The sequence below is a fragment of the Acidimicrobiales bacterium genome (assembly GCA_041394245.1).
Lineage (GTDB): Bacteria > Actinomycetota > Acidimicrobiia > Acidimicrobiales > Aldehydirespiratoraceae > JAJRXC01.
In genome coordinates, this window is the sequence record JAWKIR010000002.1 from 1,201,053 (window position 1) to 1,258,723 (window position 57,671).

Sequence of the window (57,671 nt, forward strand, 5' to 3'; positions counted from 1 at the left end):
CGCCGAAGTAGACGAGGTGCTCGTCGGGCAACAGGTCGATCACCGCCCGTGCCACGGTGAGCCCACCGAATCCCGAATCGAACATCGCCACGGGGCGATCAGGGGAGACCATCCCGTCAGGCTAGAAGCCCCCGACGCCGTAGTCGGGGAGCCACGAGCCTTCTAGCGCTCTTCCTTGAAGATCACGTGCTGACGGATCTTGGGATCGTACTTCTTGATCTCGATGCGCTCGCGAGTGTTGGCCTTGTTCTTCGTGGTCACGTAGGTGTAGCCCGTGCCCGCGGTCGAACGCAGCTTGATGATGGGTCGCTTGTCGCTTCCAGCCATGATTTCCTCAGACTCTCCGGCTCAAACCCGTTGTCCGTTGCGGCGCATCTCGGCAACGACGGACTCGATCCCGCGCTTGTCGATGGTCTTGATGCCCTTGGTGGACACGTTGAGCTTGATCCAGCGACGCTCACTCGGCAGATAGAAGCGCTTCACCTGCACGTTGGGATCCCAGCGACGGCTGGAACGACGGTGCGAGTGAGAAAGCTGCTTGCCAAAGTGGGGCTTCTTGCCCGTGACCTGGCAGATCTTCGACATCGGGGTTACTCCTGGGCGAACTTGAACGACAAATGTTACCGGTGTCCCCTCAGGACTCCACCCTTCCGATGACCTCGTCGAGACGCTCGCTCACCCACGTGTCCATCGTCTCGTTCGCCCGTCGGGCGAGCTCGGCCGGAAAGGCGGTGAAGCCGTGCGGACAGGCCGGATACACGGCGACCCGGGCGGGCGAGCCGGCGGCGTGCCATCGCGCTGCCATGAACAGCGAATCGTCGAAGAGGTAGTCGGCGGTACCGACCGTGAACAACGCCGGTGGCATGCCGCCCAGATCGCCGTAGATGGGCGAGATGTCGGGGTCGTCGCGATCACGGCGCTCGATCGTCGGCAGGTAGAGGTCCCGAAACGTCGGGATGCCGAGGCGATGCTGGCTGGGCGTTCCGGTGAGGTCGTAGACCCCGAACACGAGATTCGCCGCGACGATCTCACCCAGGGCATCGTGGCGATCCCGCAGGCGCTGCAACGTGATGGCGGCGATGTTCGCCCCTGCGGAGGAACCCATCACGACGACGAGCGGAACGTCCCACTCCGCGACGGCGTGCTCCAGCAGCCACAGCGCCGTCGCTTCGGCATCGTCGGGGCCCGCGGGATACGGCGCCTCGGGTCCCAACCGATAGGTCGCGGCGACGGTCACACAGCCGGTCGCCGCGGCGTGGCGAAGGTTGGCGACGTCGTCCATCTCCGGGCTGCCGAGGTAGAACCCGCCACCGTGCCAGTCGAGCACGACACCGCGTCGCGGGCCGTCGGGCACATGGACCCGGAGCCGGATCGGCCCGTGGGGACCGTCGATCACCCGCTCGGAGAACCGGTCGGTCACCTCCGCAGGCTGGCGTACGTACGCGTCGAAGTTGCGGCGGGCCGCCGCGACGACGTCGGCGGTCCACTCGCTCGGCGATGCGCCCTGCAAACCCGCAACGAGTTCGGCGATCCGGTTCATCTCGTCGACGTGGGCGTCGAGTGCGGGGTCGTAGAGCGGGTCTGGGATCGGTCCGGGCATGGCACCGACCGTAGACAGTCGATCAACGGGCCGCCACGCCACAGCCGCGCCGAGTCAGTAGCCTCCGCCGGGTGACGGTTGATCAGGTTCTGCTCGCCTCGCCCCGGGGTTTCTGCGCCGGTGTCGAGATGGCGATCAAGGCGCTCGCCTGGATGGTGCGAGCGTTCGAGCCGCCTGTCTACTGCTACCACGAGATCGTCCACAACCAGCTCGTGGTCCGACGCTTCGAGGAGTCTGGGGTCGTCTTCGTCGACGACATCGCCGAGGTGCCCCCGGGCCGCCCGATCATGCTCTCCGCCCACGGCTCGGCTCCCGAGGTCGTCGCCGCGGCCCGTGCCCGAGGCGGCTATGTGGTCGACGCCGTGTGTCCCCTGGTCACCAAGGTCCACCACGAGGTGAAGACCCGGGCCGGCAAGGGGTACCAGATCGTCTACGTGGGCCACGAGGGCCACGAGGAGGCGATCGGGACCATGGCCGTGGCGCCCGAGGCCATCCACCGCGTCGAGACCCCCGAGGAGGTCGCCGCGCTCCCCGAGTTCGAGACCCCCGTCGCGGTGCTCGCCCAGACCACCCTGTCGCATCGGGAATGGGCGGGCGTGCTCGAGGCGACCCGCGAGAAGTTCCCGCTGCTGTGGCAGCCGGAGCGCTCCGACCTGTGCTTCGCCACCACCAATCGACAATCGGCGCTGATGGAGATCGCGCCCCGATGCGACGCGATGGTCGTGATCGGTTCGGCCAACTCGTCCAACACCAACGCCCTCGCCGCGCTGGCCGAGGAGGCCGGGTGCCCGCGGGTGTTCCGGGTCAATGGCCCCGACGAACTGCCCGACGACATCTCGGGCGTCGTCGGTGTGACCGCGGGAGCCTCGGCTCCTGAAGATCTCGTCCGCTCGGTGATCGACCGCCTCTCCCCGGTCAACGGCGTGGAGGAGATACGGGTGACCGACGAAGACGAATACTTCCCGCCGCCGCGCAACCTCCGCGAGCTCCTCGGCGCCGTCGATGCCGTCGCCGGGGTGACCATGCCGACCGCGGTACCGGGTCTCCCCCTCGACGACCGCAACATCGATGCCAGCGACGTGCTCGAGTCGCTCCACATCCGGGGATGACCGTCCGACCGACCGCCATCGCGGTTCCCCTCGCGTTCGGGGCCGCCACCGCCCTGCTCCTCGGCGTCTACGCGTCCGCCCACGAGCCGACCGGGCGCGACTTCGTGATCGAAGGGTTCACGACGGCGAGTGCGTGGAAGAGCGCGTTCGCGTCGGTCGCCATGTTCCTCTTCGTCATGCAGGTCAGCCTCGGCCTGCGTATCACCGGACGGATCGGGCCGCGCCATGCCCCGCCGGCGTGGACCAGCGATCTCCACCGACTCCTCGGCACCCTTGCGTTCGGCATCACGCTCCCCGTCGTGTTCCACTGCGTCTGGACGGTCGGCTACCAGTCGAGCGACAGCCGACTCGTCGTCCACTCGATCGTCGGCTGCATCGCCTACGGCTTCTATGTCGCGAAGATCCTCGCCGTGCGCCGCGACGACCTGGCGCCGTGGGCAGTACCGCTGACCGGCTCTCTCCTCGGCGTCGCGATGCTCGTCGCGTGGTGGACCAGCGCACTCGTGCACTACGCCGGGGGCAGCTCGTGAGTGCGCTACGCAAGGCCACCTCCGTCGTCCAGTGGATCGTCGGGGTCGGCGCGGCCACGGCCGTCGTGTTGCTGTTCAGTCTCCGGGGCGCCCCCGACGACACACCGACGGCGTCGACGGCGGCCGGACCGGACACAGGCCAGGTCCTCGCCGGCGGCGCCGAGATCTACGAGCAGCGCTGCGCGAGTTGCCACGGCAACGAGGGTCAGGGCGGCCAGGGCCCTCGCCTCGCCGGAACCGTGGTCCTCAACTATCCCGACGTGACCGAACAGATCGACCTCGTGACCGACGGGCGCAACGGGATGCCCCCGTTCGCGATGACGCTCACCGACGACGAGATCGCCGCCGTCGTGAGCTTCACCCGCTTCGGGCTGTCGTGACGGCCGCCGGTCGCCGTCAGCTCGGGGCCGGCTCGTCGCCGGCCAGGACCCGCGCCTCGATGTAGAGATCGCCGAGCTCGGCGAACAGCGTGTCGGTGAGGTCCTTCACCGCCCGGCGCGGGACCTTGCCGTTGACCCGCTCGGGCGGCATGATCGGCTCGCCGATCACCGCGACGATCTTGCGAGGCCGGGGGATCTTCGCGCCGAGCGGCAACGCCTTCGCGCTGCCGCCGATGCCGACCGGCACGATGGGGACACCGGCACGGGACGCGACGAATGCGGGCCCGTCGTGCAGCAGCGCTCGGTCGAGGCGAGGTCCTTCCTGACGGGTTCCCTCCGGGAACATCACCAGGGGTTCGCCGAGGGCCAACACGTCCTGTGCGGCGCGAAGGGCGGTGCGGTCGGCGACGCCTCTCTCGACCGGGAACCCGCCGAAGAACGTGAGGAACGCGCCCAACGGCTTCGAGTCCCAGAGGCTCTCCTTGCCCATGAACCGCAGCCGCTTGCCGGTGATCACCCCGACGATCGGCGTGTCGACGAACGAGCGATGCACGGCGGAGAGGATGAACGGCCCTTCGGGAAGCCGTTCCCGGCCCTCGACCTGCAGGCGGAACAGCAGCTTGCACAGCGTGTAGACGAACAGCCAGAACGGGCGATACATGATGCGCCCGAGAAGCCCGTGGCGGCTGCGCTCGGGAGTGTCGATCTCCTGGGATCCGTAGACATTCGCCCTGGTCACGACGCGTTCTTCTCCTCCAGGAGACGGGTGATCTCGGCAACGACCTCGTCGATGCTGAGCCCGGTAGTGTCGACCAGTACCGCGTCGGCCGCCTCCGACAGCGGATCGGCGTCGCGGGTACTGTCGAGGGTGTCGCGGCGGGCGAGGTCGGCGGCGACGGTCTCGTAGTCGAGATCGGTGACCTCCTTGGCCCGTCGACGCGCTCGCTCCTCCGCGTTGGCGGTGAGATACACCTTCAGCTCGGCGTCGGGGAAGACCACCGTTCCGATGTCGCGGCCCTCGAGGACACCCCCACCCCGGCGAGCCGTCCACTCCCGCTGGCGCGACACGAGTTCGACCCGCACCTCGGGGTTGGCGGCGACGAGGCTCACCGAGCGGGTGACCTCCGGCCCGCGGATCTCGACGGTCGCATCGGTGCCGTTGACGAGCACGCGGTCGGGTCCGACATCGAGCTCCATCGATCGCGCGGTGTTGGCCGCGAACTCGCCGTCGGCGGGATCACCCCCGGCGCACAGCACGGCGAAGGCCACCGCCCGATACATCGCCCCGGTGTCGAGGTACGCCAGACCGAGGCGCTCGGCGACGGCTCTCGCCACAGTGGACTTGCCGGACCCTGCCGGTCCGTCGATCGCGATCACACGCATGAGGGCCAATCTTGCCGCGTCACCGCAGCTGATCCAATGCGGCGAAGAAGCCCGGGAACGTCTTCGCGACACAGCCCGGGTCCCGCACTGCGATGCCGGGCACGACGAGCCCGATCAGGGAGAACGCCATGGCCATCCGATGATCGTCGTAGGTGTCGAAGATCGCCGCCGTCGGCCGCCCGTCGGGGCGGATCACCAGGCCGCCGTCGATCTCCTCGGCGTCGACCCCGCAGCGTTGCAATTCGCGGACCGGCGCCGCGATGCGATCGCTCTCCTTGCCCTTCACGAACCCGATGTCGGTGATGGCCGTCGGGCCCTCGGCGAAGGCAGCGACCACCGCGAGGGTCGGTGCCGTGTCGGAGATGTGGCGGAGGTCGACCTCGACACCACGCAGCGGCGCGCCGCGGACCTCGATGTGGGACGGACCGATGTCGACCGCCGCACCCATCTCGGCGAGCACCGACGCGAACCCGACGTCGCCCTGGAGCGAACCTGATCCGAGTCCTTCCAACCGCACCCTGCCGCCGGTGATCGCCGCGGCAGCCAGGAAGTACGACGCCGCCGACGCATCGGGTTCGATCACGTAGGTCCCGGGCGAGGTGTAGCCGCCGCCCACCGCCCAGGCCGTGCCGTCGTCGTCGCTGACGTCGGCGCCGAACGAGCGCATGACCGCCGTCGTCATGTCGAGATACGGGCGACTGACGGCCGCCGTGGTCAGTCGGGCGTCGAGGCCGCGGACCGCTCCGGCGAGCAGCAGACCCGACAGGAACTGACTCGAGACATCAGCGGCGAGGGCGATGCTCGCGGCGCGGAGCGGGCCCGTCAGGCGGAGCGGGAGTCGCCCGGGATTGCCCAACTCCTCGACGGTGACCCCCATCTCCCGCAACGCGGCGATCTGGTCGGCCATCGGCCGGTCGCGGAGCTGCTGGTCGCCATCGATCACCACCGGCGCGGCACCGAGCGCGGCGATCGGGGTGAGGAACCGGCCTGTGGTGCCCGACTGACGGGCGTCGACGGTCGCGTCGAGGCCGGGCAACTCTCCCCCACAACCCTCGACGCGGGCGACGGCCGACGCGACGTCGGTCTCGATCGCGATGCCGAGCGCGCGCAGACCCTCGATCATCGCCTCGGTGTCGTCGGCGTAGAGCACGCCCTCGAGCGTGGTGTCGCCCTCGGCCATCGCCGCCGCGACCAGCGCCCGGTTGGTGATGCTCTTCGAGCCCGGGAGCACCACCGTCGCATCGGGCGGGCGGATCAATGGCTCGATGGGATACGGGTCGGGAAGGCGGCGGGGATCGTCGACGGACATCGGTCAGTCGAGCGTTCGGATCGACGGGCGGTACCCCTGCACCATCAGGCCGCCGCGGAACCGCTCGGCCATCGCCGATTCGACCAGGACGACCACGACACCGCGTGGCCCTTCGGCCGAGTGGGCGATCTCGAGGTCGTAGATGTTGACGTCGAGATCGGCGGCCAGGGTCGCGATCGCGGCGATCTCCCCCTGCCGGTCGAGCACCGGAATCCGCATCTCCGCCATCTGCTCGGCCACCGGTGCTGTCGTCGGCAGGTTGAGCCGGGCCGACCGCGCCGACTCGAGATGATCGAGGAGGGCGTCGGTCGCGCCCTCGGCCACGATGTCGCGCAGGCTCCCGAGCTCCCTGATGAGCTCGTCGAGCACATCGGTGATCGCAGCCTGGTTCTGCGCACAGATGTCGGGCCAGATCGCCGGATGGCCGGCCGCGATCCGAGTCATGTCTCGGAAGCCGCCCGCCGCCAACCGCAGGAGGGAGCGGTGCTCCTCGGCCCGGCCGTTGGCGAGGCGCATCAGCGTGGCCGCGGTCAGGTGGGGCACGTGCGAAACGACGGCGACGAGCGTGTCGTGGCGATCGGGCGGCATCACGATCACCTGGGCGCCGAACGACGACACGACCTCTCTGACCTCGGCAAATGCCGCATCATCGGTCGAGTCGGTCGGGCACAGGACCCACATTGCGCCACTGAACATGTCGGCGAAGGCGCCGTCGAGACCGTCCTGCTCGCTCCCGGCCATCGGGTGCCCGGGAACGAACCGGGGGTCGTCGATGCGGGCGGCGATCGGGCCCTTGACGCTGCCCACATCGGTGACGACCGCCGCGCCCGCGTCGAGCGCGGCGCGGGCGAGCGCACCGACGGAACTGACCGGGGTGGCGATGACCGCGAGGTCGCATTCGCCGAGCCCGCCGGCGACGTCGATCGCGCCGGCCTCGATCGCGGCGGCCAGATGCTCGTCATCGTGGTCGACGCCGATGACGTGCCACCCGGCATGGCGCAGGGCCATGCCCACGGACCCGCCGATCAGGCCGACACCGACGACCATCGCGGTCCGCGTTTCAGTCACGGGTGGCGATGTTAGCGCTCGTCGGTTTGGCCGCCGACGGCGATTTCGAGGGTGCGGACCTCTTCACGGCTCAGCTCCCGCCACTCCCCCGGCTTCAACCGATGATCGACGATCGGTCCGATCCGGGTGCGCACGAGCCGGATGACGGGATGGCCGACGGCCTCGCACATGCGCCGGACCTGGCGGTTGCGTCCCTCGTGGATCGTGATGCGCAACAGCGAGTCGTCGACCGCAGTGACCCTGGCGGGTGCAGTCGGCCCGTCGTCGAGCTCGATTCCCTCGCGCAACTGCCGAATCGCGCCGCGACTCGGCGTGCCCGTCACGCTCGCGAGGTACTCCTTCTCGACGCCGAACGACGGATGGGTCAACCGGTGGGTGATCTCGCCGTCGTTGGTGAGCAGCAGGAGCCCCTCGGAATCGGCGTCGAGGCGACCAACGGAGAACACCCGCGGTTCGCTCGGCACCATCTGCACCACGGTCGGACGGCCCTGCGGGTCGTCGGCCGTCGTGATCACGCCGGTCGGCTTGTTGAGCAGGTAGTAGACGAGGCCGGGCCGGATGCCCACCACGGCGCCATCGACGGCGACCTCGTCGGCGTCGACATCGACGCGTCGCCCCAGCTCAGCGATGTCGCCGTTGACCGTGACCCGACCGTCGGCGATCAGATCCTCACACACCCGTCGGCTCCCGAACCCGAGGCGAGCGAGGACCTTCTGGAGCCGCTCGCCGTCGGTGTTCACGACTGGTCCGGCTCGTCGCCCGCCCCGTCGTCGGGCTCCTCATCCGGCTCGGACACGGTCTCGTCGTCGGACGTGTCGCTCGCCGCGTCGGAGCCCGCCTCGGCGATGACCTGCTCGTCGGGCACGACGCGCAGACCCCGTTCGAGCGCCTCGACGATGTCGGTGGTCGGGAAGAACTCGCCCAGCGGCGGGAGGTCGTTGACGGAATCGAGGCCCAGGCGCTCGAGGAAGGTCGGGGTCGTCCCGTAGAGGACCGCCTGGCCGGGGCCCGGGTCGCGGGCGACCTCGTCGACATAGCCACGCTGCTGCAACGTCCGCATCACCCCGTCGACGTTGACCCCGCGTATCGAGGCGATCTGGTTGCGCGACACCGGCTGCTTGTAGGCGACGACGGCGAGGGTCTCGAGGGCGGCGGCCGAGAGCCGCGACGACTGCCCGTCGAGCACGAAGCGCTCGACATAGGGCGCCTGCTCCGTGGCCGTCTGATAGCGGTAGCCACCGGCGACTCGGGCGAGGACGAACCCCCGCCCCTCGACCTCGTACCCGTGGGCGAGCGCCTCACAGGTCTCGTCGACCTCCGCGACCGACGCGCCGACGAGTTGGGCGAGGAGTTCGGGCGGGAGCGGCTCTTCGGCCACGAGGAGGATGGCCTCGAGCGCCGGCGGGATGTGTTCGGCAACCATTGCTAGCCCTCGTAGGTGTCGATCGAGATGGCGTCGGCCGAGACGGTGTCGTCACCGATCCAGACCACGGTGATGTCGCCGAAATTGCCCGGCTGGTCGAGTTCGACCACCCCTTGCTTGAACAACTCGAGCACGGCCAGGAAGCGCACCACGACCTCGATGCGGTCGACCAGTTCGGCCGTGAGCTCGCGAAAGGTGAGGCGCCCGGCCCGGGGCAACTCGTCGAGAAGCTCCTCGACGGCCTCGGCCACCGTGACCTTGATCGGCGTGACATGGGACAGGTCGACGCGCACCACCGGCTTGGGTGCCGTCGCCTTGAGGTAGGCGGCCCGCAGGTCCTCCGGCGTGGTGTTGTCGAGGAGATCAGGAGCGAGACCGATGAACCGCTCCTCGACCGGACCGACGCGGCGGGCGTAGGAGCGCGCCGCGTGGGCCGACAGCTTCCGCAGCACCAGAGCGGCGTCCTTGAACGTCTTGCACTCGACCAACCGGGCGAGCAGGAGATCTCGCTCTTCCCAGAGGCCGAGCTCGTCGTCGAGATCGATGTCGTGATCGTCGGGCAGGAGTCGACGGGCCTTCAGCTCGACGAGCGTCGCGGCGATCAGCAGGAACTCGGTGGCGACCTCGAGATCCAGCCGATCCATCTTGTCGAGCTCTACGAGATAGGCGTCGACGATCTCCGACAGGTTGATCTCGTAGAGATCGACCTGTTCACGCAGGATCAGATGCAGCAGCAGATCGAACGGCCCGTCGAAGACCGATGTATGCACCTCATACGACATTCCGGTGACCCTAGACGGCAAAGACCCGAGTGCGATGGTCCTGCCGCGGCCTTCTAGGTTGAGGGCGTGACCTCCACTTCGATCGCCTGGTTCCGGCGCGATCTTCGCCTCCGCGACAACCCGGCGTGGGCCGCCGCCTGCGGCGCCGACGAGACCGTCGCCCTGGTGGTGATCGAGCCGACGCTGCTCGATCGGGCCGGGCCGTTCCGGCGAAACGCCTACCTGGGCGGGCTCCACGCGCTCGATCGGGAGCTCGCGGCACTGGGGGGCCGACTCCGCGTCGAGATCGGGCGCCCCCAGGAGGTCGTGCCCCGCGTCGGTGCCGAGTGCGACGCCGACGAGATCCACGTCAACGCCGACGTCACCCGGTGGTCCCAGCGGCGCGACGATGCCGTTGACCAGGCGGTTTCGTGTCCGTTGCGTCGACATTGGGGGACCCTGGTGCAGCCGCCGGGGTCGGTGCTGACCAAGGCCGGCACGCTCTCGCGTGTCTTCACCCCGTTCTACAACGCGTGGTCGCAGGTGCCGGTGGCGCCCGAGGCCGTCGCCCCGCCATCGAGGGTCGCGTCCGCCACTTCCGCGGGCCTTCCCGTCGTCGGCGACGGGGCCGCACCGGTCGATGTCGCGACCCTGCTCGCCCGCGCCGCCGATCGCAGCGCCGACTACCCGACGGTTCGCGACCTCCCGGGTGTCGAGGGCACCACCGAACTGTCGATCGCCCTCCGGTTCGGGTGGGTGTCGGCCCGCGAGGTGGCTCGGACGCTGTCCGACGCCGGGCCGGGAGCCGATGCCGTGGTGCGGCAGCTGGCCTGGCGCGACTGGTACGCCCACATCACCCTCGCCCGCCCCGACATCGACCGCCTCGCGCTCCGCCCCGAGTACGACGCGATCCGTTGGGAGACGGGCGCGGATGCCGACCGGGCGTTCGCCGCGTGGACCGCAGGCCGCACCGGCTACCCGATCGTCGACGCCGGCATGCGCCAGCTCGCCGAGACCGGCTGGATGCACAATCGCGTGCGGATGATCACCGCGTCGTTCCTCGTCAAGGACCTGTTGATCGACTGGCGTCGGGGCGAGCGCTGGTTCCGCCATCTCCTGGCCGACGGCGACATCCCTCAGAACGCCGGCAACTGGCAGTGGGTTGCCGGCACCGGCCCCGACGCCGCCCCCTACTTCCGGATCTTCAATCCCACGGCCCAGAGCCGCCGCTTCGATCCCGAGGGCGACTACATCCGCCGGTGGGTGCCGGAGCTCGCCGGTCTGAGTGACCGTGCCATCCACGAGCCGGCCGGAGTCGCTCCGCTCGATCTCGCCGCGGCAGGCATCACCCTCGGCGACGACTACCCGTTCCCGATCGTGGACCATCCGGCGGCGCGAGAGGAGACCCTCCGCGTCTACAAACAGGCCCTCGAATCGGCCCGCGACGAATAATGCCCGGCACCACGGCGCCGCGGCCGTACCATTCGACCCCATGACTCGCGTCTTCTCCGGCATCCAGCCCACGGGCGAACTCCATCTCGGCAACTATCTGGGCGCGATCCGCAACTGGACGCGCCTGCAACACGAGACCGATGCGATCTTCTGCGTCGTCGATCTCCACGCGATCACGGTCCCCAAAACCCCTGGTCAGGTGGGTCATGACTCCCTCCGCCTGGCCCAGCTGCTGATCGCCGCCGGCCTCGACCCCGAGGTCTGCACCCTGTTCGTGCAGAGCCATGTGCGAGAGCACACCGAGGGCGGCTGGTTGATGCAGTGCAGTGTGTCGTTCGGCGAGCTCAGCCGCATGACCCAGTTCAAGGACAAGTCCGACCAGCACGACTTCATCTCGGCCGGCCTGTTCACCTATCCGGCGCTCCAGGCCGCCGACATCCTGCTCTACGACACCGACGAGGTGCCTGTGGGCGAGGACCAGCGTCAGCACATCGAGATCACGCGCGACATCGCCGAGCGGTTCAACTCCCGCTACGGCGACACCTTCGTGCTTCCGAAGGCCGTCGTCCCGAAGGCCGGCGCACGGGTGATGGACCTCCAGCGACCCGACGCCAAGATGTCGAAGTCGCACGACTCGCCGAAGGGCACGGTCGGGCTCCTCGACGACCCGAAGCAGATCGCCAAGAAGATCAAGAGCGCAGTGACCGACAACGACGGCGAGGTCCGCTTCGACATGGGCGAGAAGCCCGGCGTGTCGAACCTCCTGTCGATCCTCGGCGCGGCAACCGATCGCGATCCGGAGGCCTTGGCCGGAACCTACGAGCAGTACGGCCAGCTGAAGGTCGACACCGCCGACGCCGTCGTCGCCCTGCTCGAACCGGTCCAGGCCCGCTTCCGGGAGCTCGAGGGCGATCCGGCCGAGACCGCCCGGCTGTTGAAGGTCGGTGCCGACAAGGCCCGCACCATCGCCGCGCCCGTCCTCGCTCGGGCCAAGGGCAACATCGGCCTCCTCGCCGACTGACCCCAGCGCCCCCCAAATTAAGGTGAGTTCTCCCGCTCAGAGCGGGTCGACCCGCCTTCAGAACGTCGGGGTGGACGGGTGTCAGTCGTCGTCGACGTCGTGGAGCACCTGGGCGAGATGGGCGTCGATCGTCCACTCGTCGGCCGGCAGGTGGTGCTCGGCAGCCCATGCAACGGTCAACGGGTGGCTGCCGGCCATCTCGAGCATGTCGGCGCCGATCGCCGGGTGCTGGAGGTAGAGACCGACCCGGCGGGTGAATCCCGAGCTCTTGGACCACAGCATGGCAGTGTCGCGACCAGCGACCTTGGCCGACAACGTGGCGACCACCCGGCCCCACGTGCCGAGGTCGGCATCGATCTTTCCGATGTCGTGCAGAAGGGCGGCGGCGATCACGGCCGGGGTGGCCTCGTGGCCCAGTCGCCGCTCGACCTCACGGGCCACCGACGCGGTGTGGCGACGATCCGGCCCGTACTGGCGCCGCCAGAGGGCGTATTCGGCCTCGGACAGCACTGATTCGACCCAGGCGCGGTCGACCTCGGGAGGCCCTCCCGGGCGCAGTGCGCCGAAGAACCGCCTGGTCAGGTGCACTACACCGCCCATCACGAGCCTCGCTCGGAAGCCAGTGCGCGGGGGTGGGCGGCTCTATAGACCGACAGCAGGCGCTCGGTCGACACCTTGGTGTAGATCTGCGTGGTCGAGATCGACGCGTGGCCGAGAAGTTCCTGCACGGTACGAATGTCGGCGCCGTGATCGAGCATGTGAGTGGCGCACGAGTGGCGCAGCACATGGGGTGTCAGCTCTGCGCCCAAGCCCACCGACAGGCCGTGCTTGCGGACCACCCCCCACGCCCCCTGACGACTGAGCCGACCGCCCCGCTGGTTGAGGAAGACGGCTTCGGCGTCCTCGCGGCGAGCCCAGCGGTCGGGTTCCATCGCGCCCCGCCCCGCGCTCGCCGTCCACTCCGTCAGGGCGACGGCCGCATGGCGCCCGATCGGGACGATGCGTTCCTTGCTCCCCTTGCCGAGCACGCGCACCAGGCCGTCGTGGAGGTCGACATCGCCGAGCGACAGGCCGACGAGCTCGGAGATCCGCACGCCCGTGCCGTAGAGGGTCTCGAGAATGGCCCGGTCGCGGCGGGCCACCGGATCGTCGCCGGTGACGACCTCGATGAGCGCAGTGACCTGCTCGAGGGTCAGCGCCTTCGGGAGCCCACGGGGCACGCGGGGCATCTCGACCTCGGCGGACGGGTCGTCGGGCCGCACGTCCTCGGCGACGAGGAAGCGGTGCATCCCCCGCACCGCGACCAGGGTGCGGGTGACCGACGCGGGGGCCAGGCCCTCCCCCACCAGCACGTGGACGAACGCGATCACGTCGTCCTCGGTGGCGGTGGTCACCGACTGCTGTCGACGACGAAGATGGTCGCGATAGCGCAGCAGATCGCGCCGGTACGCCGACAACGTGTTGGTCGAGCGCCCCTTCTCGACCGCGAGCCAGACGAGGAAGTCCTCGGCGTCGGGATCGAGGCGACTCTTCGCGTCGACCACGGACCCGGTCATCAGCGACCAAGGTGGCGGAGGGCGGCCAGCAGGCCGATGACGGTCTTGCCGTCGGTGATGTCGCCGTCGGCGATCGCGGCGGCGATCGAGTCGACCGGCCATCGCTCGATGGTCATGTGCTGTTCCTCCGGTCCCTGGCGGTCGAGCGGCACCGGCTCCAGATCGGTGGCGAGATACACGTAGGAATACTCATCGGAGAAGCCGACCGAGTTGTAGAACTCGACGAGCGGCACGAGCGGTGTCGACGTGGTGAAGCCGACCTCCTCGGCGAGCTCGCGCAACGCGCCCGTCTCGGGCGGTTCGTCGGCCACATCGCGCTTTCCCGCGGGGATCTCGAGCAGGTCCTGCTCGATCGCGGCCCGGTATTGACGCACGAGCACGATGTCGTCGCCGTCGAGCGGCACGACCGCGACAGCGCCGGGATGGCGGACGACGTCGCGGCTGACGATCTCGCCATCGGGCGTCTCGAAGTCGGCCACGACGACGTCGATCGACCAACCCTGATGGATCCGACGTTCGGTGATGCGGCGGAACCCCGAAGCCGAGCGGGGCCCCGGTTCGGTCACGAGTCGGCGGCGGCCGACTCCGCCGCCGCCGAGACCTCGGCGTCGGGGTCGATGAGCTGAGGGTTCCGACCGGCGGCGCGCTCCATCGCCGCCTTGACGAACTCGCGGAAGAGCGGCGACGGGCGATCAGGGCGGCTCTTGAACTCGGGATGGGCCTGTGTGGCGATCCAGAACGGATGGTTCTTCAGCTCGATGAACTCGACGAGCCGACCGTCGGGTGACTCGCCGGAGAGCACCAGATCGCTGTCTTCGAAGCGGCTGCGGTACTTCGGGTTGAACTCGTAGCGATGGCGATGACGCTCCGAGACCGTCTCCTTGCCGTAGGCCAGCGCGACACGGGACCCGGGCAGGAGCTGGGCAACATAGGCACCGAGACGCATGGTGCCACCCATGTCGGTCACATCGCGTTGGCTCTCCATGAGATCGATCACCGGATGCGGCGTGCGGCTGTCGAACTCGGTCGAGTTGGCACCGGCCAGGTTGAGCGCATTGCGGGCGTATTCGATCGTCATCACCTGCATACCCAGGCACAGCCCCAGGCACGGGATGTCGAACTCGCGGGCGTAGGCCGCCGCCGCGATCTTGCCCTCGACACCACGTTCGCCGAAGCCGCCGGGGATGACGATGCCGTCGAGATCCTTGAGACGACCCGCCGCGAGCAGACCCTCGACCTCTTCGGCCTGGATCCATTCGATCTGGACATCGCCGCCGTGGTGGAGCCCGCCGTGGTTGAGCGACTCGACCACCGAGAGATAGGCATCCGGCAGACTGACGTATTTGCCGATCAGGCCGACGCGCACCGGCGTGGTCGCCGCTTCGACCTTCGCCACGATCTGCTTCCACGGCTCGAGATCGATCTCGTGGTCGTCGAGCCCGAGCATCCGGCACACATAGTCGTCGAGCCCTTCGTCGTGCAGCACGAGGGGGATGTCGTAGAGGCTCGACGCATCGGCCGCGTTGACCACCCCTTCCATCGGGACGTCGCAGAGGTTGGAGATCTTGCGGCGCAGGTCGGCACTGATCGGATCATCGGAGCGACACACGATCGCGTCGGGCTGGATGCCGCGGCTGCGCAGCTCGGTGACCGAGTGCTGAGTCGGCTTGGTCTTCTGTTCCGACGACGGGCCGATGTAGGGCACCAACGTCACGTGGATGTAGAAGACGTTCTCACGGCCGACATCGAGCCGGAACTGACGGATCGCCTCGAGGAACGGAAGGATCTCGATGTCGCCCACCGTGCCGCCGACCTCGGTGATGATGACGTCGACGTCGTCGGAGACGAGTCGATTGATCCGGCGCTTGATCTCATCGGTGATGTGCGGGATGACCTGCACGGTCTTGCCCAGGTAGTCGCCGCGCCGCTCGGCTGCGATCACCGCGGAGTAGATCGAGCCGGTGGTCGCGTTGGAGTCCTGGGTGAGGTTCTCGTCGACGAACCGCTCGTAGTGACCGAGGTCGAGGTCGGTCTCACCGCCATCGTCGGTGACGAACACCTCGCCATGCTCGAAGGGGTTCATCGTCCCCGGATCGACATTGAGATACGGATCGAGCTTCTGCATGGAAACCCGCAGACCCCGAGCCTTGAGCAGTCGACCGAGCGAGGAGCCACTGAGCCCCTTGCCGAGCCCGCTCACCACACCACCGGTCACAAAGATGTGCTTCGTCATCGGGATCTCAACATAACCCTTCGAACGGGTGGTGGCGCGCACGGCGCGGCACCAATCTCATGATCGACCCGACCCGAGCAGTTCGATCGCGTGCTCGCGTGCGGCTTCGGAGTCGGGCGACCCCGACAGCATCCGGCTGATCTCGGTGATCCTCGACTCGCGATCGAGCAGGCCGGCGGCACTCACCGTCGCGCCCTCGACGGAATGCTTCGAGATCGCGACGTGATGATCGGCCACCGCCGCGACCTGGGCGAGATGCGTGACCACGAGCACTTGGTGGGTGTCGGCCAACGCGGCCAACGAGCTGCCGACCATGTTGGCCGCCGCGCCGCCGATGCCTGCGTCGACCTCGTCGAACACGAGCGTGGGCGGTCCGGCGCTCAGCACCAGACGCAGCGCCAGCATCGTGCGGGCGAGCTCGCCGCCGGAGGCGACCTTCGCGAGGGGCTGGGGATCGTGGCCGGCGTTTGCGGCCAGGAGGAACGTGACCTCGTCGCCCGCCGGGCCCTCGACCGCCACGGTGAGGCGGGCACCGGCCATGGCCAGGCCGGCGAGGTGGCCCTCGACCGCGGCAGCGAGCCGCGGCGCGGCCGCGACCCGTGCGGCCCGAACCCTCGCCTGCTCCTTGGTCAGCTGCACCAGCAGCTCCCCGCGACGGGTGTCGAGTGCGGCAGCACGCTGGTCGTGGCTGCGCAGCTCGGCGAGACGCTCGGCCGACTCCCTCGCGAACGATTCGACCTCGGCGAGATCGTCGCCGTACTTGCGGCGCAACTCTCGCAACATGGCGCGCCGCTCACGCAATGCCGCCAGGCGTTCGGGGTCGTCGTCGATCCCCTCGGCCCGGTCCCGCACCTCGGCCGCCAGATCGGACAGCTCAGCCATCACGGAGCGCAGCCGGACCTCGACATCGGCGAACGGGGCCCGCCCCTCGACCGCGGCGAGCGCCTCGGCCACCGCGCCGGCCGCCGCGCCATCGGCGTCGAGGAGGCTGCGCGCCGCCGCAGCGGCCTCCCGATGGGCTGTGGCGTCAGCCAGCAGGTCTTCCTCCTGGTCGAGCCGCTGGTCCTCGTCGGGGCCGGTGATGCCGGCCGCCTCGATCTCGTCGAGCTGGTGTTGCAACAGGTCGATCTCGCGGGCTCGCGCCCGCTCGTCACCGCCGAGCTCGGCCAGCGCGGCATCGACTGCCCGCAGATCGTCGATCAGGACGGCGAGCCCCGACGTGTCGATCACGCCGAAACGATCGAGCGCGGCCCGCTGGACCGGACCCTTCAACAACGACTGATGGGCGTGCTGCCCGTGGAGGTCGACCAGATCGGCGCCGTGCTCGCTCAGCGCGGCGACCGTGGCCAGCCGCCCGTTGAGATAGACCCGCGAACGGCCGTCGCGGGGAATCACCCGCCGTACGATCACTTCCTCGTCGTCGTGCACGAACCGGCCCTCGATCTCGGCCTCGTCGGCTCCGGGCCGCACCAGCGACGCATCCGCTCGCCCACCGGTCAGCAGGTCGATCGCCCCCACGATGAGCGTCTTGCCGGCACCCGTCTCACCGGTGACCGCGGTCATTCCCGGCCCGAGCACGAGCGAGAGCTCGTTGATCACGCCGAGGTCGCGCACGACCAGCTCGATCAGCACGGCCGGTTCCCGACGGACAGGAGGTGGTGGTTATCGATCATTCAGCCCGAACTTCGCTTTCAGCACTCGATGGAAACGACGTGGCCCGAGCGACACCAACCGGGCCGTGTGGGCGGCGGCGGTGCACTCGATCGTGTCGCCGTCTCCCACGATCGCCACCCTACGACCGTCCACTGACACTGCTGCCGGCCGATGCCCGTCGACCGTGAGCGTGCAGCGGGTCGTCGGGGCGAGAACCAGTGACCGATCGAACAGCATGTGGGGCGAAACCGGCGTGAGCAGCAGCGCCGAATGGCTCGGGTCGACGATCGGGCCGCGGGCCGAGAACGCGTATGCCGTCGAGCCGGTCGGCGTCGCCACGATGAGTCCGTCGGCGGCATATGTCGTGAAGAACTCACCGTCGAGGTCGACGGTGAGGCGGATGGTGTTGACCTCGGCGGACCGCTCGACGACCACCTCGTTGAGGGCGAGGTGGTGCTGCACCTCGTCGCCGGTGCGGATCGCGACGTCGATGAGCATGCGCTCGTCGAGTTCGTGGTCGCCACGCAGAACACGCGCCACAGCCTGCTGCGCTTCTCCGGGTTCGACCTCGGTGAGATAGCCGAGCTGTCCGTGGTCGACGCCGAGAATCGGCACGGAGGCCCGGTCGAGCAGTTCCACGGCGCGCAGGATCGACCCGTCGCCTCCCAGCGTCACGACGAGGTCGAGGCCCGGAGCGAAGTCGCCGGTGTCGACCTGGTGCCGCTCGAGCCCGCTGACCGCCGCGTCCTCGGGCGGGATGCGCACACGATGGCCCTCGCCGACCAGCCACGTGGCCAGATCACGAGCGTGCGCAGCCGCTTCTTCACGTCCGAGGTGCACGATCAGCCCGACCTCGGCCATCAGCGCCCCTCGACTTCTGCGAGCGCTGCGGCCACCTGGGCATCGACGTCGCCAGGCGCGCCACCGCGTCGGGCATGGACGAGGAACTCGACGTTGCCGTCGCCACCGGTGATCGGGGAGGTCATGGCCCCCATGATGGCCGCTCCCCGCTCCTGGAGTGCGATGCACACCTCCGTGAGCGTGCGGGACCAGACCTCGGCATCGCGTATGACGCCCTTGGCCCGGTCGGCTTCCGCCTTGCCCGCCTCGAACTGGGGCTTCACGAGGAGCACCAGATCGCCGCCCTCGACGGTGAGCGCCAGGAGCGAGTCGAGCACCGTCCGCAACGAGATGAACGAGAGATCCCCGACCAGGACATCGCCGGGCCCGCCGACCGCTTCCGGGTCCAGCGTTCGGATGTTGGTCTGTTCGTGGACCGCGACGCGCCGATCGGCCCGCATGCGTTCGTGCAGCTGGTTGCGGCCGACATCGATCGCGACGACGTGCGCCGCACCGGCCTGGAGTACGCAGTCGGTGAATCCACCGGTCGACGACCCGGCATCGACGACCCGTCGGCCCTCGACATCGACCGCGAAGCGCTCGAGCGCGGCCGCCAGCTTCTCGCCGCCGCGCGACACGAATCGGGGGCCGTCGCCGAGCAGTTCGATCGCGTCACCCGGGTCGACCTGACGCGCCGCCTTCTCGGCGACGGCACCCCCCACGAGGACCCGTCGCGAGACGATCAGCTCCTGGGCCCGGCTCCGGCTGTCGGCGAGTTCTCGACGCACGAGCTCCGCGTCCAGGCGTCGACGGCGACTCATCGCCCATCCAGTGCACGTTGCCACGGTGTGTGTGTCACCGACATCCCCACGGAAATACCCGGAAGCCGTCACTCTAGGCAGTTGCGCTCCCTAACATGGCCTCTCTGCCGACAGGACGGCAGAATTCGCAGAGCAGGCCCCAACGAGCGCCTGCGCGGCAGAGAAGGGAATCATGGCGGCAGATCCAGACGACGCGATCCGAGAACAGGTCGCGGGGTTCCAGGCCGATTTCGCCAAGATCGCCACGAACGTCGAGCACGTGCTCAAGGGAAAGCCCGACGTCGTACGGCTCGCCATCACCTGCATGCTCGCCGACGGGCACCTTCTCATCGAAGACGTTCCCGGCGTCGGCAAGACCTCGCTCGCCCGGGCCCTGGCCGAGACCATCGACGGATCGCTGCAACGCATCCAGTTCACGCCTGATCTCCTGCCGACCGACGTCACCGGCGTCCAGATCTACAACCAGGGCGAGAACACCTTCGAGTTCCACGACGGGCCCGTGTTCGCCAACGTCGTCGTGGCCGACGAGATCAACCGGGCGTCGCCGAAAACCCAGGCCGCCCTCCTCGAGGTGATGGAAGAACACCAGGTCACCGTCGACGGCATGCCCCGCCCCGTTCCCGAACCCTTCATCGTGCTCGCAACACAGAACCCGATCGAACTCGACGGCACCTACGAACTCCCCGAGGCGCAGCTCGACCGCTTCCTCATGCGCCTCCACATCGGCTACCCCGACGCCGACGCCGAGATGGAGATCCTCGACCAGCACGAGAAGCGCTGGGACAGAACCGAACTCGCGCCGGTCGTCGACACCGAACGCTTCGCGCAGATGACGCGTATCGCCGACCGGGTGCACGTCGGTCCGCTCGTCAAGGAATACCTCGTCACCCTCTCCACGGCGACCCGTGTTCGACCCGACATCCGCATCGGCGTGAGCCCCCGCGGGACCATCGCGCTCGCCAGCGCAGCCAGGGCCTGGGCGGCCAGCAACGGCCGCCACTTCGTCGCGCCGGACGACGTCCGGCTACTCGCGCCGCACGTCCTCCCCCACCGGATCGTCGTGACGCCCGAAGCGGAACTGCGGGGCATCACCGGCAACGCCATCGTGAACGAAGTGTTGAGCCAGACCCCGGTGGACGAGACCACCCGGAGCTGATCCGGTGACCCCCGCCGGGCGCGGCGCCCTCTTCGCCGGCGTCGTCCTCTCCCTGATCGGTCTGGGCATCGGCTATCCCACGCTGACGGGAATGGGGGCAACGCTGATCGCGGCGGTGTTGATCGCGCTGATCCTCGTCGGACGTCCGCCCGACATGCGATGCGATCGTCGGGTCCTGCCCGATCGGGTGACGGCAGGCGAGAGTGCCATCGCGGAGCTCACCATCACGAACCAGGGCCGGCGGACCAACGGCGCGCTGCGCGGCATCGAACACTTCGGCGACACCGGCCTTCCCATCGAGATCCCGGCGCTCGACCCCGGAGAGTCGGTCGTGATCACCAACGAGATCCCGACGGAGCGCCGAGGCATCTTCGCCGTGGGCCCGCTCACGGTCCGGCGCGGCGACCCGATCGGCCTCGCCCGGCGCGGCGACATCGACTCCGGACTCAGCCGACTGGTCGTCCATCCTCAGGTCCACGACGTGTCGCCGTTTCCCGCCGGGATCCGCCGAGACCTCGAGGGCCTTCCGTCGGGTGAGGCCGCCGAGGGCGGGATCACCTTCTCCAACCTGCGCGAATACGTACCGGGCGACGACCTCCGGCTGGTGCACTGGCGATCTTCGGCCCGCGTGGGCCAGCTGATGGTTCGCCACAACATCGACGTCCACCGACCCCGCACCACGGTCATCCTCGACACGAGTCGCGATCTCTACGACGACGAGTCCTTCGAGGACGCAGTTCGCGCCGCGGCGAGCGTGATCGTCTCGGCGATGATCCGGCGCTTCCCGTTCACTTTTCGCACCAGCGACGGCCACGTGATCGACGACCGCTCGTCCCGACTCGCCGTCATGGATCTGCTCGCCGGCCTCCAACGCCACGACGACGAGACGATGGACCTCGGCGAGGCCGCGGTCGCCGCCAGCAACGATCCCGCCGGGCTCTCGTGTGCCGTGATCACCGGACGGGCCGGAGTCGATGCCCTCCGCAGCCTCGGCCCGATTCGCAAACGATTCGATCAGCTCACGATGATCCGCATGGGGTCGGGAACCTCGTCGGAGGTCTACGACCTCGTCGGCGCCGTGCTGATCAACGCCAACACCTCGGCGGACTTCGCCCAGGCCTGGAACCGGCGGATGCGACGATGACGCTCAGGCCGTCGTTCACGACGTCGCTCAGCATCGCGGTGATGGTGGCTGTTGCGGCGCTCCCCCTTCGAGAGGCATTCGGCGACTGGGATTGGGCCTTCAGCGTCCTCGGGGCGGCCCTCGCCGCCGCGCTCGTGGCCAGCGTCCTCGAATCTGCCGAGTCCCGCCCCTCGGGTACCGCCGCCGCGCTCGCGGCCGTCCTCGGGTCGCTCGTCTGGGCGGTGACGGTCTCGATGCGAGGCATCTTCTGGACGGATCCGGTGTCATGGGCGGTCGGCCGCGAGCTCGGCGAGGGGGTGTTCTCCGGCTGGGAGGCTCTGCTCGACGAGGAATTCCCCCTGACCGACCGTCAGAGCGCGGAGACCTTCACCGCGATTCTCACCTGGATCGCGGTCGCCCTGGGCGTCCATGTGGCCGCGCGACACCGCACGGTGCTCGCCGGTGTGGCCGGCGCAGCCGCGGTTCTCTGGGTGTCGACGACCGCCGCGCTGCCCCGCGACCTCACCTCGGCGATGGTCGGCATCGGTGTCGGCGGTCTCGCGTTGCTCGCGATCGCCACCACGACCCGGTCGAGCAAACAGCATTGGCGTCCCGGACGGGCGGGCTCCCTGCTGCTCGTCATCGCAGGGTCCGCCGGGCTCGCGATGGTCGCGGCGACGGTCGCCGGCCTCGTCGATCGCGAACCGGTCGACCCGCGCGCGGCGCGCACGACCGAAACCGTGACCGAAGTCGTGCCCGACATCCTGGCCGAGTTCGGGATCTCGGTCACCGACGATCGAGTCGTGCTCCGCCTCGACGGCCCACCGATCACGAGCCCCCTCCGGCTCCGCCTCCAGGTCTACGACACACACAACGGCGAGCGCTGGCTCCCGGCAACCGACTACGAGGATGTCGCGACCTTCCCCACCCCCGAGATCCTCCCGCCAGGCGAGATCGTCAACTACGCCGTCGAACTCGAGTCGTCGACGGGTCCCTGGATCCCACTCCCCGATCGCCTCATCAGCCTCGACATCAACGACATCTTGTGGAACGAGCAGGCGCAGACCGCGCTCGAGACCACCAGCGTCGACACCTACGAGTTCACCGGCACATCGGTCGACCGAACCGAGCTCGAAGGGCTCGAAGCCGACCGCAACGCGGTGTCCGGGACCTTCAGCCAGACCCCTTCCGCCCTGCCCGAGGAGATCCGGGCGGCGGCGGAGGCCGCTGCGCTGGGCAGCACCGACGCCATCTCGACGATCAACGCCATCTCTGCACGGGTTCGCGAGCTCGAGCGCAACGAATCACGGCCCCCCGGCAACTCGTTCGGGCGTCTCCGCGCCGATCTGGTCGACGGGCGGGCGACGGGAGCGGAGCAGATCGCGTCGCTCCACGCCCTGATGTTGCGGGCCGTCGGCATTCCGAGCCGCCTCGTGGTGGGCTATGTCGCCACGGGACCGGTCGTCGAGTCGAGTGACCTCCACGTGTGGACGGAGGCCGCGCTGCCCGGTGTCGGATGGGTCGCCAGCGACCCGGTCCCGCCGGTGCCCGACGTTGCGCCCGATGTCGCCGATGACGCGACGGTGACCACGACGTCGCTCGTCGAGAACCCGGTGGTGCGGGCGCAGGCGCTCCCTCGAGAACTCGGCCCGGGTGAGGACCCCGACGAGACCTCGATCGGCGGCGACGACGACATCACCTTGCGCGACACGGTCGTCTACGCGGCGATCGCGATCGCCGTGCTCCTCGCCGTGCTGATCGTCGTGCGCGTCGCCCGACGGCAGTTCCGTCACGCGACCAACCGGCGAGCAGCGAGTCGGGTCCTCGGGGCGTGGGCCGAGTTCGTCGACCGACTCCGTGAGCTGGGAGCGACGATCACGGCGACGTCCACCATCGGCGACGTCGTCGCGACCGCGCGGTCGATGGACGACGAACTCGGTGACGAGGCCCATCTCCTCGGCGAGTTGGCGGCGCGTGCGCTCCACGGCCCCACGGATCCCACCGTCGACGACGGGACCCTGGCGTGGGAGGAGCTGCGGCGCGTCGAGTCGACGCTGCGCGAGGTCAAGGGCGGCTACACCGTGATCCTGCGCCTCATCGACCCGCGGGTCCTGCGCTACCGCCCACCGCGACCGCCGCGGTCTCGCCAAGGCCGCCAGCCCGTCGGATTCCTCAGGTCACGGTGATCGTTCGGCTCACCGAGTCGCTCTGGGCCCCCGACCACACGGTCAGGGTCACGAGATAGGCGCCCGGCGCCGGGAACGACACGACGGGGTTCGGGGCGGCGGTGTCGCCGACCCCGCCCGAGAAGCTCCAGAGCCACGTGTCGGCCGACGCTCCTGTCGAGGCATCGGAGAAGCTGATCTGGAGCGGGCCGGTCTGGGAGTGGTCGAACTCCGCGACGAGCGGGTCCTGGACGGTCACGAACGTGATCTCCTGATCCGACACACCGTTCTGGTCGACCGCGGTCACCGACACGGTCCAGCTGCCCGCCCCGGTGAACTGGTGGTTGATCGAGGGCCCTGCGTTCGGATAGGTCGGAGACGACGGCGGCGTCTGACCGGTGGGATAGACCCGCCAATTCCAGGTGAGGCCGGTGAGACCGTTGCTGTCGGACGACGAGAGGGCCGCAGTGGCACCCGTCTGCACGGTCGACGCCGGCGACACGGAGATCGGGGTCAACGACGGTGCCGGATTCACCCGCACCTGCACCTGACCTTGTGCCGTTTGGCCGACCGCGTCGGTGACACGAAGCCGCACGTTCTTCACGCCTGTCGTGTTGAAGACATGTTGGCCGGTGGAGGTCCCGGTCTCCCAGGTGCCCTCGTAGTTCCACTCCCAGAGCGCGACCGAGCCGGAGACCTGCGTCGAGAACGACACCTGCACGCCCGCGGTCGCCGGGGTGGGGGTCGCCACGATCCCGTCGATCGACGGTGGCGGTGGCGGCACGATCTCCAGACCTCGCGAGACCACATCGTCGGGCACCGCGGCCACCGGGCTCTCGGCGGTCAGGGTGACGGTGTGCGCACCCTGGTCGGTGAACGTGTGGGTGATCGACTGCCCCGTGTACTGACCGACGACGACCGACCCGCGCCGTATCTCCCAGCGCCAGACGCCGACCGGTCCGCCACCCGTCCTGCTGCCCGAGAACGCGACCGGACCGAGCTGTTGGGGGTCGGCGAAGGGGTTGATCGTCACCTGGGGCGCCGGCGGGTCGACCACGGTGACACTGCGAGAAACCCACGGACTCCACTCGGAAAGGCCGCCGAACGCTCGCATGCGGACCGTGTAGACGCCGGCGGCGGCGTAGTCCTGGGTGAACGTGGCCGAGCTCCCACCGAAGATGCCCGAGCCGTCACCGAAGTCGATCTCGTAGAGCTGGATCGGTCCCGAATCGGCGGCGACGACCGCGGTGAACGCCACGGTCTCGAGTGTCGTCACGACGCCGTCACCGCCGGCCGCGAGGCCGACGGAGTCGAGGACGGGTTCGGCCGGATCGACGCTGATGACGATCGGGCCGTAGGTGGACGCATCGCCCAGACTGTTCTCGATCGTGAGGGTCACCGGGTAGGTGCCGGTCGCGGCGTAGGTGTGTGTCGGGTTCCGGGCCGCGCTGGTGGAGCCATCGCCGAAGTTCCACGCCCACGAGGCCGGTCCCCCCGTGGAGGTGTCGGTGAACGTGACCGAGTCGCCGGCGCGGATGAATCGCGCACTCGCCTCGAACGACGCGATCGGCCGGATCCGAGGCTCCACGACCACCGTGGTCGTGTCGGAGCCGTTGCGATTGGTCACCGTGAGCGTCACCGTTTTCTGCCCCGGCGACGTGTACGTGTGGAGCGGGTTGGTCGCCGTCGAGGTCGACCCGTCGCCGAAGTCCCAGCGCCACGACGTTGCGTCGAGGCTGGCGCTGAGGAACTCGGTCGCTTCACCGACCCACGGGGTCGGATCGAAGTCCGCGATCCGAGCGACGGGTGGCGGTAGCTCCGCGACCACCTCGATGGTCTCGGTGACGCTGTTGGAGCCGGCGATGTTGGTCGCCGTCAACGTCAGGAGATAGGTGCCTTCCGACGTCCAGGTATGGGTCACGTTCGCGCCCGACGCGGTCGCGCCGTCGCCGAACGTCCACTGCTCCGTGTCGGGGCTGTTGGTCGACAGGCTGCTGAGCGAGACCGGATCGCCGACCTCGATCACCGAGGGCAACGTGCCGATGACGGCCGTCGGTGCCAACGTCGGCGGCGAAACCACGACGGTGACCTCGGCCGTCGACCTGCCGGCCGCATTCTGCGCCGTCAGCGTCACGGTGTAGGTACCGGTCGCCAGGAACACGTGGACGACGTCGGCACCGTTGCTCGTGCGACCGTCACCGAAATTCCAGGTGTAGGCCGCAGGGCTCGTGGTCGACGAGCCGCTGAACCGCACCGCTTCGCCGAGCGCGGCCCGTGTCGTGGACGCGGTGACAACGGCTCGGGGGGCCTGGAGGCCGTCGACGACCTCGATCACGACGGACGCCCGGTCCGATCCCTGGTCGTTGGCCACCGTCAGCCGAACCGTGTACCGACCCGGCGCAGACCATGAGTGGGACGCGTCCGGCGTCGTGGCACTCTCGCCGTCGCCGAAGTCCCAGCGCCAGCGATCGATCTCGCCGTCGCTGCGATCCTCGAAACGCACGTCGTCGCCGACCTCGACCACCGTGGACGAGAACACGAAGTCGGCGGCCGGCGGCAGCGCGACCTCACCGGGGACGACCGTGATCGACAGGCTGATCTCGTCCTCGTCAGTCCCGCGCTGGACCGTGAGCGTGACCGGATAGGTCCCCGGCTCGTCCCATGACTTGTTCACCTCCGGGCCCTCGTCGCCGGTCCCGTCGCCGAAGTCCCAACGCCATGACTCGGGTCCACCCGTGGAGTTGTCGACGAAACGCACTGGTTCGCCGACCGCCACCGTGGTCGCGCTGAACGAGAAGTTCGCGACCAGTTCGCCGTCGGAGACCACGTCGGGCGCGTCGTCCGTCGGATCCTCGATCGTCATCGCCAGGACATTGGCGTCGAGCACGTCGTCGCCGTTGGCGGCGACGACGGAATCGGCACCCTCGATCGCGACGGCCGGGGCATCTCCGACATCCCCGGCAGCCGCGTTGTCGCCATCACCCGGCGTCGTCGAGATCGAGAGGGACTCGACCGAGGTGTCGACCAGCACCGCATTGCCGTCACGATCGATGAGCGCGGCCAATGGACCGGCGACGTCGAACGCCACCACCATGTCGTCACGGGAACGGAGCCGCAACAGGCCGGGGGCGAGGACCTGATACCGCGTGAACTCGCCATCGTCGGGATTGATCACGTAGACGGCGCCAGTGGTCGTCTCGGGCACGAACACCCGCCGATCGGCGACCACCGGCCGGCCGAGCGCGCCCGCACTGTCGCCGAGTCGGACGACGGCACATTCGCCGTTGGTGAGATCCGCCACGTGCACATTCGAACCGTCGATCGCCACGACCCAGCGTTCCGCTGTCCCGATCGCCTCATCGGGGCCCGACAGGTTGTTCTCGAAGCAGCCGACCTCGTCGCCGCTGAGATCGGTGACCCGATCACCCCGCAGCGCAACGACGCGATCGATCACCCGCACGACGTGACCGGACGACGTCGACGCATCCACCGTCCCTTCGGCACCGACGGAGAATCGCTGGAGCTCGTTGTCGACGACTGCGTCCGTCCCGTTCGCAGCGACCGATCGAATCGTGCCGTCGATCGGCACCACGGTCGAACCGGTGATCAGTGGATCGATCAACGCGACCGACGCGCGATCGGCGACGACGATCACCTCGGGTCCGATGTCGAAGGTCGAACCGTCGGCGGGGAGGCCGCCGACCTTGCGAACGACCTCGTGCAGCCCGGGATCGACCAACGAGACGCTCCCGGTGCTGCGGTCGAGCACCACCACACCGTTCTCGGTCTCGGCCACGTCGAGCGTCGCCCCCGAGTCGGCAACTGCGACACGAGCGGTCACCTCCCCGCTCGCGGCGTCGACGTGGACGATCTCGCCGGTGACCGGCGCCGGCACCCAGAGTCCGGTGGACGGGGTCAGGACGTCGGTGACGACATCAGGCCCGATCTGAAATGCAGCCGCGCCGGCGCCCGTGGTGGCAACGAGTGCCATGACACCTGCGATCTGCTTCCATCGCCTCCGCACAACGGCCCAGAGTACCGCACCGGTGCCCCGTGGCATGGGGCGCGCGCCCCATGTTGTCGACCGCGTTCCGTGAGAAACGGCGGCGGATCAGTGCACGCGTCGCACCAACGACAAGATGTCGTCGGCCACGAACTGTGGCGTCGGCTCCACGGGCAGGTCCCCGACGCCGACGACGCCACTGAGCACCAGGGCGAAGTCGTAGCCGACCGAGACGGCGAAGCGCCCGTCGGTCTCGGGCCGATCACCGACCATGATGCCGGTGTCGCCCAACCGATCGCGAACGAATGCAGCGATCGGCGCGTGGGGCTTCCCGGCGATCTCCGGCACTTGCTCTGCGCATGTGGCGATCGCTGCGACCAGCGCGCCATTTCCCGGGAGCAGTCCGTCGGCGTCGGGAAACGTGGCATCGTCGTTGGTCGCGATGAACCGAGCCCCCGAACGAACAGCCCGCATCGCCGCGGTCATGGCCGCATAGTCGAAATCGGGCGTGATCCCGACCGCCACCACATCGACCGTTCCCGACTCGACCAGGTCCGCGCCGCGCTCGAGCAGCGCCTGACGAAGCCCGTCGCTGCCGACCATCAGGACCCGCTGCCCGGGTTCGACCATCGCCGCCGCCGCCATGGCGGCGGTGACGACGAAGTCCTCGGCATCGGGAATCCCGTGCGATGCGAGCTTCTCGGCGACCTGACGCGGCGTGCGGGCTGCGGAGTTCGTGACGAACGCCAACGGCGCACCGTCGCGCCGAAGCAGTTCGATCGCCTCCGGCGCACCCGGCACCGTCTCTGTCCCGCGCCAGATCACACCGTCGAGGTCGATGGCCCAGGCGGTCAGCTGACCTCCCAGGTCGGGAGGCTGTGGAGCAGACCCTTGAGATCGCCGCCACCCTTGGTGGTCTGCGCCGCAGCGAGCTGGGCGTCGACGCCGGCGCCGTAGTCGGGCCGCTCGACGGCGCGAAACACCCCCACCGGGGTCGGACTGTGGCGGTCCGACGCAAGCCGGCTGAGCGCGAACGCGACCGACGGGTCGGGGGCTGTCTCGTCGTGGACCACGATCGCATCCAGACCGACATCGGCCACATCGACGATGCGAGCGCTGCCCTGGTCGAGCATCACGCCGTGCTGGCCCTCAGAACCGAACGTGACCGGCTCGCCGTGGACGAGATCGATGAGCATGTCATCGCGAACGTCCTTCTTCGTGATCTGGTCGAACGCGCCGTCGTTGAACACGTTGCAGTTCTGGTACACCTCGACGATCGCCGCGCCCTTGTGGTCGTGGGCGCGGCGAAACATCGCCTGCATGTGTGCGCGGTCCATGTCGTGAGTGCGGGCGACGAAGCTCGCTTCCGCACCGAGCGCCACCGAGATCGGATTGAACGGCGTGTCGAGCGAGCCCATCGGGGTCGACTTCGTCACCTTCCCGACTTCACTGGTCGGCGAGTACTGGCCCTTGGTCAATCCGTAGATCTGGTTGTTGAACAACAAGATGGTCAGGTTGACGTTGCGGCGCAGGGCGTGGATCAGATGGTTGCCGCCGATCGACAGCATGTCGCCATCGCCGCCGACGACCCAGACGTCGAGATCGGGTCGAGCCAGCGCCAGGCCGGTCGCGATCGCGGGAGCACGCCCGTGGATGCTGTGCATCCCGTAGGTGTTCATGTAATACGGGAACCGGGCGGCGCAGCCGATGCCCGAGATGAACACCGTCTCTTCTCGACGGGTGCCGATCTCCGGCATCAGCAGTTGCATGGCCGTGAGAATGGAGTAGTCGCCGCAGCCGGGGCACCAGCGCACCTCCTGATCGCTCGACCAGTCCTTCTTGGTGGTTGTTGCGGTGTCGCTCACTTGACTATCTCCTCGATACGAGCCACGAGTTCGCCGGCGGTGAAGGGCTGGCCCGTCACCTTCGAGATCGACTTCGCGTCGACCAGGTACTCCGCGCGCACCAGCGCCGACAATTGGCCGAGGTTCATCTCGGGAATGATCACCTGGTCGTATCTCCCCAGGATCTCCCCGAGATCGTTCGGCAACGGATGGAGGTTGCGAAGGTGGACGTGGCCGACGCGACGGCCGCCACGACGCAGCCGCCCGGCGGCTCCGGTGATCGCTCCCCAGGTCGATCCCCACCCGAGCAACAACAGGCCGTCGTCGTCGCCGACGATGTCGGTCGCCGGGTACGACTCGGCGATCTTGTCGATCCGTTCCTCGCGCAGGTCGACCATGTGCCCGTGGTTCACCGGGTCGTAGCTGATGTTGCCCGTACCGTCCTGCTTCTCGATTCCGCCGATGCGGTGCATGAGTCCGTCGGTCCCGGGGACGGCCCAGGGGCGGGCGAGATCGTCATTGCGCAGGTAGGGCCAGAAGACGGGATCGCCGTCCTCGTTGAGTGCATTCATCCCGGACGCGAACTCGACCGGGATGTCGGGCAGCGAGTCGACATCGGGCAGCCGCCACGGCTCGGTTCCGTTCGCCAGGTAGCCGTCGGACAACAAGATGACGGGCGTGCGGTACCGCAGTGCGATCCGAACCGCTTCGAACGCGGCGTTGAAGCAATCCGACGGGGAGTTCGCCGACACGATCGGGAGGGGCGCCTCACCGTGACGCCCGTAGCGGGCCATCATCAAGTCGGCGGCCTCGGTCTTGGTCGGCAAACCGGTCGACGGACCGCCACGCTGGATGTCGACCAGCACCAGCGGCAGCTCGAGGCTGACAGCCAGTCCGAGCGTCTCGCCCTTCAGCGCGACGCCGGGCCCGCTCGTGGTGGTCACACCGAGGAGGCCGCCGTAGCTCGCGCCGAGTGCGGATCCGATTGCGGCGATCTCGTCCTCGGCCTGCAGCGTGCGCACCCCGAAGTTCTTGTGCTTGGCGAGCTCGTGGAGGATGTCGCTGGCCGGCGTGATCGGGTACGAGCCGAGGAAGATCGGAATCCCGGCCTTCTGCGACGCAGCGATGAGACCCCACGAGAGCGCGGTGTTGCCGTTGATGTTCGTGTAGGTGCCCGGCGGCAACTGCGCCGGCCGCACCGCGAGCCGGCTGGCGCTCAGCTCCGCGGTCTCGCCGAACGCATGCCCGGCCTTGAACGCCGCCTCGTTCGCCGCGATCACGAGATCCTTGCCGGCGAACTTCTCGCGAATCCAGTGCAGGGTCGGATCCGTCGGCCGGGTGTAGAGCCACGACACGAGACCGAGGGCGAAGAAGTTCTTCGACCGCTCGGCGTCGCGAGGCTTGACGCCGAGGTCCTTGCAGACCTCCTTGGTCAGCTCGGTCATGGGCGCACGGATGACGGTGAAGCCGTCGAGCGAGCCATCGTCGAGCGGATTCGCGTCGTAGCCGGCCTTCGCCAGATTGCGTTCCTCGAAGGCGTCGGTGTTGACGATCACCGTTCCGCCCGGCTCGAGCTTCCCGAGGTCGCTCTTCATCGCCGCCGGATTCATCGCGACCAACACGTTCGGCGCATCGCCGTGCGTGTGGATGTCGTGATCCGAGATGTGCACCTGAAACGCCGAGACGCCGGCGAGAGTGCCGGCTGGGGCACGAATCTCGGCGGGAAACTCCGGCAGCGTGGCAAGATCGTTTCCGAACAACGCACTTGCCGAGGTGAAACGATCGCCCGTCAGCTGCATGCCGTCGCCCGAGTCGCCCGCGAATCGGACGACGATCTGATCGACTTCCCGGATCTCGGACGAGCGCTCTTCTGTGTTGGTCACCGTGCCCCCTTGCCCGCCAGCGACACTGATGACAGGCAAGCGCCACCCTAACCACACGGACGCGAAGGTGGTGCATCCCCCGTCAGCGCTTCGACGGGCCCGGCCCATGCAATCTCGCCGCGGCGGCTTCGACAGCCTTCGCGGACCGAATCGACCCCGCCTTGGCCACGCAGTCGGCCAACAGCTCGGTGCGGCTGTGGCTTGCACCACCGGCCCGAAACCATCGGCGCCGAACCGCACCCACGACCACGACACCGTCACCACGCCGCAGCTTCGGCGGCCGGATCGGGTCGTGCCACGCGACCGGCACGGTGTGCGCCTCGCCATCGGCTCCCGCCCGCATCTCGAAGTTGTGCACGACCCCACCGGCGGGCAGGTCGGAGACTCGCACATCGGAGGTCAACTCCCCTTGCACGACGCAGATGTTGAACGATCCGTCGAGCGGACCCACGGTGTCTGTGGCCATTGGTTTCCCTTCACCTCGCGGCAGTCGCCGCGTCGAGAGGGGAAGTGACGAACCCGACGCTAGCGAACGGGTGTGACACGCCGATCAGCTCAGCTGCTTGACCCGGGTCTTGACGTCGACGAACCGCGGCTCGTGTCCGGCGATCCACTTGAACAGTTCTCTCGCCCGGGCGGCCTTGCCGGCCCTGTCGTAGAAGTCGGCCAATGCGTAGGCACGACGGAGATGCTGATCCCCCGGGTTCTTCGGCAACTTCCAGCCCGATTGCAGTGTCCGGATCGCCTTGGCGAGGTCACCCTCGTCGGCATAGGCGCCGGCGAGGACGATGCGCCCCTCGGTGACGATCTCACCGCTCGGCGATGCGTCACCGAGCTCCTGCCACAGAAACTCGACATCATCGAGTCGCCCGAGCGCCCGATAGCAGTCGGCCAGCACCGGGTGCTGCTCCGTCGAATCGGTGAGCTCGCGGAAGATCTCCAACTGATCGATGGCCTCTCGCCACTTTCCCAGCCGATACAGGGTCAGCCCCATGAGCTCACGGCCTTCGGGGAGCGACGGCGCCTCCTTGACCACCGGGCGCAACAATGTCCGAGCGTCGGCGAACCGCTCCGCCTGAAACGCACGGCCGCCGTCGTTCAGCTTCCGGCTGAGGCTCTTCGCTCGATCGGCACCGACGAGCCGGGCCAACACGACCGCAGGGTCCTGGACCCGTTGCGGCCGCGACCCCAGTGGCTTGCGTTCGCGGGTCGCCTTGCCGCGACCTCGGCGAACGGCGTCGCTGGCGTGCCGTTCGAGATCAGCAGCCCCCGGCAAGGAGCGTTCCCTCTTCGGCGGCGCCTTGCGCTCCGGCCGTGTCTCCGACGTCGTGGATCCGAGCGGACCGGCCGTGTCAGCGGAATCCGCATCGGCATCGGTGTCGATGGCCGGGGAATCTCGGTCCGACGGGCCATCGGTCTCGGAGGGAGTGCGAGGCTTGCGAGGCCGCTTCGCCGGGAAATCATCGAAGCCCTCGGTACCGATCGCCGGAGACTCCATGCGCCCCGCACCGCCTCGTGCGATCCGCCCCCATTTGGCTGGACCTGCGAGATCGGGTCCTGGCGGGCGGCGTTCACCTTCCTGCCCGTCGCGACCGCGCCCGTCGCGCCCCTTCGGCCCGCCGGTACGGCCGGTGCCGCCGCCGGGACGTCCCTTCGCCGGCCCGCGCGATGACGCGCGAGAACCTGCTCGACTGTCGCGGGAACGTTCGTTGGGCATGGCGACCGATCCTATCCGAGCAAAACGTACTCGGGCCCCGCCGAAGCGGGGCCCGAGCTCATCGTTTCTGTGCACTGCTCGAGCCCTGTGAACGGGCGAGCGGCGTGAGAAATCCGGCGGCGTCCTACTCTCCCAGGGACTGACGTCCCAAGTACCATCGGCGCTGACAGGCTTGACTTCCGTGTTCGGAATGGGAACGGGTATGACCCTGTCGCTATCGCCACCGAAACTGTTGAGTTGGCATTGTGTGACCGCAAAAGCCGTCACCAACGCCGAAAGGGTGGGGTCGGTGGACCCCTACCTCTTCAGAACTCCATAGCGAGCACGAACAACCGTACATGAAATGCGAAACCAAGCCCTCGGCCGATTAGTACCGGTCAGCTGAACACATTGCTGTGCGTACACTTCCGGCCTATCAACGTGGTGTTCTACCACAGGCCTTACCCGGTTAACCCGGTGAGAGATCTCATCTTGGAACAGGCTTCCCGCTTAGATGCTTTCAGCGGTTATCCCTTCCGTAGGTCGCCAACCAGCCATGCCCTTGGCAGGACAACTGGCACACGAGAGCTACGTCCATCCCGGTCCTCTCGTACTAGGGACAGATTTCCTCAAATCTCTTCCGGCTACAGAGGATAGGGACCGAACTGTCTCACGACGTTCTAAACCCAGCTCGCGTACCGCTTTAATGGGCGAACAGCCCAACCCTTGGGACCTGCTTCAGCCCCAGGATGCGATGAGCCGACATCGAGGTGCCAAACCTTCCCGTCGATATGGACTCTTGGGGAAGATTAGCCTGTTATCCCCGGGGTACCTTTTATCCGTTGAGCGACGGCGCTTCCACACGCAACCGCCGGATCACTAGCTCCTACTTTCGTACCTGCTCGACTTGTAAGTCTCGCAGTCAAGCTCCCTTGTGCCATTGCACTCGACGACTGATTGCCAACCAGTCTGAGGGAACCTTTGAGCGCCTCCGTTACACTTTAGGAGGCGACCGCCCCAGTCAAACTACCCACCTGGCACTGTCCCTGACCCGGATAACGGGCCGAAGTTAGATTTCCAGCATGAGAAGGGTGGTATTTCAAGGACGACTCCACACCAGCTGGCGCCGATGCTTCCTAGTCTCCCACCTATCCTACACAACTCAGACCAAAAACCAATACCAAACTGTAGTAAAGGTCCACGGGGTCTTTCCGTCCTTCTGTAGCTAACGAGCATCTTTACTCGTACTTCAATTTCGCTGGGTCTATGGTTGAGACAGTTGGGGAGTCGTTACTCCATTCGTGCAGGTCGGAACTTACCCGACAAGGAATTTCGCTACCTTAGGACCGTTATAGTTACGGCCGCCGTTTACTGGGGCTTAGGTTCAGAGCTTCGCTCGAGAGCTAACCCTTCCCCGTAACCTTCCAGCACCGGGCAGGAGTCACAGCGTATACAGCGCCTTACGGCTTCGCACGCTGCTGTGTTTTTAGTAAACAGTCGCTTCCCACTGGTTTGTGCCACCCCTTCGAGCTCAGACAGCAAGTGTCGTCACCCTAGTGGGGTCGTCCTTCTCCCGAAGTTACGGACGCATTTTGCCGAGTTCCTTAACCATAGTTCTCCCAATCACCTTGGTATTCTCTACCTGCCCACCTGTGTTGGTTTGGGGTACGGGCACCACACGTACTAGCTAGCGGCTTTTCTTGGCAGCATAGGATCAGTGACTTCACGACAATTCGTTCGGCGTCGCGTCTCAGGATTCATGAGGACCGGACTTACCTGGGCCTCTCCCTACACGCTTACCCCAGGATAACCATCACCTGGGATCACTTACCTTCCTGCGTCCCCGCATTGCTTGCCGCCACAACCTGGGTCGGTTCGTCTGCCGGCCGTTTTACGGGCTAGCAGCATCCCCTTAGCAAAGTTGCTTTGACATGGGCGCATAATGTGGTGGTACTGGAATATCAACCAGTTGTGCATCGACTACGCCTCGCGGCCTCGCCTTAGCTCCCGACTCACCCTGGGAGGATTAGCCTTCCCCAGGAACCCTTGGGCTTTCGGCGGAGGGGTTTCTCACCCCTCTTTCGCTACTCATGCCTACATTCGCACTCGACCACGCTCCACGACGGTTTCCACCGCCGCTTCTCTGCGAGATCGACGCTCCGCTACCACTCGTACTTGCGTACGAATACACAGCTTCGGCTCTGTACTTGAGCCCCGTTACATTGTCCGCGCAGGATCACTCGACCAGTGAGCTATTACGCACTCTTTCAAGGGTGGCTGCTTCTAAGCCAACCTCCTGGCTGTCTGTGCAATCCCACATCGTTTACCACTTAGTACAGAATTAGGGGCCTTAGCTGGTGTTCTGGGCTGTTTCCCTCTCGACCACCGAAGCTCATCCCCCGGGGTCTCACTGCCGCACTCTGGAACCATGGCATTCGGAGTTTGGTTGGGGTCGGTAACCTTGTGGGGCCCCTAACCCATCCAGTGCTCTACCTCCATGGCTGAACATGCGACGCTGCACCTAAATGCATTTCGCGGAGAACCAGCTATCACCGAGTTTGATTGGCCTTTCACCCCTAACCACAGGTCATCCCCTCCGTTTTCAACCGAAGTGGGTTCGCGCCTCCACGGGGTCTTACCCCCGCTTCACACTGCCCATGGCTAGATCACTCGGCTTCGGGTCTACAGCATGCGACTGAACGCCCTGTTCAGACTCGCTTTCGCTCCGGCTTCCCCTCACGGGTTAACCTTGCCACACACCGTAACTCGTAGGCTCATTCTTCAAAAGGCACGCCATCGCGGCCACCGAAGTGACGACGCTCTGACTGCTTGTAAACCAACGGTTTCAGGTACTATTTCACTCCCCTCCCGGGGTACTTTTCACCTTTCCCTCACGGTACTAGTTCACTATCGGTCACTGACGTATACGTAGCCTTACGAGGTGGTCCTCGCAGATTCACGCCGGCTTTCCCGGATCCGGCGCTACTCGGGAGACACGATCGGAGGCAAGATGCGTTTCGTGTACGGGGCCATTACCCTCTACGGCCGACCTTTCCAGGGTCGTTCCACTACACACTTGCTTTGTAACTCCGTGAGGACTCTGACGCGTCCTCTATCGGTTCCCACGACCCCAATGTGGCAACGCCGTCAGGCTTTCCACCACACTGGTTTAGGCTCATCCCGTTTCGCTCGCCGCTACTCAGGGAGTCGCTGTTGCTTTCTTTTCCTCTGGTTACTTAGATGTTTCAGTTCACCAGGTTCCCTCTACCTGCCCTATGTGTTCAGACAGGAGTAACACCCCATTACGAGTGCTGGGTTTCCCCATTCGGTCATCCGCGGATCGACGCTTAGTCGGCAGCTCCCCGCGGCTTATCGCAGCCTCTCACGACCTTCATCGGTAGTCAGTGCCAAGGCATCCACCGTTGGCTCTTAGTAGCTTGGAATTTCTACATTTCAAGAAATTGATATTTATTCGTCTACTCGAAAGTAGACGACATCTATTTAAAGATGCTCGTGCTCGCTATGCAATTCTCAAGAGGCGTACACGACGAATGCCCCGCACCGACCGAGGGCCGTGTGAGGGGCAGAGCGTCTGTGAAGAGCGGCCGGATACGACCACGCCTTCAAAGCGGAAGAGACGAACACCGACACTGCGCTCCTACTCGCCTGCATGCAGGTTTTCGTGAGGGCAGTGAACGAATAGCGAGTGCCTAACTGGGAACCTACTCGAGTCGCCGGCTCATATGAGCCGGATCATCGAGAGGAGCTCCTTAGAAAGGAGGTGATCCAGCCGCACCTTCCGGTACGGCTACCTTGTTACGACTTCACCCCAATCACCAACCCCACCTTCGGCAGCTCCTTCCCCGGGGGGTTAGGCCACTGACTTCGGGTGTTGCCGACTTTCGTGGTGTGACGGGCGGTGTGTACAAGGCCCGGGAACGTATTCACCCCGGCGTTGCTGATCCGGGATTACTAGCGACTCCAGCTTCATGGAGTCGAGTTGCAGACTCCAATCCGAACTGAGACCGGCTTTATGGGATTCGCTCGACCTCGCGGTCTCGCAGCCCTCTGTACTGGCCATTGTAGCATGTTTGCAGCCCTGGATATAAGGGGCATGATGACTTGACGTCATCCCCACCTTCCTCCGAGTTGACCCCGGCAGTCTCCTACGAGTCCCCACCATTACGTGCTGGCAACATAGGACGAGGGTTGCGCTCGTTGCGGGACTTAACCCAACATCTCACGACACGAGCTGACGACAGCCATGCACCACCTGTGTACCGCCCCGAAGGACACCATATCTCTATGGCTTTTCGGTACATGTCAAACCCAGGTAAGGTTCTTCGCGTTGCCTCGAATTAAGCAACATGCTCCGCCGCTTGTGCGGGCCCCCGTCAATTCCTTTGAGTTTTAGCCTTGCGGCCGTACTCCCCAGGCGGGGCACTTAATGCGTTAGCTACGGCACGGAATCCGTTAGAAGATCCCACACCTAGTGCCCAACGTTTACGGCATGGACTACCAGGGTATCTAATCCTGTTTGCTCCCCATGCTTTCGCTCCTCAGCGTCAGTACCGGCCCAGAGCACTGCCTTCGCCATTGGTGTTCCTCCTGATATCTGCGCATTCCACCGCTACACCAGGAATTCCACGCTCCCCTACCGGACTCTAGTCACCGCAGTATCAGATGGCGTCTCGGGGTTGAGCCCCGAGTTTTCACATCCGACTTACGGAACCGCCTACGAGCTCTTTACGCCCAATAAATCCGGACAACGCTTGGTCCCTACGTGTTACCGCGGCTGCTGGCACGTAGTTGGCCGGACCTTCTTCTGTGACTACCGTCATTTTCGTCGTCACTGAAAGTGGTTTACAACCCGAAAGCTGTCATCCCACACGCGGCGTTGCTGCGTCAGGCTTTCGCCCATTGCGCAATATTCCCCACTGCTGCCTCCCGTAGGAGTCTGGGCCGTGTCTCAGTCCCAGTGTGGCTGATCGTCCTCTCAGACCAGCTACCCGTCGATGCCTTGGTGAGCCGTTACCTCACCAACTAGCTGATAGGCCGCGAGACCCTCCTAGAGCGCCTGAGCTTTCTTCACTCGGCCATGCGGCCATGTGAAGGCATCCGGTATTAGCCGTCGTTTCCAACGGTTGTCCCGGTCTCTAGGGCAGGTTTCTCACGTGTTACTCACCCGTTCGCCACTGTCCCCCGGAGCAAGCTCCGGGATCTCGTTCGACTTGCATGTGTTAGGCACGCCGCCAGCGTTCGTCCTGAGCCAGGATCAAACTCTCCGTCGAGATCTCCAGACCAGCCGAAGCCGGTCCTTGAATCGGGTTGCTGCCTCTCCAACCACCGGGCAAGCCCGGTGATCGCATGGAGAAGCCGCGTACTGAGAGCCGGCCACCGCTGGCTGCAGTGACCATTTTGTTTTGCCCCACGATCCGAAGACCGTGTGACGTGGCTCGCCGGGGCCGTTGAGAGCCCCGGCATATTTGAATTGACAGATGCCGTTCTGGATTGCGAAACCCAAAACGTCACCCGCACTCGCTTTTGCGTCCGTCTCTTCCGTTTTCAAGGTGCGATCGACACGTTGGCTCGCCGCGACATCGCTGTTGCGGAGATTGTGTGCCGGGCACGCGGATCGAGCGGACTCGATTGCCGTCGGTGCCTTGCAGAAGCTTCCAGGGGCTATTGCCCACAGAGGCGAAAGGTCACGCTACCGGGAGAGTGTCGGAGCGTCAACCCCTTCACTCACGATTTTTCCGGTGGATCCGGCCGATGGGCCGCACTCACCTTCAAGCGCCAGAGCACACTACCGGCGCCACCCTGATCGCGCGCCGGGGATCTTTGTGAACCACGTCACACGCAGCGTTCAGACCCGCACCGCGAGGTGGCGCTGCTTCTTTCCCCGCTGCACGAGGGCGTAGCGGTCGTCGATGAACGCCACGGAATCCGCGGCGGCCGCCACCTTCTCGCCGTTGACACGGATACCACCCTGTTCGATCGTGCGCCGCGCCTCTCCCTTCGAGGCGCACACCCCCGTCGCAACCAAGAGCGCGACCACCGGTTCATCGGGATCGAGTGGCTCGGAGAGTTCGGTCTCGGGCACGATGCCGCGGAGCGACTCGAGGCCCTCACCGTCGAGCGGGTCTGCACCGAACAGGGCGCCGGCAGCGCGGCGGGCCCGCCGCACCTGGTCGTCGCCGTGCACCAAGGCAGTCACCTGGTCGGCGAGTACGCCTTGCCCATGACGGGCCTCCGGCGACCGCTGGTGCTCGGCCATGACGTCGGCGACATCGGCGACGGGTAGCAGCGTGAGTTGGAGCAGGAACCGCTCGACGTCTCGGTCGTCGGTCCGCAGGAAGTACTGATGGAACTCGTATGGCAGCGTGCGGTCGGGCGACAGCCACACCGCGCCATCGGCGGTCTTGCCGAACTTGGCGCCGTCGGATCGGGTCACGAGCGGCACCGTGAGTCCGTGGACGTGGGCCTGGCGGCGCCGACGGATCATGTCGATCCCTGCAGTGATGTTGCCCCACTGGTCGGATCCACCCACCTGCAACTCGCAGCCGTAGCGGGCATGGAGCTCGACGAAGTCGTTGGCCTGCAAGAGCATGTAGCTGAACTCGGTGAACGAGATCCCCTGCTCGCCCTCGAGCCGACTCCTGATGGACTCCTTGGCGAGCATGGTGTTGACAGTGACGTGCTTGCCGACATCGCGCAGGAAGTCGAGCACTTCGACCCCGACCGTCCACTCGCGGTTGTCGACGAGCTGACCACCGTCGTCGATGTCGACGATGGCGGCCAGCTGGCTCCGGATGGCCGCCAGGTTGCGGCCCAGGGTGTCGGCATCGAGGAGGTTGCGCTCATCGGAACGCCCGGACGGATCGCCGACCATCCCGGTGGCGCCACCCGCCAGGGCGATGGGCCGATGACCGAAATCCTGGAACCTCCGAAGGAGCAGGAGCGGAACGAGGTTGCCGATGTGGAGGCTGTCGGCGGTCGGATCGAAGCCGCAGTAGAGGGTGATCGGACCCTCGTCGAGGCGGCGACGAAGAGCAGCCTCGTCGGTCGAGTCCTGGATCAACCCCCGGGAACGGAGATCGTCGAGGATGGCGGAACCGGACCCAGGCGTTGTCACGGCACCGAGGATAGGCATGTGCGACTGCGGTGGATCGTGAATTCGGATGTTCGCGCGTCCCTGCCGTGGATCACCGCGCGTTCGCGGACAGAATGGGCGCTCATGCGCCGCCCACGTCGCCTCCTCCTCGCGCTCTTGGTCCTCGCGTCGCTCTCGGCTGCGTGCAGCTACGAGACGCAGGACTTCGAAGCGCTCTTCGGCGAGGACTTCTCCGTCGACCAGCTCGAGACCGCGCAGTCGTCCCGGATCTTCGACCGCAACGGCACCACCATCACCGACCTCCGCGGCGAACAGAACCGCACCGACATCCTCTTCGAGCAGATCCCCGAGGTCGTCTACAACGCCGTCGTCGCCATCGAGGACGAGCGGTTCTGGGACCACTCCGGCGTCGACTTCAAGGCGATCCTGCGCGCCGCCCGATCCAACGTCAACGCCGGCGGCATCAGCCAGGGCGGGTCCACGATCACCCAGCAGTACGTCGGCAACGTCTTCCTCGAGCGCTCCGACCAGACCGCGGGACGCAAGGTCGAAGAGATCTTCATGGCCCGTCGCTTCGAGCAGAACTTCAGCAAGGAGTTCATCCTCGGGCGCTACCTCAACTGGGTCTACTTCGGCAACGGCGCCTACGGCGTCGAGGCCGCCGCACGCGAGTACTTCGGGCCGCCCGACTGCGCCCGTCAGGCAAGCCTCGACCAGGCCGATGATCGGGACTGCCTGAAGGTCACCGAACTCACCCTCGTGGAGGCCGCCACCATCGCCGGCCTCATCCAGGCACCGGGCCGCTTCAACCCCTACGACAACTACGAAGCCGCCCGCGACCGACGCGACCTGGTCCTCCTGCGCATGTTCGCCAACGACTACATCACCGAAGACGAGTACAAGAACGCCCTGCTCCAGCCGATCGAGCTCGTGGAGGACATCCCGCTGCTCGAGGAGCGTTACCCGGCGGCGCACTTCGTCGACGAGGTGAAGCAATGGTTCCTCGGAAACGAACTGTTCGGGGAGACCCGCGAGGATCGGGCTCGCCTGCTGTTCGAGGGCGGCCTGACGATCCGTACCACCATCGATCTCGACCTCCAGGCGAAGGCGGAAGCCGCAGTGGCCGACGTGCTGCCCGACATCGCCGCCGACGGGCGCAAGAACCCCGATGCCGCAGTGGTGACACTCGGCACGACCGCCGCCGACGACGGCCATGTTCTCGCGATGGTGGGCGGTCGCGACTTCTTCGGCGACAGCACCTACGCCAAACTCAACCTCGCCACAGGCACGGGGCGCCAGGCCGGCTCGTCCATGAAGCCGATCGCGCTCGCCGAGTGGCTCCAGAGTGGGCGGCCGGTCACGAGCATGTGGGACGCTCCGGTCCGGCTCACGATCGACAACCCCCAGGTCTGTGGTGGCCCGTGGAACGTGCGGGGCGGAACCGGCGGACGGGTTTCGCTGATTCGCGCGACCCGTAGCTCGCTCAACACCGTGTTCGCCCAGGTGATGGTGGCGATCCGGCCAGAGAAGTTCGTCGAGCGGGCCGAGTCGCTCGGTATCGGCGAGGACCGGATCAAGCCCGTGTGTGCGGCGGTGCTCGGTAGCGAGAACGTCAACATGCTCGAGATGGCCACTGTGTACTCCACCTTCAGTCGCAGCGGCACGAGGGTCGATCCCGTCTTCGTCACCCAGGTCGTCAATCCCGACGGCACGCTGCTCTACGAGTACTCTCCGTCACCGCAACCGGTGCTGACCCAGAGCGTGGCCCACCAACTGACCTGGGTCCTCGAGGGTGTCGTGAGCGGCGGCACCGGTACCCGAGCCCAGCTGGCCGACGGCCGGACCGCAGCGGGCAAGACCGGCACGACACAGAACAACGTCGATGCGACCTTCGTCGGCTTCACCCCCCAGCGCACGACCGCGGTGTGGGTCGGGTTCCCGACGGAGGGGCAGATCCAGATGACCAACTACTTCAACGGGGGCAGCGTCCAGGGCGGCACGTTCCCGGCGATGATCTTCAAGGCCGTGATGGACCTGGCCCACGAGGGGCTGCCGGTCGAGGCGTTCCCCGCCCCACCACCGAGCTCGACCACCACGACGATCCCCCTGCCACCACAGTCCGTCACGGTGACCATGCCCGACCTCGTCGGTCGTACCGTCGACGACGCGCTCTATGCCGAGATGGATGCGGCGCGGCTACAGCTCAACGCCTTCGAGGTCGTCCGCGACGACGTTCCCGAAGGGCAGATCGTCTCTCAGGTTCCGGCCGCCGGGCTTGTGGTGCCGGGCGGGACCGTGGTCTCGGTGGGCATCGCCGTCGCACCGATCTCCTCGCCGGTACCCAACGTCATCGGAATGACCGAGGCCGTCGCCCGTCAGGCACTCGGCGGCGACGGATTCCTCATCGAGGTCAGCTACGAGACCCAACCCGAACCGGGCGACAGCGGCGTCGTCGCCGGCGAGGTGTGGGCCCAGGATCCGCCTGGGGGCACCGAACGCGACGGCATCGACACGGTCCGCCTGAAGGTCAATCCTCCCTCCGAGGGCGGTGACGGAGGATGACCACTGCGTACGACGCGCCCCACGACGAGCTCGAGGGGCGCTACTGGAGCCCCACGCGCATCGCCCTCGCTCTGGTGGTGCTGCTGATCACCGCCATGTGGGTGTGGATCTACCTGTGGGCGCCCCGCAGCAACCCCGACCGGCTCGACACCCGCGCATTCGCCGACGCCGCACAGGAGTGGTGCGAGCCCTTCGCCGCCGATCTCGACGCCTTGCCGATCACCACGACCGACACCACGATCGCCCAGCGAGCCATCAACGTCGCCGAGGGCACCCGGCTCACGGTGGCGATGGTCGAAGGATTGAAGGCCGAGGCCGCCGCGGTCACCGACGAGAACGACGTGCAACTCCTCACCCTCTGGTTCGACGACTGGGACGCCTACGTGGCCGACCGCGAGGCGTATGTCGAGCTACTCCGCGACGCACCGGCCGACGCCGATCGCAAAGATCTCGCCTTCACGCTGACCGAGCGCGCCGCCGGTGGCATCTACACCCGAACGATCGACGGCTTCGCCGAGGTCAACGACATGGCCTCGTGCGCCGTGCCGCGCGACATCTAGGCGCCTCGACACCCAGACATCGGCGACCCACACCTAGCCGGCGAGTTGCCGACCGGCGAGCGCGAATCCGCGGCGAGCCATGCGCTGCAATCCTTCGTCGACGCCGAGCGCCGCGAGTTGGTCGGCCCGAACCCATCGTTGATCCTGCGACTCGTGGTTGGCTGCGAGCACCGCGTCGTCGGGGGCGATCACCAGGAAGCGAACGTCGAAGTGGTCGTGGGCGTCCTCGTTCGGCGGGTCGACCCGATGGATGTCGAGATCGAGCGCGATCGGCCAGATGCGCAGACCATCGATCCCTGTCTCCTCCTGAGCCTCGCGCAGCGCGACCGCGGGGAGGTTCGCATCACCATCGGCGTGGCCGCCCGGTTGCACCCAGATCTGCAACTTCGTGTGGAAGAGCATCAGCGTGCGTTGTGCCGACGCGTCGACGACGAATGCACTCCCGGTCAGGTGACCCGGGCGCTCGGAGCGATCCAGGGGTTGGGGCCGTTCCTCGAGCAGTCGCCGCATGCGGTCGCGGGTCTCGCGGAGGTCGTCGTGGTCGACCGGAGCGATGGCGGCCCACGCGTCGCCGAGCCATGACGACCGTTGCAGGCGAGGGTCACCGGCCTGGAGAAACGAGGGCGCGGACATGAAACCGACGCTATCGGCCCGGCACGGGACGGCTCACCTCCGCCACGCCGGGCACGGCGAAGCGCCACGGGAGATCGATCCCCTGCGACAATCCGATCCGCGTACCCACCGCGGGACGGTCCGGAGGCGGTGTGCCGTCGTCACGAATCGACACCCCGTGGTCAGCTCGCACCAGATCGGCGCCATCGTGCTGTCCGCCGATCCCGAACGCCTGCGCGAGTTTCGCCGGGCCGTTGGCGAGATCGCGGTCGCGCCGGGCGGCGGGGCGACGCAGTCGCATGCGCGGGACGCCCCGCAGCGGCGTGACTGCCCGGAGCAGCACTGCGCCGGAAACACCCGACCGATCGGTGACCACGTTCGCACACCAGTGCATCCCGTAGGTGAAGTAGACGTAGAGGTGCCCGGGCGGACCGAACATGACCTCGGTGCGGGGTGTGACACCGCGGTAGGCGTGGGAACCCGGGTCATCGCTTCCCCGATACGCCTCGACCTCCACGATGCGGCCGGCGACACCCGGCGCCACGAGCACCTTGTTGAGCAGGTCGGGGGCGACTTCGAGCGTCGGTCGGGCGAAGAACCGCCGACCGAGCCGTCGGCTCATCCGCCGAGATGGGCGCGGAAACGTCGGAGCTGATCGGCGACGGCAGCCGGAGATCCGCCGCCGTGGGTGGTCCGCCGGGTGACCGACACCCCGGGGGCGAGCAGCGCCGCGGCGTCTGGTCCGAGGTCGTCGTGGGCCGCGACCAGATCCTCGAGCGATCCCTCACCGGCGAGTGCCTTGCGCACCAGCTCGCCGACCACGGCGTGGGCGCTCCGGAAGGGCATTCCCTGGGCCACCAGCCACTCGGCGAGGTCGGTTGCCGCTGCGAACGGCGACGAAGCCGCCTCCTCCATCCGCTCGGTCCGGAAGCTGGTGGACGCCACCATGCCGTCGAGCGCGAGCAGGGTGAGACGGACCGTGTCGACCGAGTCGAACAGCGGTTCCTTGTCCTCCTGGAGATCCTTGTTGTAGGTGAGGGGCAGACCCTTGATGGTCGTGAGCAATCCCGTGAGGTGGCCGATCAGACGGCCGGCCTTCCCCCGAGCGAGTTCGGCGATGTCGGGGTTCTTCTTCTGCGGCATCATCGAGGACCCGGTGGAGAATGCATCGTCGAGCTCGACGAAGCCGAACTCGGTGGATGCCCACAAGATGAACTCCTCCCCCATCCGACTCAGGTGCACACCCAGGAGGGCCAGGGCGAAGAGCGTCTCGGCCACGAAGTCGCGATCGCTGACCGCATCGAGCGAGTTGTCGAACACGGCGGCGAAGCCGAGTTCGGCGGCCGTGATCGACGGATCGAGCGGCAACGACGACCCGGCGAGCGCGCCGGCGCCCAACGGCGACACGTCGAGGCGCGCCCGCGCGTCACGCAGGCGCGAGACGTCGCGGGAGAGCGCCCAGCCGTGGGCCAGGAGATGATGGGCCAAGGCCACGGGTTGGGCCTGCTGCAGATGGGTGTAGCCGGGGAGGTAGGCGTCGCCTGCGGCCTCGGCCTGGGCGAGCAACGTCCGTTGGAGGCGCTCGACCAGCGAAACGACCTCGTCGATCGCCGACTTGGTCCAGAGGCGCAGATCGGTGGCCACCTGGTCGTTGCGACTCCTCCCGGTGTGGAGCTTGCCGCCCGCGGGTGCGAGTTCGGTGACCCGCCGCTCGACCGCGGTGTGGATGTCTTCGTCGCTGGCGACGAACACGAAGGAGCCGTCGGACATCTCGGCCTCGACCGCATCGAGTGCGTCGAGCACCGCATCACGTTCCCCGGCGTCGAACAGCCCGACATCGGCCAGCATCCTGACGTGGGCGCGCGAACCGGCGATGTCCTCACGGAACATCCGACGATCGAACGGCAGGGAGTCGTTGAGCGCCTGGAGCGCCTCGGAGGGCCCGCCCTCGAAGCGCCCGTGCCAGAGCTGGCCACGTGCGGACACGATCAGCCGCGCTTTCGCGCGAGGTTCCGCAGGCGCAGTGCATTGAGCTTGATGAAGCCCTCGGCGTCGGCCTGGTCGTAGGCGCCGCCGTCCTCTTCGAACGTGGCGATCTTCTCGTCGAACAGCGAGTCGTCGGACTTGCGGCCGGCGATGCCGACGTTGCCCTTGTAGAGGCGGACCCGCACGTCGCCGTTGACGTACTGCTGGCTGTGGTCGATCGCCACCTGGAGCATCTCGCGCTCGGGGCTCCACCAGAAACCGTTGTAGATCAGCTCGGCGTACTTCGGCATCAACGAGTCCTTGAGATGCGCGACCTCGCGATCGAGGGTGATCGACTCGATGGCGCGATGGGCCCGGAGCATGATCGTGCCGCCGGGGGTCTCGTAGGCGCCACGACTCTTCATGCCGACATAGCGGTTCTCGACGATGTCGAGCCGGCCGACCCCATTGGCCCCGCCCACCCGGTTGAGTTCGGTGAGCACCTCGGCCGGCGACATCGCGTTGCCGTCGATGGCGACGATGTCGCCCTTCTCATACGTGAGATCGAGGTAGGTCGCCTCGTTGGGTGCCATCTCCGGGCTCACCGACCAGCGCCACATCTCCGCCGGCGGCTCGGTGAAGGGATCCTCGAGCGGGCCCCCTTCGAACGAGATGTGGAGCAGGTTGGCGTCCATCGAGAACGGCGACTTCTTGCCCCGCTTCATCTCGATAGGGATGTCGTGCTCGGCGGCGTAGTTCATCAAGGACTCGCGCGAGCCGAGATCCCACTCACGCCACGGGGCGATCACCTTGATGTCGGGCGACAGTGCGTAGGCCCCGAGCTCGAAACGGACCTGGTCGTTGCCCTTGCCGGTGGCGCCGTGACTGATCGCGTCGGCGTCGTGCTCGGCCGCGATCTCGACGAGGCGCTTGGCGATGAGCGGGCGGGCGATCGAGGTGCCGAGCAGGTATTCGCCCTCGTAGACGGTGTTGGCCCGAAACATCGGGAACACGAAGTCGCGCACGAACTCCTCGCGCACGTCCTCGATGTGGATGTGCTCTTCGGGCACTCCCATCTGGAGCGCCTTGGCCCGGGCCGGCTCGACCTCTTCGCCCTGGCCGAGGTCGGCCGTGAACGTGATCACTTCCGCGTCGTAGGTCTCCTGGAGCCAGCGCAGGATGATCGAGGTGTCGAGACCGCCGCTGTAGGCGAGAACAACCTTCATGTCAGTACCACTTCTTTCGAGAGTTCCTAGAGCCCGGCCAGATCGCGGAGACGAACGGCCAGATCGGTGCCGCTGATGGATTCGGCGGCGACCACGAGCAGGGTGTCGTCACCCGCGACGGTACCGAGGATGTCCTCGATGCCCGCACGATCGAGCGCCGACGCGACGACATGAGCCGAGCCCGGAGGGGTGCGGAGCATGACGATGTTGCCCGACGACGCGACGTCGGCGACCCAGTCGCCCATCACTCGCCGGAGGTGGTCGTGCGGCGCGATCCGGTCGACCGGGTGCTCCGGGATGGCGTAGACGGTTTCCCCACCGGGCACCCGTACCTTGATCGCGCCGAGATCGTCGAGGTCGCGCGAGACCGTCGCCTGGGTGGCGACGATGTCCTCCGCCTCGAGAAGCTCGACCAGCTGGGTCTGGCTGGTCACCGACTGCTCCTCGAGGAGCGACGAGATGCGGTGCTGGCGGCGTGCCTTGCTCATCCGCCCTGCCCCTCCCCCATCAGCCACGCCAGGAGACCACGGGCGGCGTGCATGCGGTTGGCGGCCTGCACCCAGATACGGCTCCGCTCGCCGTCGAGCACACCGTCGACGACCTCCTCACCCCGGTGGGCGGGCAGGCAGTGCAGGAAGATGGCACCGGCCGATCCCAGGGCCATCAGCCGCTCGTCGATCTGGAACCCCTCGAAGTCGCGACGGCGCTGTTCGGCCTCGGCCTCCTGCCCCATCGAGGTCCAGGTGTCGGCGTAGACGGCATCGGCGCCGGCAACCGCGTCCTCGGGGCGATCGAAGATCTGGGGTTCGCCGCTGACCCGGATCCGGTCGAGGTCGGTCTCGGAGAACGTGTAGCCGCCGGGACTGGCGATCCGGAACTGCATGCCGGAGAGCGCCGCGCCGATCGCGAGCGAGCGGGCGACGTTGTTGGCGTCGCCCACATACGCCACCGTGCGACCCTCGAGGGCCCCGAACTCGCGACGCATGGTGAGGAGATCGGCGAGGGCCTGCATGGGATGCCCTTGATCGCTCAGCAGGTTGACCACGGGTGCCCGATCGACCTTCGCCATGCGCTCCACGACCCCGTGGTCGAAGACACGGGCCCCGATCGCCGCGTGGAACCCGGCCATGGCGTTGGTGACGTCCTCGACCGATTCTCGGGTGTCGAGGCCCACCTCCTCGCCCTGGATGTAGACCGGATGACCACCGAGCTGCACGACCGCCATCTCCATCGAGTTGCGGGTACGGGCCGACGGCTTCTCGAAGATCAGCGCCATACCCTTGCCGGCCAGCAGGCGCGGTGGGTCGGGAAGCGTCGCGAGGTCGAGCACACGGGCGAGTTCGTTCGACGACAGGTCGTCGACTTCGAGGAAGTGACGCATCACTCGGCCTCCGGGGGTGTGGAGAGGACGGCGGCGATGATGCCGACGGCCTCGTCGATCTGTTCGTCGGACACGATGAAGGGCGGAGCGATCCGCAGTGCGGTCGGTGTGATCCCGTTGAGGATCAGGCCGCGGTCGAGACAGGCACGGGCGATCTCGGCTCCGGTACGACCGGCGAGCGCTTCGGGGGTCAGCTCGATGCCGAGCAGCAGGCCGCTGCCGCGCACATGGTCGATGCCGTCGACCTCGGCGAGCCGAGCCCGCACCACCGTCTCGCGGTCGCGAACGAGCGCCGGCGCGTCGAGCTCCTCGTAGCGGCCGATGGTCGCCCTCGCCGCGGCGAGGGCGAGCGCCTGACCGGCGTAGGTGGATCCGTGGTCGCCGGGTCCGAACGATGCCGCGACCTCGTCACGCGCCCAGATCGCCCCGACGGGCATGCCGTTCGCGATGCCCTTCGCCAGCGCGACGACATCGGGCCGCACACCCGCGTGCTGGAACCCGAACCACTCACCGGTACGGGCGAACCCGGTCTGCACTTCGTCGAGCATCAACAAGATGCCCCGCTCGTCGCAGATGGCCCGCACGCCACGGAGGTACTCGGGGTCGGCGGGATTGACGCCGCCCTCTCCCTGCACCGGTTCGAGGAGGATCGCGCCGACTTCGGGACTCAGCGCCCGTTCCAGCTCACCGAGGTCGTTCCATGCCACGTGACGGAATCCCTCGGGCATCGGCTGGAACGGCTCGTGCTTCTCGGGCTGACCGGTCGCGGCGAGGGCCGCGAGGGTGCGGCCGTGGAACGAGCGCATGGCGCTCACCACGACATGACGGCCGCGCCCCTGGTACTTACGGGCGATCTTGATCGCGGCCTCGTTGGCCTCCGCCCCCGAGTTCTGGAAGAGCACCTGACCGGGACCGGCATCGATGAGTTCGGAGATCTTCTCGGCCACGGGCGCCTGATGCTCGTTGGCGAACAGGTTCGAGGTGTGGGTGAGCGTGGCCGCCTGGGTCGCGATCGCCTCGGTGACCACCGGATCGGCGTGGCCCAGCGAGGTCACGGCGAGGCCGCACAGGAAGTCGAGATGACGCGTGCCCTCGCGATCCCAGAGTTCCGCCCCACTGCCCTTCACGAACAGCCTCGACGGCGACCCGTAGTTGTTCATCAGCGGGCTGTGATCGCCCGTCGCTCCCCACGCGGCAGCCTGCTCGGCGGTCATGTCGACGCTCCCGGGGTCACCATGGTTCCGATGCCGGCATCGGTGAACAGCTCGAGCAGGAGCACATGGGGGATGCGGCCGTCGAGCATGTGGGCCGACTTCGCGCCGGCCTGCACGGCATCGATGCAGGCCCGGACCTTCGGGATCATGCCCCCGCTGATCGTGCCGTCGGCGATCATCGACTCGATGTCGGCGACATCGGCCCGGGCGATGATGGACGACACGTCGTCGACATCGGTCAACAAGCCGGGCACGTCGGTGAGATAGATGACCTTCTCGGCGCCCAGGGCACCGGCGAGCGCGCCGGCGACGGTGTCGGCGTTGATGTTGTAGGCCTGGCCCGAGGCATCGGAGCCGATGGTCGAGACGACCGGGATCATGTCCTCGGCCAGGAGGCGCTCGACGATGCCGGGCTGCACCGATTCGACGTCGCCGACGAACCCGAGCGCCGCGTCGCGGGCTCGCCGTGATCAGGCCGCCGTCCTCACCGGACAGGCCGACCGCATACGCTCCGTGGACGTTGATCGCGCCGACGATGTCGCGCCCCACCTTGCCGACGAGCACCATGCGGGCGACATCCAGCGTGTCTTCGTCGGTGACCCGGAGGCCGTCGACGAACTCGGTCTCCTTGCCGAGACGCTTCAACATCTCGCCGATCTGTGGCCCACCGCCGTGGACCACCACCGGCTTGAGACCGACAGAGCGCAGCAGCACGATGTCTTCCGCGAAGGTGGTCGCCAACGACGGGTCGACCATGGCGTTGCCGCCGTACTTCACCACCATGACGGCACCGCGGAACCGCTGGATGTAGGGCAGCGCCTCCACCAATGCGCCGGCCCGTCGGCCGGGTGCGAATCCGCGGTCGGACAGTTGTTCGGTCTCGGTCATGAGCGGTACCCCGCATTGATGTCGATGTAGCCGTGGGTGAGGTCGCAGGTCCAGATGGTGGCCGATCCGTTGCCGACGCCGACATCGACCACGATGCGCACCTCGTCGCCCTGCAAGTGGGCGGTGGCCCGCGCCTCGGAGTAGCCGGCGACCTGCACACCGTGCGCAGCCACCTGCTCGGGACCGATCCAGATGGCGAGTTCGTCGCGGTTCGCCGCCTGGCCCGCCTTTCCGACGGCCATGACGATGCGACCCCAGTTGGCGTCCTCGGCCGCGAGCGCGGTCTTGACCAGCGGTGAGTTGCCGATGGCGAACGCGATGGTCTCGGCGGCATCGTCGGACGCGGCACCGGTCACCTCGACCTCCACGAACTTCGTGGCTCCTTCGCCGTCGCGCACGATCTGGTGGGCGAGATCGAGCAGCACCGCGTCGAGCGCGGCCTGGAAGCGGCCGAAGCGTTGGTCCTCGACGCTCGCGAGTGCGTGGTCGACCTGGCCGGTGGCGAAGAGCAGCACGGTGTCGCTCGTCGATGTGTCGCTGTCGACGGTGATCCGGTTGAACGAGGCGGCCACCGACGCCGACAGGGCGTGTTGGAGGACATCGGGGGCGACAGCCAGGTCGGTGAACACGAAGCCGAGCATGGTCGCCATGTCGGGGGCGATCATCCCGCTGCCCTTGGCGATACCGACGACGTGGGCGCCGGTCCCGGGGACCGACCGGAATGCCGCCTTGGAGAAGGTGTCGGTCGTGCGGATCGCCCCTGCGGCATCACGCCAGGTCTCGGCGTTCGAGCCGTCGAGCTTCCCGGCCAGGGCGGGAAGGCCGGATCGCAGCGCGTCCTCCGGCAGTGTCTCGCCGATGACGCCGGTCGATGCCAGATAGATCCGCTCGGGATCGATTCCGAGCGCCGCACCGACCAGTTCCGCGGTCAGCGCAGCAGCGGTGTCGCCCGCCTTCCCCGTGAACGCGTTGGCGTTGCCGCTGTTGCACACCACCGCGCGGGCGGTGCCGTCACCGGCGGCGAGGATCCGCCGACACCAGTCGACCGGAGCGCTCGGGCACAGGCTCTTGGTGAACGCGCCGGCCACCGTTGTCCCCTCCACCATCTCGGCGAGGAACAAGTCGGCTCGCTTCGCGTAGCGGATGCCGGCCTCGTGGGTCGCGAGCCGGAGCCCGGCGATCGGAGGGAGATCGGGGAACGATGCCGGCGCGAGCGGGGAGATGTCGGTCATGACGCGGACCTAGGGGTAGAGGCCGGCGGCTGCCAGCCCGGTGTCTTCGGGAAGCCCCAGCACGGCGTTGGCGCACTGCACGCCCTGACCCGAGGCGCCCTTGACGAGATTGTCGAGGGCTCCGATGGCCAGGACCGTGCCCGTGCGCTCGTCGACGCGGGCGGTGAGATACACGCTGTTGGATCCGAGCGTCGCCTTCGTCGAGGGCGAGCGCTCCGACACGACCACGAACGGCTCATCGGCGTAGGCATCGTGCAAACATGACATCACGTCGCCGGTGGTGACCGACCGTGCGGGTCGGCCGTAGCAGGTGGCGAGAATGCCCCGGTTCATCGGCGCCATGTGGGGGGTGAAGAGCACCTGGGCGTCGACGCCCGCGTGGCGGCCGAGCGCGAACTCGATCTCGGGAGTGTGCCGATGGGTCAGCAGGCCGTAGGCCGTGAAGTCCTCGTCGACCGCGCAGAAGGTGGTGTTGGGCTTGGGCGGCCGCCCGGCGCCCGACGCGCCACTCGCCGCATCGACGATGATCCCGGTCGGCTCGATGAGTCCGGCGGCCAGCAGCGGCGCAAGGGTCAGCGAGGCCGTCGTGACATAGCAGCCGGCGACCGCCACGAGCTCCGCACCCGGTAGCTGGGCCCGGAAGAGTTCCGGCATCCCGAAGACGAACTCGGGAAGCAGTTCGGGAGCCGCGTGGGGTTCGCCGTACCACTCGGGGTAGATCGCCGGGTCGTCGAAACGGAAGTCGGCCGAGAGATCGACGATGTGGGGCACCTTGCCGCGGATCTCGGGCACGAGGGCCTGCGAATGCCCGTGGGGCAGGCCCATGAACACGAGGTCGATTCCGTCGAGGACCGCCGCCTCGTAGGGGGCAAACACCATGTCGGGGTAGGCAGCGGCCAAACTGGGGTAGAGATCGGCGATGCGACTGCCGGCTTGGGTCTCCCCCGTTGCGACGACCACCTCGAGATCGGGGTGACCGGCGCACAGTCTGAGGAACTCCGCGCCAGTGAATCCCGACGCGCCGATGATCGCTACCCGGTGCATTCGGACACCCTACCCGGGTCTGTATCTTTATGCAACTGTTTGCATGATCATGTCATCGGACGAGTTGCAGGTCGCACTCGACGGGAGCGGTGACCGGATTGCACACCGCCGGGACGTCGACGACATAGCCGGTGCCGAAGGATGGATCGGCCACGTAGTAGTCGGTGCTCAGGTATTGGGCACCGCTCCCGACCGCGGCCTCGCGCCGCGTCGTGTCGCCCGTTCGCGCATCGGCGGTCGGCGAGTCGGTCCGGGTCCGGATGAGATACCCCTCGGCGGCCCGTCTGGCGATCTCCGCGGCCCCGTCGACCGGATCGTCGATCCTCAGGAACGCCGCGTCCGGATCACCCGGCGAACTGGTCGTGAACATCACCCGACCCTCGAGGATCGCGCTCGGCACCCGGTAGAGGTCTCGGGCAGCCCCCGTGTTGACCATGGCGAACATCACCATGCCCCGACTCTCCTCGATGGTCGGCCACCCGTCGGCGATCACCGCCTCCTCCAGCGTCGCGCGCTCGCCACGCACGTCGTCGGGACGGATGATGCGGTCGAGACCCACCGCCTCGATCAGCTCGGCGTCGAGTGCGTCGAGGACCGCTGCGTCGGTGGGAATCGGCTCGGTCCACGCGATGCCGAGGTCGGGCAGCTCGAGATCCGACGCCGCAGCTGCGGCGGGAACCGACTCCTCCTTCAGCTCGATCATGATCATCAGCGGGACGTGGTCGGGATTGGCATCGGACCACGCGACGATCTCGCCCAGGCAGAGTTGCAAGGTGAGACATGTGGTCCCGAAGTCGAAATCCTGCGTGTGGAGCACCTTGAAACCGGGTTCGTCGAGCTCGGGCAACCCCGACTCGGCCGGGAGACCGACGACCGGCAGCGCCTGCCGTGACGCGTAGAGGCCCCCGTCGGGGTCGGCGAAGACGTCGATCTCGAATTGGCGGACGCCGAACTCCTCGAGCTGCTCGGTGAGCGAACGATGCGAATAGTCGATCGACTCGGCCAGCTCCCGACTCACGAGCTCGATGGCGGCATAGACATCGGGCTCCGGGCGCAGGTGGTACGAGTTGTGCGAGCCGAGGACCTGGAGGTCGTTGATCCGTAGCGGCTCGGGGCCGATCGTCGTTGTCGTGGTTGTCGAGACTGTCGTGGGTGTCGTGGTTGTCGAGATCGTCGTTGTCGTGCTCGTGGCGACGGCGGCCTCGTCAGCGTCGTCGCCACAGGCTGCGGCGATGAGCGCCAGCACGAGGACGAACGGAACCAGACGAGTGGTGACAGAACGCATGGCGCGAAACCTACACCGCGGCGCCGATGCGGCGGGGCGTCGGCTCAGCGGTCGCCGGCGAGCCAGTCGGAGGTGCGTTCCAGCACCTGATCGACCCTCGACAGCAGATCGTCGAACACCACGGTGTCGGCGACGAGCGGCGGCGAGATGGCGATGAAGGTGGCGCCCCGGTCGTCGGGACGAACGAGCAATCGGGCGTCTCGGAGCAGCCGATTGAGCACACCGGTCTGCAGCGCCAGGGCGTCGTCGGCGGAGAGATCGATCTCGTTCGCTCGATCGGCCATCAGCTCGATGGCGTAGAAGTAGCCCGTTCCGCGCACCTCGCGGACACAGTTGTGGCGATCGGCCACCGCCACGAGGCCCGACCGGAGGAGGTCTTCGTTCGCCAGGACGTGCCCACACACGTCCTCGGCTCGCATCGCCTCGATCGTCGCACAGGCGACAGCGGTGGCAACCGGATGACCACCGAAGGTCGACCCGTGGACGTAGGAGCCCGCCGGCGAGTCCCAGAGCGCCTCGACCAGCGGTGTGCGAGCGACGATCCCACCGAGCGGCTGATAGGCGCTCGTGACCCCCTTGGCGAACGTGATGATGTCGGGAACGACGTCGTAGCGGATGCTGCCGAAGAAGTGCCCGAGTCGTCCGAACCCGTTGATCACTTCATCGGCGATCAACAAGACGCCGTACTCGTCACAGACCCGGCGCAGCTCCTGCCAGTAGCCGGGCGGCGGCACGACGGCGCCGCGGCCGTTCTGCACGGGTTCGGCGATCACCGCCGCGATGGTCTCGGGGCCCTCGGCGAGGATCATCTCCTCGATCGCCTTCACCGAGGCGAGCTGGCTGGCCGGGGTTCCGTCGGGGACGCTGTCGCCATAGGTGTTGCGCACATGACGACCGCCGTCCCACAGCATCGGGAGATACGGCGCGCGGAACTTGGGGATCCCGGTGACGGTCAGCGCCCCGAGTGTGGTGCCGTGGTAGGCCCACTCGCGGGCGATGACCTTGTAGCGCTGCTCGTCGCCCCGGCTCAGGTGGTAGTTGCGGGCGAACTTCAGCGCCGACTCGACCGCTTCGGAGCCCGAACTCACGAAGAACACCTCGTCGAGGTCGCCTGGTGCCTCCTGCGCGATCATCGTGGCCGCGGCCGCTGCAGGCTCGTTGGCGAAACCCCAGTTCGGATAGAAGGCGAGCGTCTCCATCTGCTTCATGGCCGCCGCCGCGAGGTCGGTACGCCCATGACCGAGGTTCGTGCAGAAGAGGCCCGACAACCCGTCGAGGTACTCGTTGCCATCGGTGTCGTAGACGTAGCAACCCTCGCCGCGAGAGATCACGACGAGATCGTCGTCGCGCCATGCCGCACCCTTCGTGAAGTGCGGAATCAGATGGGCTTGGGCGTTCGCCCGGATGTTGTTCACCACTACCCCTCGAAGCGTTGTCGGCCGCTCAGACCTCGACGACGGCCTTACCGTAGACCTTGCGATCGGCAAGATCCTGGAGGGCTCGGGCTGCGTCCTCGAACGCGAACGGCGGGTACAGCGGCGGCGCGACCCGACCCGATGCAGCCAGCGCCATGACCGCCGCCATCTGCCGACCGACCGCGTCGGGGTCGCGCATCAGCGATGCGCCCCAGTGCACGCCGACGACGCTGTAGTTCTTCAGCAGGATGTGGTTCGTCGGGGCATCGGCGATGCCGCCGACGAACCCGATGATGAGCAGGCGACCGTCCCACGCCATGCAGCGTCGGGCCTTCTGGTACGCGTCGCCACCCACCGCATCGAAGCAGACGTCGACGCCGCCGCCCGACATCGTCCGCACCGCATCGACCCACTCGGGCGTTTCGCGGTGGTCGACCACGTGCTCGACGCCGAGACCGCGCACCAGCGCCGCCTTCTCCTCACCGCCGACCACCGCGATCGGCGTCGCCCCGGCCGCCAACGCCAGCTGGATGCAGGCCGTACCCGTGCCCCCGGCCGCACCGGTGATCAGGACGGATTCACCGGGCTGGAGGTGGGCGCGGTCGTGCAGCGCGAACCACGCCGTTCCGTAGTTGACCGGGATCGCCGCGGCCTGGGCCGCGCTCAACATGTCGGTCGGATAGGGAAAGACGCTCGCGGCATTGGCGACGTTGACCTCTCGGAGTCCGCCGCCGAGCACGGTGACCGCGGCGCCGATCTCGATGCCCTCGACCCCGTCGCCGAGTGCGGTGACCACCCCGGATGTCTCGCCACCGGGCGTATAGGGAAGGCGGGTGGGCACCTGGTACTCGCCGCGACAGCTCAGCACATCGGGGAAGGTCAGACCCACGGCCTTGGTTTCGATCTGCACCTCTCCGGGACCTGGCACGGGAGCGTCGACCTCCTCGAGGGCGAGGACGTCGAGTGGGTTGCCGAGTTCGTGCGAGCGCCAGATTCTCATGAGGCGCACGGTACCCGGTTCGCCACTACCGTTCGCGGGTGCCACCGTTCGATCTTCCCCTGTCACCCGACGGCGTCCGACACTCGCTTCGCGACGGCACCCAAGTGGTGCTGCGACCGATCCGCGCATCCGACGTCGATGAGCTGCGTCGAGGCTTCGGTCGCCTGTCGGACCGAAGCCGGTACCTGCGTTTCTTCAGCCCGTTGCAACGGCTTCCCGACGAGTGGGCGCAGCGGCTCACCGACCTCGATCACCGCACCCACCGCGCCTGGGTGGCATACGACCCCGATGTGGACGCTCCCCCGCCCGGTTTCGGGGTGGGTGTGGCGCGACTGGTCGAACTGCCCGAAGACCCGTCCAGCGCGGAAGCCGCCATCTCGGTGACCGACGACTATCAGGGGCGGGGGGTCGGACGGCTACTCCTCGAGATCGTGACCGGAACGGCGGCGGCCGCCGGCTACACGACACTGGTCACCAACGTCCTGCGGGAGAATCGTCGCATGCTCGACCTGGTGGCCGAGATCGGTGGCAATCAGTCGCGGATCGGCGACGGTGCATCGATCCGGATCGAGATCCCGCTGTCGTCCACGCCAGACCGTCAGGTCGCCGACGGCGCCCTCTACGACCTGCTCCGACTGGCCGCCGGCCTCAACCCCTGAGCGTCGCGGCCTGCTGCTTGGCGACGGTGTCGATGCAGGCCTGTCGGGCCTCGGCCACTTCGGCATCGGTCAGCGTGCGGTCGTCGGCTTGGAACCGCAGGCGGAACGCGAGGCTGCGGGCGCCGGTGGCCACGCCCTCGCCTCGATACACATCGAAGAGTTCGACGTTGCGCAGCAGCGCGCCGCCGCCCTTTCGCAGCGACCCCGCGACCTGCGCGGCGGCCACCTCGTCGGGCACCTCGAAGGCGAGGTCGACATCGCTGGAGGGGTACTTGCTCACCGGCGTGTACTTGCGGTTGCCGTGCGGCCCGTCGAGCACCGCACCGAGGTCGAGTTCGAGCCAGGCCACACGACCTTCGACGCCATAGTTCTCGAGCGCGGCCGGATCCACCTCGCCGACATGGCCGCGGGTCCGCCCGGCGATGACGACCTCGGCGGTCCTGGTCGGATGGAGACCGGGCGGCCCTGCCGGCCTCAGCTGGACATTCGGAAGGGCGAGCGCCCG

At 67.5% G+C, this 57,671-nt stretch carries 51 protein-coding genes and 3 rRNA genes (2 of these 54 cut by a window edge); 12 read left to right on the plus strand and 42 right to left on the minus strand.

Annotated elements, in window-relative coordinates:
• The 4 genes in view from murI to R2707_06075 are tightly spaced (at most 50 nt apart) and all read right to left on the minus strand, a layout consistent with a single transcriptional unit that may run on beyond the window.
• Nucleotides 1-112, minus strand: the beginning of a protein-coding gene (murI, locus tag R2707_06060; GenBank protein MEZ5244640.1) for a glutamate racemase. The gene continues 695 nt to the left of window position 1, outside the view; only the first 112 of its 807 coding nucleotides appear in the window; the start codon lies at nucleotides 110-112; its stop codon lies off the left edge, out of view.
• A 50-nt stretch (nucleotides 113-162) separates the two neighbouring features.
• Nucleotides 163-327, minus strand: coding sequence for a 50S ribosomal protein L33 (rpmG, locus tag R2707_06065; protein ID MEZ5244641.1), 165 nt, complete (start codon nucleotides 325-327; stop codon nucleotides 163-165).
• Nucleotides 328-348: 21 nt separating this feature from the next.
• Nucleotides 349-585: a 50S ribosomal protein L28 gene (rpmB, locus tag R2707_06070; GenBank protein MEZ5244642.1), complete on the minus strand. Its 237-nt coding sequence runs from the start codon at nucleotides 583-585 to the stop codon at nucleotides 349-351.
• 49 nt (nucleotides 586-634) lie between these two features.
• Nucleotides 635-1,600, minus strand: a complete 966-nt coding sequence (locus R2707_06075; protein ID MEZ5244643.1) for an alpha/beta hydrolase — start codon at nucleotides 1,598-1,600, stop codon at nucleotides 635-637.
• 71 nt (nucleotides 1,601-1,671) lie between these two features.
• Here R2707_06075 and ispH point away from each other — a divergent pair, with 71 nt between their 5' ends.
• Genes ispH through R2707_06090 form a run of 3 tightly spaced genes read left to right on the plus strand, consistent with a single transcriptional unit; the run spans nucleotide 1,672 to nucleotide 3,619 of the window.
• The gene (ispH, locus tag R2707_06080) at nucleotides 1,672-2,709 is read left to right on the plus strand and encodes a 4-hydroxy-3-methylbut-2-enyl diphosphate reductase (protein ID MEZ5244644.1); all 1,038 of its coding nucleotides are present in this window, start codon (nucleotides 1,672-1,674) and stop codon (nucleotides 2,707-2,709) included.
• Nucleotides 2,706-3,239 carry a DUF6529 family protein gene (locus R2707_06085; protein ID MEZ5244645.1) on the plus strand — a complete coding sequence of 178 codons (534 nt, stop codon included), beginning with the start codon at nucleotides 2,706-2,708 and terminating at the stop codon, nucleotides 3,237-3,239. The genes ispH and R2707_06085 overlap by 4 nt, the downstream gene beginning before the upstream one ends.
• Nucleotides 3,236-3,619, plus strand: a complete 384-nt coding sequence (locus R2707_06090) for a cytochrome c (protein MEZ5244646.1) — start codon at nucleotides 3,236-3,238, stop codon at nucleotides 3,617-3,619. The genes R2707_06085 and R2707_06090 overlap by 4 nt, the downstream gene beginning before the upstream one ends.
• 16 nt (nucleotides 3,620-3,635) lie before the next feature.
• On the opposite strand, the gene R2707_06095 is transcribed toward R2707_06090, so the two are convergent.
• Genes R2707_06095 through R2707_06125 form a run of 7 tightly spaced genes read right to left on the minus strand, consistent with a single transcriptional unit; the run spans nucleotide 3,636 to nucleotide 9,584 of the window.
• Nucleotides 3,636-4,358 carry a lysophospholipid acyltransferase family protein gene (locus R2707_06095; GenBank protein MEZ5244647.1) on the minus strand — a complete coding sequence of 241 codons (723 nt, stop codon included), beginning with the start codon at nucleotides 4,356-4,358 and terminating at the stop codon, nucleotides 3,636-3,638.
• On the minus strand, nucleotides 4,355-5,002 hold the full coding sequence (cmk, locus tag R2707_06100) for a (d)CMP kinase (protein MEZ5244648.1): 648 nt from the start codon (nucleotides 5,000-5,002) through the stop codon (nucleotides 4,355-4,357). The genes R2707_06095 and cmk overlap by 4 nt, the downstream gene beginning before the upstream one ends.
• Before the next feature lie 19 nt (nucleotides 5,003-5,021).
• The gene (gene aroA, locus R2707_06105) at nucleotides 5,022-6,311 is read right to left on the minus strand and encodes a 3-phosphoshikimate 1-carboxyvinyltransferase (protein MEZ5244649.1); all 1,290 of its coding nucleotides are present in this window, start codon (nucleotides 6,309-6,311) and stop codon (nucleotides 5,022-5,024) included.
• 3 nt (nucleotides 6,312-6,314) lie between these two features.
• On the minus strand, nucleotides 6,315-7,379 hold the full coding sequence (locus R2707_06110; GenBank protein ID MEZ5244650.1) for a prephenate dehydrogenase/arogenate dehydrogenase family protein: 1,065 nt from the start codon (nucleotides 7,377-7,379) through the stop codon (nucleotides 6,315-6,317).
• An 11-nt stretch (nucleotides 7,380-7,390) separates the two neighbouring features.
• A complete protein-coding gene (locus tag R2707_06115; protein MEZ5244651.1) occupies nucleotides 7,391-8,119 on the minus strand; it encodes a pseudouridine synthase in 729 nt (242 codons plus the stop codon).
• Nucleotides 8,116-8,802 (minus strand): SMC-Scp complex subunit ScpB, encoded by a 687-nt coding sequence (scpB, locus tag R2707_06120; GenBank protein ID MEZ5244652.1) that lies wholly within the window; start codon nucleotides 8,800-8,802, stop codon nucleotides 8,116-8,118. Before scpB ends, R2707_06115 begins: the two co-directional genes overlap by 4 nt.
• A gap of 2 nt (nucleotides 8,803-8,804) precedes the next feature.
• Nucleotides 8,805-9,584 carry a segregation/condensation protein A gene (locus R2707_06125; GenBank protein ID MEZ5244653.1) on the minus strand — a complete coding sequence of 260 codons (780 nt, stop codon included), beginning with the start codon at nucleotides 9,582-9,584 and terminating at the stop codon, nucleotides 8,805-8,807.
• 66 nt (nucleotides 9,585-9,650) lie between these two features.
• Here R2707_06125 and R2707_06130 point away from each other — a divergent pair, with 66 nt between their 5' ends.
• A complete protein-coding gene (locus tag R2707_06130) occupies nucleotides 9,651-11,015 on the plus strand; it encodes a deoxyribodipyrimidine photo-lyase (protein MEZ5244654.1) in 1,365 nt (454 codons plus the stop codon).
• Between the two features lie 40 nt (nucleotides 11,016-11,055).
• Nucleotides 11,056-12,036 (plus strand): tryptophan--tRNA ligase, encoded by a 981-nt coding sequence (gene trpS, locus R2707_06135; protein ID MEZ5244655.1) that lies wholly within the window; start codon nucleotides 11,056-11,058, stop codon nucleotides 12,034-12,036.
• A gap of 81 nt (nucleotides 12,037-12,117) precedes the next feature.
• Here trpS and R2707_06140 read toward each other — a convergent pair whose 3' ends face one another.
• From R2707_06140 to R2707_06170, 7 genes are read right to left on the minus strand one after another with little or no spacing between them, the layout of a single operon-like run.
• Nucleotides 12,118-12,624 (minus strand): hypothetical protein, encoded by a 507-nt coding sequence (locus R2707_06140; protein MEZ5244656.1) that lies wholly within the window; start codon nucleotides 12,622-12,624, stop codon nucleotides 12,118-12,120.
• An 11-nt stretch (nucleotides 12,625-12,635) separates the two neighbouring features.
• Nucleotides 12,636-13,592, minus strand: a complete 957-nt coding sequence (gene xerD / locus R2707_06145; protein MEZ5244657.1) for a site-specific tyrosine recombinase XerD — start codon at nucleotides 13,590-13,592, stop codon at nucleotides 12,636-12,638.
• Nucleotides 13,592-14,158, minus strand: a complete 567-nt coding sequence (locus R2707_06150) for an NUDIX hydrolase (GenBank protein ID MEZ5244658.1) — start codon at nucleotides 14,156-14,158, stop codon at nucleotides 13,592-13,594. The genes xerD and R2707_06150 overlap by 1 nt, the downstream gene beginning before the upstream one ends.
• The gene (locus R2707_06155; GenBank protein MEZ5244659.1) at nucleotides 14,155-15,825 is read right to left on the minus strand and encodes a CTP synthase; all 1,671 of its coding nucleotides are present in this window, start codon (nucleotides 15,823-15,825) and stop codon (nucleotides 14,155-14,157) included. The genes R2707_06150 and R2707_06155 overlap by 4 nt, the downstream gene beginning before the upstream one ends.
• 57 nt (nucleotides 15,826-15,882) lie before the next feature.
• Entirely contained in the window at nucleotides 15,883-17,457 is a 1,575-nt protein-coding gene (gene recN, locus R2707_06160; GenBank protein ID MEZ5244660.1) for a DNA repair protein RecN, read from the minus strand.
• Nucleotides 17,458-17,487: 30 nt separating this feature from the next.
• Nucleotides 17,488-18,339 (minus strand): NAD(+)/NADH kinase, encoded by an 852-nt coding sequence (locus tag R2707_06165; protein ID MEZ5244661.1) that lies wholly within the window; start codon nucleotides 18,337-18,339, stop codon nucleotides 17,488-17,490.
• Nucleotides 18,339-19,139, minus strand: coding sequence for a TlyA family RNA methyltransferase (locus R2707_06170; GenBank protein MEZ5244662.1), 801 nt, complete (start codon nucleotides 19,137-19,139; stop codon nucleotides 18,339-18,341). Before R2707_06170 ends, R2707_06165 begins: the two co-directional genes overlap by 1 nt.
• Before the next feature lie 172 nt (nucleotides 19,140-19,311).
• Here R2707_06170 and R2707_06175 point away from each other — a divergent pair, with 172 nt between their 5' ends.
• From R2707_06175 to R2707_06185, 3 genes are read left to right on the plus strand one after another with little or no spacing between them, the layout of a single operon-like run.
• Nucleotides 19,312-20,295 carry a MoxR family ATPase gene (locus tag R2707_06175; protein ID MEZ5244663.1) on the plus strand — a complete coding sequence of 328 codons (984 nt, stop codon included), beginning with the start codon at nucleotides 19,312-19,314 and terminating at the stop codon, nucleotides 20,293-20,295.
• A 4-nt stretch (nucleotides 20,296-20,299) separates the two neighbouring features.
• On the plus strand, nucleotides 20,300-21,439 hold the full coding sequence (locus tag R2707_06180; protein ID MEZ5244664.1) for a DUF58 domain-containing protein: 1,140 nt from the start codon (nucleotides 20,300-20,302) through the stop codon (nucleotides 21,437-21,439).
• A complete protein-coding gene (locus tag R2707_06185) occupies nucleotides 21,436-23,604 on the plus strand; it encodes a transglutaminaseTgpA domain-containing protein (GenBank protein MEZ5244665.1) in 2,169 nt (722 codons plus the stop codon). Before R2707_06180 ends, R2707_06185 begins: the two co-directional genes overlap by 4 nt.
• Here the strand turns inward: R2707_06185 and R2707_06190 are convergent.
• The 10 genes from R2707_06190 to tyrS all read right to left on the minus strand — a co-directional run bounded on the left by R2707_06190 (nucleotide 23,591) and on the right by tyrS (nucleotide 40,144).
• The gene (locus R2707_06190) at nucleotides 23,591-27,574 is read right to left on the minus strand and encodes a PKD domain-containing protein (GenBank protein MEZ5244666.1); all 3,984 of its coding nucleotides are present in this window, start codon (nucleotides 27,572-27,574) and stop codon (nucleotides 23,591-23,593) included. The genes R2707_06185 and R2707_06190 overlap by 14 nt on opposite strands.
• A gap of 120 nt (nucleotides 27,575-27,694) precedes the next feature.
• Nucleotides 27,695-28,453 (minus strand): HAD-IIA family hydrolase, encoded by a 759-nt coding sequence (locus R2707_06195; GenBank protein MEZ5244667.1) that lies wholly within the window; start codon nucleotides 28,451-28,453, stop codon nucleotides 27,695-27,697.
• Entirely contained in the window at nucleotides 28,438-29,451 is a 1,014-nt protein-coding gene (locus R2707_06200; protein MEZ5244668.1) for a 2-oxoacid:ferredoxin oxidoreductase subunit beta, read from the minus strand. The genes R2707_06195 and R2707_06200 overlap by 16 nt, the downstream gene beginning before the upstream one ends.
• Nucleotides 29,448-31,313 carry a 2-oxoacid:acceptor oxidoreductase subunit alpha gene (locus tag R2707_06205; protein ID MEZ5244669.1) on the minus strand — a complete coding sequence of 622 codons (1,866 nt, stop codon included), beginning with the start codon at nucleotides 31,311-31,313 and terminating at the stop codon, nucleotides 29,448-29,450. Before R2707_06205 ends, R2707_06200 begins: the two co-directional genes overlap by 4 nt.
• Nucleotides 31,314-31,395: 82 nt before the next feature.
• Nucleotides 31,396-31,779 carry a hypothetical protein gene (locus R2707_06210; protein MEZ5244670.1) on the minus strand — a complete coding sequence of 128 codons (384 nt, stop codon included), beginning with the start codon at nucleotides 31,777-31,779 and terminating at the stop codon, nucleotides 31,396-31,398.
• Nucleotides 31,780-31,863: 84 nt separating this feature from the next.
• Nucleotides 31,864-32,589 carry a hypothetical protein gene (locus R2707_06215; protein MEZ5244671.1) on the minus strand — a complete coding sequence of 242 codons (726 nt, stop codon included), beginning with the start codon at nucleotides 32,587-32,589 and terminating at the stop codon, nucleotides 31,864-31,866.
• Nucleotides 32,590-33,141: 552 nt separating this feature from the next.
• A 5S ribosomal RNA gene (gene rrf / locus R2707_06220) occupies nucleotides 33,142-33,258 on the minus strand.
• A 119-nt stretch (nucleotides 33,259-33,377) separates the two neighbouring features.
• A 23S ribosomal RNA gene (locus R2707_06225) occupies nucleotides 33,378-36,452 on the minus strand.
• Between the two features lie 331 nt (nucleotides 36,453-36,783).
• A 16S ribosomal RNA gene (locus R2707_06230) occupies nucleotides 36,784-38,300 on the minus strand.
• Together the 16S, 23S and 5S rRNA genes form the textbook arrangement of a ribosomal RNA operon.
• Before the next feature lie 575 nt (nucleotides 38,301-38,875).
• Nucleotides 38,876-40,144, minus strand: coding sequence for a tyrosine--tRNA ligase (tyrS, locus tag R2707_06235; GenBank protein ID MEZ5244672.1), 1,269 nt, complete (start codon nucleotides 40,142-40,144; stop codon nucleotides 38,876-38,878).
• Nucleotides 40,145-40,246: 102 nt separating this feature from the next.
• On the opposite strand from tyrS, the gene R2707_06240 reads away from it, so the two are divergent.
• Together R2707_06240 and R2707_06245 are read left to right on the plus strand one after the other, a co-directional pair.
• The gene (locus tag R2707_06240; GenBank protein ID MEZ5244673.1) at nucleotides 40,247-42,685 is read left to right on the plus strand and encodes a transglycosylase domain-containing protein; all 2,439 of its coding nucleotides are present in this window, start codon (nucleotides 40,247-40,249) and stop codon (nucleotides 42,683-42,685) included.
• Complete coding sequence (locus R2707_06245) at nucleotides 42,682-43,245, plus strand: hypothetical protein (GenBank protein ID MEZ5244674.1); 564 nt, start codon at nucleotides 42,682-42,684, stop codon at nucleotides 43,243-43,245. Before R2707_06240 ends, R2707_06245 begins: the two co-directional genes overlap by 4 nt.
• Nucleotides 43,246-43,278: 33 nt before the next feature.
• On the opposite strand, the gene R2707_06250 is transcribed toward R2707_06245, so the two are convergent.
• Genes R2707_06250 through R2707_06285 form a run of 8 tightly spaced genes read right to left on the minus strand, consistent with a single transcriptional unit; the run spans nucleotide 43,279 to nucleotide 50,062 of the window.
• Nucleotides 43,279-43,878, minus strand: coding sequence for an NUDIX hydrolase (locus R2707_06250; GenBank protein MEZ5244675.1), 600 nt, complete (start codon nucleotides 43,876-43,878; stop codon nucleotides 43,279-43,281).
• 10 nt (nucleotides 43,879-43,888) lie between these two features.
• Complete coding sequence (locus R2707_06255; protein ID MEZ5244676.1) at nucleotides 43,889-44,479, minus strand: DNA-3-methyladenine glycosylase; 591 nt, start codon at nucleotides 44,477-44,479, stop codon at nucleotides 43,889-43,891.
• Entirely contained in the window at nucleotides 44,476-45,843 is a 1,368-nt protein-coding gene (gene argH, locus R2707_06260) for an argininosuccinate lyase (GenBank protein MEZ5244677.1), read from the minus strand. Before argH ends, R2707_06255 begins: the two co-directional genes overlap by 4 nt.
• A gap of 2 nt (nucleotides 45,844-45,845) precedes the next feature.
• Entirely contained in the window at nucleotides 45,846-47,048 is a 1,203-nt protein-coding gene (locus R2707_06265) for an argininosuccinate synthase (protein ID MEZ5244678.1), read from the minus strand.
• 26 nt (nucleotides 47,049-47,074) lie between these two features.
• Nucleotides 47,075-47,536, minus strand: coding sequence for an arginine repressor (argR, locus tag R2707_06270; GenBank protein MEZ5244679.1), 462 nt, complete (start codon nucleotides 47,534-47,536; stop codon nucleotides 47,075-47,077).
• A complete protein-coding gene (argF, locus tag R2707_06275) occupies nucleotides 47,533-48,429 on the minus strand; it encodes an ornithine carbamoyltransferase (GenBank protein ID MEZ5244680.1) in 897 nt (298 codons plus the stop codon). Before argF ends, argR begins: the two co-directional genes overlap by 4 nt.
• Entirely contained in the window at nucleotides 48,429-49,643 is a 1,215-nt protein-coding gene (locus R2707_06280) for an aminotransferase class III-fold pyridoxal phosphate-dependent enzyme (GenBank protein ID MEZ5244681.1), read from the minus strand. Before R2707_06280 ends, argF begins: the two co-directional genes overlap by 1 nt.
• Nucleotides 49,640-50,062: a hypothetical protein gene (locus tag R2707_06285; GenBank protein ID MEZ5244682.1), complete on the minus strand. Its 423-nt coding sequence runs from the start codon at nucleotides 50,060-50,062 to the stop codon at nucleotides 49,640-49,642. The genes R2707_06280 and R2707_06285 overlap by 4 nt, the downstream gene beginning before the upstream one ends.
• Before the next feature lie 94 nt (nucleotides 50,063-50,156).
• Here R2707_06285 and R2707_06290 point away from each other — a divergent pair, with 94 nt between their 5' ends.
• Nucleotides 50,157-50,561 (plus strand): hypothetical protein, encoded by a 405-nt coding sequence (locus R2707_06290; protein MEZ5244683.1) that lies wholly within the window; start codon nucleotides 50,157-50,159, stop codon nucleotides 50,559-50,561.
• Here R2707_06290 and argJ read toward each other — a convergent pair.
• From argJ to R2707_06315, 5 genes are read right to left on the minus strand one after another with little or no spacing between them, the layout of a single operon-like run.
• On the minus strand, nucleotides 50,528-51,763 hold the full coding sequence (gene argJ / locus R2707_06295) for a bifunctional glutamate N-acetyltransferase/amino-acid acetyltransferase ArgJ (GenBank protein MEZ5244684.1): 1,236 nt from the start codon (nucleotides 51,761-51,763) through the stop codon (nucleotides 50,528-50,530). The genes R2707_06290 and argJ overlap by 34 nt on opposite strands.
• Nucleotides 51,764-51,772: 9 nt before the next feature.
• Nucleotides 51,773-52,807, minus strand: coding sequence for an N-acetyl-gamma-glutamyl-phosphate reductase (argC, locus tag R2707_06300; protein MEZ5244685.1), 1,035 nt, complete (start codon nucleotides 52,805-52,807; stop codon nucleotides 51,773-51,775).
• Between the two features lie 52 nt (nucleotides 52,808-52,859).
• Complete coding sequence (locus tag R2707_06305; GenBank protein ID MEZ5244686.1) at nucleotides 52,860-54,092, minus strand: Ca2+-dependent phosphoinositide-specific phospholipase C; 1,233 nt, start codon at nucleotides 54,090-54,092, stop codon at nucleotides 52,860-52,862.
• A gap of 44 nt (nucleotides 54,093-54,136) precedes the next feature.
• Nucleotides 54,137-55,507: an aminotransferase class III-fold pyridoxal phosphate-dependent enzyme gene (locus tag R2707_06310; protein ID MEZ5244687.1), complete on the minus strand. Its 1,371-nt coding sequence runs from the start codon at nucleotides 55,505-55,507 to the stop codon at nucleotides 54,137-54,139.
• Between the two features lie 28 nt (nucleotides 55,508-55,535).
• Nucleotides 55,536-56,507, minus strand: coding sequence for an NADPH:quinone oxidoreductase family protein (locus R2707_06315; GenBank protein MEZ5244688.1), 972 nt, complete (start codon nucleotides 56,505-56,507; stop codon nucleotides 55,536-55,538).
• Between the two features lie 38 nt (nucleotides 56,508-56,545).
• On the opposite strand from R2707_06315, the gene R2707_06320 reads away from it, so the two are divergent.
• Nucleotides 56,546-57,166 carry a GNAT family N-acetyltransferase gene (locus R2707_06320; protein ID MEZ5244689.1) on the plus strand — a complete coding sequence of 207 codons (621 nt, stop codon included), beginning with the start codon at nucleotides 56,546-56,548 and terminating at the stop codon, nucleotides 57,164-57,166.
• Here the strand turns inward: R2707_06320 and pheT are convergent.
• On the minus strand, nucleotides 57,156-57,671 hold the 3' portion of the coding sequence (pheT, locus tag R2707_06325; GenBank protein MEZ5244690.1) for a phenylalanine--tRNA ligase subunit beta. Its footprint extends 1,857 nt past the window's final position; the window shows 516 of its 2,373 coding nt (coding positions 1,858-2,373); its start codon lies off the right edge, out of view; its stop codon occupies nucleotides 57,156-57,158. The two genes, R2707_06320 and pheT, sit on opposite strands and share 11 nt — an antisense overlap.

Bases quoted from the DNA above. Each gene is read 5' to 3' on its own strand.
- R2707_06255 (MEZ5244676.1), bottom strand. From the start codon at position 44,479: ATGAGCCGACGGCTCGGTCGGCGGTTCTTCGCCCGACCGACGCTCGAA.
- R2707_06245 (MEZ5244674.1), top strand. From the start codon at position 42,682: ATGACCACTGCGTACGACGCGCCCCACGACGAGCTCGAGGGGCGCTAC.
- R2707_06210 (MEZ5244670.1), bottom strand. From the start codon at position 31,779: ATGGCCACAGACACCGTGGGTCCGCTCGACGGATCGTTCAACATCTGC.
- R2707_06190 (MEZ5244666.1), bottom strand. From the start codon at position 27,574: ATGGCACTCGTTGCCACCACGGGCGCCGGCGCGGCTGCATTTCAGATC.
- R2707_06315 (MEZ5244688.1), bottom strand. From the start codon at position 56,507: ATGAGAATCTGGCGCTCGCACGAACTCGGCAACCCACTCGACGTCCTC.
- R2707_06155 (MEZ5244659.1), bottom strand. From the start codon at position 15,825: ATGACGAAGCACATCTTTGTGACCGGTGGTGTGGTGAGCGGGCTCGGC.
- R2707_06240 (MEZ5244673.1), top strand. From the start codon at position 40,247: ATGCGCCGCCCACGTCGCCTCCTCCTCGCGCTCTTGGTCCTCGCGTCG.
- R2707_06085 (MEZ5244645.1), top strand. From the start codon at position 2,706: ATGACCGTCCGACCGACCGCCATCGCGGTTCCCCTCGCGTTCGGGGCC.
- R2707_06185 (MEZ5244665.1), top strand. From the start codon at position 21,436: ATGACGCTCAGGCCGTCGTTCACGACGTCGCTCAGCATCGCGGTGATG.
- xerD (MEZ5244657.1), bottom strand. From the start codon at position 13,592: ATGACCGGGTCCGTGGTCGACGCGAAGAGTCGCCTCGATCCCGACGCC.
- R2707_06075 (MEZ5244643.1), bottom strand. From the start codon at position 1,600: ATGCCCGGACCGATCCCAGACCCGCTCTACGACCCCGCACTCGACGCC.
- trpS (MEZ5244655.1), top strand. From the start codon at position 11,056: ATGACTCGCGTCTTCTCCGGCATCCAGCCCACGGGCGAACTCCATCTC.
- rpmG (MEZ5244641.1), bottom strand. From the start codon at position 327: ATGGCTGGAAGCGACAAGCGACCCATCATCAAGCTGCGTTCGACCGCG.
- aroA (MEZ5244649.1), bottom strand. From the start codon at position 6,311: ATGTCCGTCGACGATCCCCGCCGCCTTCCCGACCCGTATCCCATCGAG.
- argR (MEZ5244679.1), bottom strand. From the start codon at position 47,536: ATGAGCAAGGCACGCCGCCAGCACCGCATCTCGTCGCTCCTCGAGGAG.
- R2707_06125 (MEZ5244653.1), bottom strand. From the start codon at position 9,584: ATGTCGTATGAGGTGCATACATCGGTCTTCGACGGGCCGTTCGATCTG.
- R2707_06165 (MEZ5244661.1), bottom strand. From the start codon at position 18,339: ATGGCCGAGGTCGGGCTGATCGTGCACCTCGGACGTGAAGAAGCGGCT.
- R2707_06280 (MEZ5244681.1), bottom strand. From the start codon at position 49,643: ATGACCGCCGAGCAGGCTGCCGCGTGGGGAGCGACGGGCGATCACAGC.
- R2707_06265 (MEZ5244678.1), bottom strand. From the start codon at position 47,048: ATGAAGGTTGTTCTCGCCTACAGCGGCGGTCTCGACACCTCGATCATC.
- scpB (MEZ5244652.1), bottom strand. From the start codon at position 8,802: ATGGTTGCCGAACACATCCCGCCGGCGCTCGAGGCCATCCTCCTCGTG.
- R2707_06175 (MEZ5244663.1), top strand. From the start codon at position 19,312: ATGGCGGCAGATCCAGACGACGCGATCCGAGAACAGGTCGCGGGGTTC.
- argJ (MEZ5244684.1), bottom strand. From the start codon at position 51,763: ATGACCGACATCTCCCCGCTCGCGCCGGCATCGTTCCCCGATCTCCCT.
- argC (MEZ5244685.1), bottom strand. From the start codon at position 52,807: ATGCACCGGGTAGCGATCATCGGCGCGTCGGGATTCACTGGCGCGGAG.
- R2707_06170 (MEZ5244662.1), bottom strand. From the start codon at position 19,139: ATGAGTCGCCGTCGACGCCTGGACGCGGAGCTCGTGCGTCGAGAACTC.
- R2707_06250 (MEZ5244675.1), bottom strand. From the start codon at position 43,878: ATGTCCGCGCCCTCGTTTCTCCAGGCCGGTGACCCTCGCCTGCAACGG.
- rpmB (MEZ5244642.1), bottom strand. From the start codon at position 585: ATGTCGAAGATCTGCCAGGTCACGGGCAAGAAGCCCCACTTTGGCAAG.
- cmk (MEZ5244648.1), bottom strand. From the start codon at position 5,002: ATGCGTGTGATCGCGATCGACGGACCGGCAGGGTCCGGCAAGTCCACT.
- R2707_06305 (MEZ5244686.1), bottom strand. From the start codon at position 54,092: ATGCGTTCTGTCACCACTCGTCTGGTTCCGTTCGTCCTCGTGCTGGCG.
- argF (MEZ5244680.1), bottom strand. From the start codon at position 48,429: ATGCGTCACTTCCTCGAAGTCGACGACCTGTCGTCGAACGAACTCGCC.